The 56,321-nt window shown below is 73.3% G+C and carries 47 protein-coding genes (2 of these 47 running past the window's edge); 19 read left to right on the top strand and 28 right to left on the bottom strand.

The features are described from left to right. The 5 genes from ACZ3UD_RS25445 to ACZ3UD_RS25425 all read left to right on the top strand — a co-directional run. On the top strand, positions 1 to 1,539 hold the 3' portion of the coding sequence (locus tag ACZ3UD_RS25445; RefSeq protein ID WP_465592005.1) for an ATP-binding protein. Its footprint begins 45 nt before the window's first position; 1,539 of the gene's 1,584 nt are visible here — the last part of the coding sequence; the start codon falls outside the window, past its left edge; the stop codon is at positions 1,537 to 1,539. Positions 1,540 to 1,556: 17 nt separating this feature from the next. After that, positions 1,557 to 1,943, top strand: coding sequence for a roadblock/LC7 domain-containing protein (locus ACZ3UD_RS25440; RefSeq protein ID WP_380616702.1), 387 nt, complete (start codon positions 1,557 to 1,559; stop codon positions 1,941 to 1,943). Between the two features lie 63 nt (positions 1,944 to 2,006). Next, positions 2,007 to 2,366 (top strand): DUF742 domain-containing protein, encoded by a 360-nt coding sequence (locus tag ACZ3UD_RS25435; RefSeq protein WP_465592001.1) that lies wholly within the window; start codon positions 2,007 to 2,009, stop codon positions 2,364 to 2,366. Next, positions 2,347 to 2,964 carry a GTP-binding protein gene (locus tag ACZ3UD_RS25430; protein WP_465591998.1) on the top strand — a complete coding sequence of 206 codons (618 nt, stop codon included), beginning with the start codon at positions 2,347 to 2,349 and terminating at the stop codon, positions 2,962 to 2,964. The genes ACZ3UD_RS25435 and ACZ3UD_RS25430 overlap by 20 nt, the downstream gene beginning before the upstream one ends. 39 nt (positions 2,965 to 3,003) lie before the next feature. Next, positions 3,004 to 4,458, top strand: coding sequence for a cytochrome P450 (locus tag ACZ3UD_RS25425; protein WP_465591995.1), 1,455 nt, complete (start codon positions 3,004 to 3,006; stop codon positions 4,456 to 4,458). 48 nt (positions 4,459 to 4,506) lie between these two features. Here the strand turns inward: ACZ3UD_RS25425 and ACZ3UD_RS25420 are convergent, their stop codons facing one another. Both ACZ3UD_RS25420 and ACZ3UD_RS25415 read right to left on the bottom strand, forming a co-directional pair. After that, positions 4,507 to 6,138, bottom strand: coding sequence for a purple acid phosphatase family protein (locus tag ACZ3UD_RS25420; RefSeq protein ID WP_465591992.1), 1,632 nt, complete (start codon positions 6,136 to 6,138; stop codon positions 4,507 to 4,509). Between the two features lie 213 nt (positions 6,139 to 6,351). Next, positions 6,352 to 6,993 carry a DUF4360 domain-containing protein gene (locus ACZ3UD_RS25415; RefSeq protein WP_465591989.1) on the bottom strand — a complete coding sequence of 214 codons (642 nt, stop codon included), beginning with the start codon at positions 6,991 to 6,993 and terminating at the stop codon, positions 6,352 to 6,354. Between the two features lie 274 nt (positions 6,994 to 7,267). Here ACZ3UD_RS25415 and ACZ3UD_RS25410 point away from each other — a divergent pair, with 274 nt between their 5' ends. Together ACZ3UD_RS25410 and ACZ3UD_RS25405 are read left to right on the top strand one after the other, a co-directional pair. Beyond that, positions 7,268 to 8,641, top strand: coding sequence for an NAD(P)/FAD-dependent oxidoreductase (locus tag ACZ3UD_RS25410; protein ID WP_465591986.1), 1,374 nt, complete (start codon positions 7,268 to 7,270; stop codon positions 8,639 to 8,641). 207 nt (positions 8,642 to 8,848) lie between these two features. Next, positions 8,849 to 10,042 carry a CapA family protein gene (locus tag ACZ3UD_RS25405; protein ID WP_465591983.1) on the top strand — a complete coding sequence of 398 codons (1,194 nt, stop codon included), beginning with the start codon at positions 8,849 to 8,851 and terminating at the stop codon, positions 10,040 to 10,042. Positions 10,043 to 10,065: 23 nt separating this feature from the next. Here ACZ3UD_RS25405 and ACZ3UD_RS25400 read toward each other — a convergent pair whose 3' ends face one another. After that, a complete protein-coding gene (locus tag ACZ3UD_RS25400) occupies positions 10,066 to 10,914 on the bottom strand; it encodes an SAM-dependent methyltransferase (protein WP_465591980.1) in 849 nt (282 codons plus the stop codon). A 56-nt stretch (positions 10,915 to 10,970) separates the two neighbouring features. After that, positions 10,971 to 12,323 (bottom strand): MFS transporter, encoded by a 1,353-nt coding sequence (locus ACZ3UD_RS25395; protein WP_465591977.1) that lies wholly within the window; start codon positions 12,321 to 12,323, stop codon positions 10,971 to 10,973. Positions 12,324 to 12,503: 180 nt separating this feature from the next. Between ACZ3UD_RS25395 and ACZ3UD_RS25390 the strand changes: the two genes are divergently transcribed. After that, complete coding sequence (locus ACZ3UD_RS25390) at positions 12,504 to 14,123, top strand: alpha/beta hydrolase (RefSeq protein ID WP_465591974.1); 1,620 nt, start codon at positions 12,504 to 12,506, stop codon at positions 14,121 to 14,123. Between the two features lie 354 nt (positions 14,124 to 14,477). On the opposite strand, the gene ACZ3UD_RS25385 is transcribed toward ACZ3UD_RS25390, so the two are convergent. The 3 genes from ACZ3UD_RS25385 to ACZ3UD_RS25375 all read right to left on the bottom strand — a co-directional run bounded on the left by ACZ3UD_RS25385 (position 14,478) and on the right by ACZ3UD_RS25375 (position 16,582). Then, entirely contained in the window at positions 14,478 to 14,867 is a 390-nt protein-coding gene (locus ACZ3UD_RS25385) for a ribonuclease domain-containing protein (protein WP_465591971.1), read from the bottom strand. A gap of 62 nt (positions 14,868 to 14,929) precedes the next feature. Further along, complete coding sequence (locus tag ACZ3UD_RS25380; protein WP_465591968.1) at positions 14,930 to 15,490, bottom strand: DUF6183 family protein; 561 nt, start codon at positions 15,488 to 15,490, stop codon at positions 14,930 to 14,932. Between the two features lie 21 nt (positions 15,491 to 15,511). Further along, positions 15,512 to 16,582 carry a phosphatidylinositol-specific phospholipase C domain-containing protein gene (locus ACZ3UD_RS25375; protein ID WP_465591965.1) on the bottom strand — a complete coding sequence of 357 codons (1,071 nt, stop codon included), beginning with the start codon at positions 16,580 to 16,582 and terminating at the stop codon, positions 15,512 to 15,514. Between the two features lie 292 nt (positions 16,583 to 16,874). On the opposite strand from ACZ3UD_RS25375, the gene ACZ3UD_RS25370 reads away from it, so the two are divergent. Further along, on the top strand, positions 16,875 to 17,525 hold the full coding sequence (locus ACZ3UD_RS25370) for a dihydrofolate reductase family protein (protein ID WP_465592064.1): 651 nt from the start codon (positions 16,875 to 16,877) through the stop codon (positions 17,523 to 17,525). Between the two features lie 95 nt (positions 17,526 to 17,620). Here the strand turns inward: ACZ3UD_RS25370 and ACZ3UD_RS25365 are convergent, their stop codons facing one another. Both ACZ3UD_RS25365 and ACZ3UD_RS25360 read right to left on the bottom strand, forming a co-directional pair. Next, entirely contained in the window at positions 17,621 to 18,499 is an 879-nt protein-coding gene (locus ACZ3UD_RS25365; protein ID WP_465591962.1) for a geranyl diphosphate 2-C-methyltransferase, read from the bottom strand. A gap of 78 nt (positions 18,500 to 18,577) precedes the next feature. After that, positions 18,578 to 19,834 carry a family 2 encapsulin nanocompartment cargo protein terpene cyclase gene (locus tag ACZ3UD_RS25360; protein ID WP_465591959.1) on the bottom strand — a complete coding sequence of 419 codons (1,257 nt, stop codon included), beginning with the start codon at positions 19,832 to 19,834 and terminating at the stop codon, positions 18,578 to 18,580. Positions 19,835 to 20,453: 619 nt separating this feature from the next. Between ACZ3UD_RS25360 and ACZ3UD_RS25355 the strand changes: the two genes are divergently transcribed. Further along, positions 20,454 to 21,779 carry a radical SAM protein gene (locus ACZ3UD_RS25355; RefSeq protein WP_465591956.1) on the top strand — a complete coding sequence of 442 codons (1,326 nt, stop codon included), beginning with the start codon at positions 20,454 to 20,456 and terminating at the stop codon, positions 21,777 to 21,779. Positions 21,780 to 21,873: 94 nt separating this feature from the next. Here the strand turns inward: ACZ3UD_RS25355 and ACZ3UD_RS25350 are convergent, their stop codons facing one another. Next, positions 21,874 to 22,677, bottom strand: coding sequence for a thioesterase family protein (locus ACZ3UD_RS25350; protein ID WP_465591953.1), 804 nt, complete (start codon positions 22,675 to 22,677; stop codon positions 21,874 to 21,876). Between the two features lie 451 nt (positions 22,678 to 23,128). On the opposite strand from ACZ3UD_RS25350, the gene ACZ3UD_RS25345 reads away from it, so the two are divergent. Next, a complete protein-coding gene (locus ACZ3UD_RS25345) occupies positions 23,129 to 24,676 on the top strand; it encodes a Na+/H+ antiporter (protein ID WP_465591950.1) in 1,548 nt (515 codons plus the stop codon). A 24-nt stretch (positions 24,677 to 24,700) separates the two neighbouring features. Here ACZ3UD_RS25345 and ACZ3UD_RS25340 read toward each other — a convergent pair whose 3' ends face one another. Beyond that, the gene (locus ACZ3UD_RS25340; protein ID WP_465591947.1) at positions 24,701 to 25,126 is read right to left on the bottom strand and encodes a DUF3592 domain-containing protein; all 426 of its coding nucleotides are present in this window, start codon (positions 25,124 to 25,126) and stop codon (positions 24,701 to 24,703) included. A gap of 144 nt (positions 25,127 to 25,270) precedes the next feature. On the opposite strand from ACZ3UD_RS25340, the gene ACZ3UD_RS25335 reads away from it, so the two are divergent. Then, positions 25,271 to 25,990: a hypothetical protein gene (locus tag ACZ3UD_RS25335; RefSeq protein ID WP_465591944.1), complete on the top strand. Its 720-nt coding sequence runs from the start codon at positions 25,271 to 25,273 to the stop codon at positions 25,988 to 25,990. Positions 25,991 to 26,288: 298 nt separating this feature from the next. Here ACZ3UD_RS25335 and ACZ3UD_RS25330 read toward each other — a convergent pair whose 3' ends face one another. Beyond that, on the bottom strand, positions 26,289 to 27,173 hold the full coding sequence (locus ACZ3UD_RS25330; RefSeq protein WP_465591941.1) for a winged helix-turn-helix transcriptional regulator: 885 nt from the start codon (positions 27,171 to 27,173) through the stop codon (positions 26,289 to 26,291). A 71-nt stretch (positions 27,174 to 27,244) separates the two neighbouring features. Between ACZ3UD_RS25330 and ACZ3UD_RS25325 the strand changes: the two genes are divergently transcribed. After that, a complete protein-coding gene (locus tag ACZ3UD_RS25325) occupies positions 27,245 to 28,522 on the top strand; it encodes an MFS transporter (protein ID WP_465591938.1) in 1,278 nt (425 codons plus the stop codon). A gap of 15 nt (positions 28,523 to 28,537) precedes the next feature. Here the strand turns inward: ACZ3UD_RS25325 and ACZ3UD_RS25320 are convergent, their stop codons facing one another. Further along, the gene (locus ACZ3UD_RS25320) at positions 28,538 to 29,251 is read right to left on the bottom strand and encodes an ArsR/SmtB family transcription factor (RefSeq protein WP_465591935.1); all 714 of its coding nucleotides are present in this window, start codon (positions 29,249 to 29,251) and stop codon (positions 28,538 to 28,540) included. Between the two features lie 102 nt (positions 29,252 to 29,353). On the opposite strand from ACZ3UD_RS25320, the gene ACZ3UD_RS25315 reads away from it, so the two are divergent. After that, positions 29,354 to 29,860, top strand: coding sequence for a GNAT family N-acetyltransferase (locus ACZ3UD_RS25315; RefSeq protein ID WP_465591932.1), 507 nt, complete (start codon positions 29,354 to 29,356; stop codon positions 29,858 to 29,860). On the opposite strand, the gene ACZ3UD_RS25310 is transcribed toward ACZ3UD_RS25315, so the two are convergent. The 5 genes from ACZ3UD_RS25310 to ACZ3UD_RS25290 all read right to left on the bottom strand — a co-directional run bounded on the left by ACZ3UD_RS25310 (position 29,836) and on the right by ACZ3UD_RS25290 (position 33,465). After that, positions 29,836 to 30,546 (bottom strand): hypothetical protein, encoded by a 711-nt coding sequence (locus ACZ3UD_RS25310; protein ID WP_465591929.1) that lies wholly within the window; start codon positions 30,544 to 30,546, stop codon positions 29,836 to 29,838. The two genes, ACZ3UD_RS25315 and ACZ3UD_RS25310, sit on opposite strands and share 25 nt — an antisense overlap. 153 nt (positions 30,547 to 30,699) lie before the next feature. After that, complete coding sequence (locus tag ACZ3UD_RS25305) at positions 30,700 to 31,506, bottom strand: hypothetical protein (protein WP_465591926.1); 807 nt, start codon at positions 31,504 to 31,506, stop codon at positions 30,700 to 30,702. A 188-nt stretch (positions 31,507 to 31,694) separates the two neighbouring features. Continuing rightward, positions 31,695 to 31,910, bottom strand: coding sequence for a hypothetical protein (locus ACZ3UD_RS25300; RefSeq protein ID WP_465591923.1), 216 nt, complete (start codon positions 31,908 to 31,910; stop codon positions 31,695 to 31,697). Positions 31,911 to 31,994: 84 nt separating this feature from the next. Continuing rightward, positions 31,995 to 32,681 (bottom strand): hypothetical protein, encoded by a 687-nt coding sequence (locus ACZ3UD_RS25295; RefSeq protein ID WP_465591920.1) that lies wholly within the window; start codon positions 32,679 to 32,681, stop codon positions 31,995 to 31,997. A gap of 76 nt (positions 32,682 to 32,757) precedes the next feature. After that, positions 32,758 to 33,465, bottom strand: a complete 708-nt coding sequence (locus tag ACZ3UD_RS25290; protein WP_387627223.1) for a ribonuclease H family protein — start codon at positions 33,463 to 33,465, stop codon at positions 32,758 to 32,760. 320 nt (positions 33,466 to 33,785) lie between these two features. Between ACZ3UD_RS25290 and ACZ3UD_RS25285 the strand changes: the two genes are divergently transcribed. The 4 genes from ACZ3UD_RS25285 (at position 33,786) to ACZ3UD_RS25270 (ending at position 36,966) form a co-directional block, all read left to right on the top strand. Next, entirely contained in the window at positions 33,786 to 34,337 is a 552-nt protein-coding gene (locus tag ACZ3UD_RS25285) for a YceI family protein (protein ID WP_465591916.1), read from the top strand. Positions 34,338 to 34,520: 183 nt separating this feature from the next. Continuing rightward, a complete protein-coding gene (locus ACZ3UD_RS25280; RefSeq protein ID WP_465592061.1) occupies positions 34,521 to 35,036 on the top strand; it encodes a DUF4937 domain-containing protein in 516 nt (171 codons plus the stop codon). A 16-nt stretch (positions 35,037 to 35,052) separates the two neighbouring features. Further along, the gene (locus ACZ3UD_RS25275) at positions 35,053 to 35,595 is read left to right on the top strand and encodes a GNAT family N-acetyltransferase (RefSeq protein WP_465591913.1); all 543 of its coding nucleotides are present in this window, start codon (positions 35,053 to 35,055) and stop codon (positions 35,593 to 35,595) included. Between the two features lie 486 nt (positions 35,596 to 36,081). After that, on the top strand, positions 36,082 to 36,966 hold the full coding sequence (locus ACZ3UD_RS25270) for a S1 family peptidase (protein ID WP_465591910.1): 885 nt from the start codon (positions 36,082 to 36,084) through the stop codon (positions 36,964 to 36,966). Between the two features lie 73 nt (positions 36,967 to 37,039). Here ACZ3UD_RS25270 and ACZ3UD_RS25265 read toward each other — a convergent pair whose 3' ends face one another. After that, positions 37,040 to 40,204: a bifunctional cytochrome P450/NADPH--P450 reductase gene (locus ACZ3UD_RS25265; RefSeq protein WP_465591907.1), complete on the bottom strand. Its 3,165-nt coding sequence runs from the start codon at positions 40,202 to 40,204 to the stop codon at positions 37,040 to 37,042. A 166-nt stretch (positions 40,205 to 40,370) separates the two neighbouring features. Here ACZ3UD_RS25265 and ACZ3UD_RS25260 point away from each other — a divergent pair, with 166 nt between their 5' ends. Beyond that, on the top strand, positions 40,371 to 41,051 hold the full coding sequence (locus tag ACZ3UD_RS25260) for a LuxR C-terminal-related transcriptional regulator (RefSeq protein ID WP_465591904.1): 681 nt from the start codon (positions 40,371 to 40,373) through the stop codon (positions 41,049 to 41,051). Between the two features lie 12 nt (positions 41,052 to 41,063). Here ACZ3UD_RS25260 and ACZ3UD_RS25255 read toward each other — a convergent pair whose 3' ends face one another. The 9 genes from ACZ3UD_RS25255 to ACZ3UD_RS25215 form a co-directional block, all read right to left on the bottom strand. After that, complete coding sequence (locus ACZ3UD_RS25255; RefSeq protein ID WP_465591901.1) at positions 41,064 to 42,854, bottom strand: beta-propeller fold lactonase family protein; 1,791 nt, start codon at positions 42,852 to 42,854, stop codon at positions 41,064 to 41,066. A gap of 211 nt (positions 42,855 to 43,065) precedes the next feature. After that, the gene (locus ACZ3UD_RS25250) at positions 43,066 to 46,491 is read right to left on the bottom strand and encodes a hypothetical protein (protein ID WP_465591898.1); all 3,426 of its coding nucleotides are present in this window, start codon (positions 46,489 to 46,491) and stop codon (positions 43,066 to 43,068) included. After that, positions 46,488 to 50,471: a hypothetical protein gene (locus ACZ3UD_RS25245; RefSeq protein ID WP_465591895.1), complete on the bottom strand. Its 3,984-nt coding sequence runs from the start codon at positions 50,469 to 50,471 to the stop codon at positions 46,488 to 46,490. The genes ACZ3UD_RS25250 and ACZ3UD_RS25245 overlap by 4 nt, the downstream gene beginning before the upstream one ends. A 6-nt stretch (positions 50,472 to 50,477) precedes the next feature. After that, positions 50,478 to 51,110, bottom strand: a complete 633-nt coding sequence (locus tag ACZ3UD_RS25240; protein WP_465591893.1) for a hypothetical protein — start codon at positions 51,108 to 51,110, stop codon at positions 50,478 to 50,480. Further along, complete coding sequence (locus ACZ3UD_RS25235; protein WP_465591891.1) at positions 51,107 to 54,178, bottom strand: LamG-like jellyroll fold domain-containing protein; 3,072 nt, start codon at positions 54,176 to 54,178, stop codon at positions 51,107 to 51,109. Before ACZ3UD_RS25235 ends, ACZ3UD_RS25240 begins: the two co-directional genes overlap by 4 nt. Next, positions 54,175 to 55,530, bottom strand: coding sequence for a baseplate J/gp47 family protein (locus tag ACZ3UD_RS25230; RefSeq protein ID WP_465591889.1), 1,356 nt, complete (start codon positions 55,528 to 55,530; stop codon positions 54,175 to 54,177). Before ACZ3UD_RS25230 ends, ACZ3UD_RS25235 begins: the two co-directional genes overlap by 4 nt. 7 nt (positions 55,531 to 55,537) lie before the next feature. After that, positions 55,538 to 55,933, bottom strand: a complete 396-nt coding sequence (locus tag ACZ3UD_RS25225) for a contractile injection system sheath initiator (protein WP_465591887.1) — start codon at positions 55,931 to 55,933, stop codon at positions 55,538 to 55,540. A 23-nt stretch (positions 55,934 to 55,956) separates the two neighbouring features. Further along, positions 55,957 to 56,301: a hypothetical protein gene (locus tag ACZ3UD_RS25220; protein WP_465591885.1), complete on the bottom strand. Its 345-nt coding sequence runs from the start codon at positions 56,299 to 56,301 to the stop codon at positions 55,957 to 55,959. Further along, a protein-coding gene (locus tag ACZ3UD_RS25215) for a hypothetical protein (RefSeq protein ID WP_465591883.1) crosses the window boundary here: on the bottom strand, positions 56,301 to 56,321 show its final stretch. Its footprint extends 1,707 nt past the window's final position; the window shows 21 of its 1,728 coding nt (coding positions 1,708-1,728); its start codon lies beyond the right edge, outside the window; it ends in the stop codon at positions 56,301 to 56,303. The genes ACZ3UD_RS25220 and ACZ3UD_RS25215 overlap by 1 nt, the downstream gene beginning before the upstream one ends.

The raw sequence follows: 56,321 nt of genomic DNA, 5'->3' as shown, positions 1-56,321 counted from the left end.
GTGGTGGTGTCCGTCGGGGCCCGCGCCGAGGTGCTGTGGTGCGGGGCCACCGCCACCGTACTGGTGGCCGTGGTGACCGCCGAGTCCGCCCGCCGGGGCCGGGCCCTCGTCGAACTGCGCGACGAACACACCCGACGGGTGGACGAGTTGCAGCGCAAGCTGGCCGGCCAGGAGGACGAGATCGAGCGGCTGGCCTCGGCCGAGCTGCGCAAGGTGGTCGGTGGGGCCCGGTACGGCTCCTCCATCGACGTGCTGCTCAAGCCCTTCGAGCGACCGAACCCACTGCTCTCCCGGAGGTTCCGCGGTTCGGTGGAGATGGTGGTGCGCGGCATCGCCCAGGCCGTCGACGACGAGGTCAGTCGGCGCGACTCCGCCGAGCGTGCCTTCGTCAACCTGGCCCGCCGGGTCCAGGCGATCATCCACCGGCAGGCCAAGGACCTGCGGGAGATGGAGGACCGGCACGGCAACGACCCGGCGGTCTTCGACGACCTGCTGCGCCTGGACCACGGCAACGCCCTGGTCGGCCGCCTCGCCGACTCCATCGCCGTCCTCTCCGGCGCCCGGCCCGGCCGCCAGTGGACCCGGCCGATCGCGCTCTACAGCGTGCTGCGCGGCGGCATGTCCCGGATCCTGGAGTACCAGCGGGTCGACCTCCACCCGGTGGCCCAGATCTCCGTCACCGGCCCGGCCGTCGAACCGCTGATCCACGCGGTGGCCGAGCTGCTCGACAACGCCACCCGCTACTCGCCGCCGCACACCCACGTCCACCTGAGCGCCTCCGAGGTGCAGAGCGGGATAGCGATCGAGGTCGAGGACGGCGGCCTCGGACTCACCGACGAGGCCCGGGTCCGCGCCGAGCGCTCGATGCGTGAGGCGATGGTCTCCAAGGACTTCGACGACCTCACCGAGTCCCCCCGGCTGGGCTTCGCCATCCTCGGCCGGCTCTGCCAGGCGTACGGCTTCCAGGTGTCGCTGCGCCGCTCCGCGTACGGCGGCGTGCGCGCGGTGCTGGTCGTGCCGCAGGAACTGCTCACCACCGCTCCCCCGACCGGGCGGGCGCACGGCATCGGCGCCTTCTCCGGCCCGCGCCCGCTCCCGGCGACCCCACCCCGGCACGCGGCTCCCTCCCGGCCCTGGGGCGCGCGGACCGCCGCGCCGTCCTCCGGTGTCGGTCCGTCCTACGGCTTCACCAACCCGTGGGGGACCTCCGGCCCGGGGGCCGGGGACGACGACGTGATCGTCACCGAGCGGACGGCCAACGGCCTGCCGCAGCGTCGGCGCAGCCGACCGACCGGACGGGCCGCCTTCGCCACGCCCCCGCGCACCACCCAGCCCAACGGCCCCACCGCGGGGCCGGCGGCGGGCCCGGCGGCCCAGGCACCACGCCCGGCCAAGAAGAAGCCCGGCCTGTGGCTGGAGGCGTTCATGGACGGCTACAAGGGCACCGGCGCGTCGGCGAGTCCGGCCGGACAGAGCGGTGCCGAGCAGAGCAGTGCCGGACAGACCAGTGAAGAGACGGCAGGGAAAGGCGAGCAGTGATTCCGCACCGCAGCAACATGGACTGGATCCTCAACGACCTCGCACACAGCGTGCCGTACGTGCGCCACGTCATCGTGCTGTCCGCCGACGGCCTGCGGATCGCCCAGTACGGCGCCGACCCGGACACCGCCGACCGCCTCGCCGCGGCCTGCGCCGGGCTGCAGAGCCTGGCCGCCGCGGTCGGGCACGAGTTCCCGCACGGCAACGGCTCGATGCGGCTGGTCGTCATCGAGGTGGACGGCGGCTACTTCTACCTGATGTCGGCCGGCGACCGCGCCTTCCTCGCGGTGCTCGCGGACGAGGGCGTGGACGCCGGGCTGGTGAGCCACCAGATGCGCGACCTGGTGGACCGGATCGGCGAGCACCTGTCCACGCCGCCGCGCAACCCCGAGGCGGTCGCGTGAACCGGCCCCCGGCCCGCTACGGCGGTGGGGCGGACACATGAACGAGCGCAATGAGGCGGTGACATGACGGCCGGCCAGGGCGGCTGGGACGGACCCGAGCCCGATCGCCTGTACGTGATCACCCGGGGTCGCAGCGGCCCCTCCGGGCCGGGCGTCTTCGACCTGGTCACCCTGATCGTCTCCCGCGCGGAGCCGACCCCCGCCGTGCAGCCCGAGCACGCGGCCATCCTGCGGCTGTGCCGCTCCCCGCTCTCGGTGGCGGAGGTCTCCGCCTACCTCGAACTACCCACGAGCGTGGTCATCGTCCTGCTGGCGGACCTGCTCGACGACGGGCTGATCGAGGCCCGCGCCGCCGTCCCGGCGGCGGAACTCCCCGACCGTGCCCTGTTGGAGGCGGTGATCCATGGACTTCAGCGGCTCTGACACGGTCGTCGGCCCGGCGAGCGCGGACCTGCTGCCGGACACCGTCACCACGGCGGTCAAGGTGGTGATCGTCGGCGGCTTCGGCGTCGGCAAGACCACCCTGGTCGGCTCGGTCAGCGAGATCCGCCCGCTGACCACCGAGGAGACCATGACCCAGGCCGGCGTCGGCGTGGACGACCCGACCGGGGTCGAACGCAAGACCTCGACCACGGTGGCCATGGACTTCGGCCGGATCAGCATCAGCGACAAGCTCGTGCTGTACGTCTTCGGCACCCCCGGGCAGGAGCGGTTCTGGTTCCTCTGGAACGGCCTGTTCGAAGGCGCGCTCGGCGCCGTGGTGCTGGTGGACACCCGCCGGCTGGAGGTCAGCTTCGAGGTGATCGGGCGGCTGGAAGACCGCGGCGTGCCCTTCGTGGTGGCCGTCAACGGCTTCCCGGAGGCGCCCAGTTATCCGCTCGACGAGCTGCGCCAGGCGCTCGACCTGCCGGCCGACGTGCCGATCGTCGCCTGCGACGCGCGCAGCCGCCAGTCCAGCCGGGACACCCTGATGACGCTGATGCGCTACCTGTACGAACTCGCCGTCCCGCGCGTCGGCTGACTCCCCCACTCCCTTCCGTACCTCGTGACCGGAGATCCTGTGACCACCCCGTTCCCCGACGACGCCGCCGCCCCCGCCCCGCCGCCCGGCTGCCCGGCCCACGGCCGGGACATCGAGCCGATCGGCCCCGGCGGCCTGCGGCGCCTGTACGGCCCGGACGCCGAGGCCGACCCTGCGGGCCTCTACGAGAAGCTGCGCGCCGAGTACGGCGAGGTCGCCCCGGTACTGCTGCACGGCGACCACCGGGTCTGGCTGATCCTCAGCCACGGCGCCAACATCACCGCGATGCGCACCCCCTCGCTGTTCTCCCGCGACTCCCGGCGCTGGAACGCCTTCCGCAACGGCGAGGTCCCGGCCGACTCCCCGCTGCTGCCGGTGGTCGCCTGGCAGCCGATCTGCGTGTTCGCGGACGGCGAGGAGCACCGCCGACTGCGCGGCGCCGTCCTGGACGGCCTGAACGGCTTCGACCGGCGCGGCGTCCGCCGCCACGTCCGCCGCTTCACCACCGACCTGGTCCAGGTGATCGGCACCACCGGCCGGGCCGAGCTGATCTCCCAGTTCGCCGAGCACCTGCCGATGCTGGTGATGACCAAGCTGATCGGCATGCCGGACGAGTACGGTCCGCAACTGGTGGACGCCGCACGGGACCTGATGAAGGGCACCGAGACGGCGATCGCCAGCAACGAGTACGTGGTGGCGAGCCTGCGCCGGACCATCGCGATCAAGCGCGACCGCCCCGGCGACGACCTGACCAGTCGACTGCTGGCGCACCCGGCCGGGCTGACCGACGACGAGGTGATGGAACACCTGCGGGTGGTGCTGCTGGCGGCCAACGAGACGACCGTCAACCTGATCGCCGACTCGCTGAAGATGGTGCTCACCGACCCGCGCTTCCGCGCCCACCTGTCCGGCGGCCAGATGACCCTGGGCGAGGCACTCGACCAGGTGCTCTGGGACTCCCCGCCGATGTCGCTGGTGGCCGGGCGCTGCGCGACCACCGACACCGAGCTCGGCGGGCAGCAGATCAAGGCCGGGGACTTCCTGCTGCTCGGCCTGGCGGCGGGCAACGTCGACCCGGTGGTCCGGCCCGATCTGAGCACCCCGCTGTACGGCAACCGCTCGCACCTGTCCTTCGGCGCCGGGCCGCACGAGTGCCCCGGGCAGGACATCGGACGGCACGTCGCCGAGGCCGGGATCGACATCCTGCTCACCCTGCTGCCGGACCTCCGACTGGCTGTCCCCGAGGAGGAGTTGACCTGGAGCTCGGCCTGGATCTCCCGCCATCTGACGGCGCTGCCGGTGGAGTTCACCCCGCGTGAGATCGAGCCGGACCCGGAGTCGGTGGCGGAGGCGGAGCTGGCGGCAGAACTGGCGGCGGAGGAGCTCCAGGCCGCCGAGCGGGCGGCGGCCGCCGCTTCGGCTCCGCCGGTGGCCACCGTTCCGGCGCAGCGGCGCAGCTGGTGGGACGCGCTGACCGGCTTCTTCCGACGCTGAGCTCTTCGGGGGCGGGCGATGGTCGCCCTGCCGCCGCCCGCCCCGGGCTCAGTCCTCGTCGCCGCTCTCGCCGTCGGTGCGGCGGCGGTGCAGGGTGAAGGTGTCCACCGGGGTGAGGTCCCCGTGCGGGCCGTCGAAGGTGTAGTAGGTGACCCGCATCGTGGTCGTGCCGCCGCGCCGGTCGCCGGGGTCGACCTCGAAGGCGGCGAAGCCGTGGGTGTGGACGCGGTCCTGGTAGGCGGCCCACGGCGCGTCCTCGGTGAGCCAGATCGACTCCCGGTAGGGGGCGCCCGGGGCGGGCTTGTCCTCCAGGCCGATGACCACCCGGCCCTGGGGCCGGTCGAACAGGTCGTCCTGGGTGGTGGCGGCGTTTCCGCCGGCGCCGATGACCATGTGGACGGTGCCCCGGCCGGTGTCGGCGAGGCGGGGGTCGGTGCCGGTGGGCACCGGGGTGCGGGTGTCGTTGGGCAGGGTGCCGCGGACGGGGTGGGAGCGCTCGTAGTAGTGCTCGTGGCCGCTGACCACGAGGTCGACCCCGTAGGCGTCGAACAGCGGGCCCCAGGCCTCGCGCACGCCGAGGTCGCTGCCGGAGCCGTGCTTGGAGCTGGAGATCATCGGGTGGTGCATGCAGACCACGATCCAGTCGATCGCCCGGTTGCTCCGGGACGTGCGCAACTCCCGTTCCAACCAGCGCTGTTGGGCGCCGCCCGAGTAGCCGCGCAGATAGGTCTCGCCGGAGTTCTGGATGGCCGTGTCGTCGTTGGCGAGGCTGATGAAGCGCACCGAGCCGACGGTGAAGGCGTACCACATGCCCCGGGTCTCCTCGTCGCGGTCGGCGGTGGAGTCGGGCAGGGCGAAGTAGGTCTGGTAGCCGAGGGCGCCGATCGGGCCGTTGCCGCTCTCGTTCTCGTGGTTCCCGGCGCAGGGCATCCACGGGCGCAGCCGGGTCGAGCGGCTGTTGTTGATGAACCAGTCGGCCCAGGTGGCGGTGCGGCTCTGGCCGTGGCGGCCGCTGTAGGAGGCATAGCAGAGGTCCCCGTTGACCAGGTTGAACAGCGGGCCGACGCGTTCGACGGCGGCGACGATGTCGGCGGCGTGCGGGGAGCCGATCTGGCTGCTCATGTACACCGGGTACTTGCCGAGCGGTGAGGGCATGCCGTCGGGGAAGACGAGTCGGCGGCGGAGGTCGGGGGTGGCCTGGTCGCCGAAGCTGGTGAAGGTGAAGGGGGTCCGGCCGCGCGGGGCGGTGGTGAAGCTGCCGCTCTCGGGGCTCGCGCCGTCGTGGCCCGCGGTGTACAGGTAGGTGGTGGCCGGGCGCAGTCCGGTGAGCCGGGCGTGGTGGACGTACACCTCGTCCTTGCCGAGGGCGTCGCGGTAGGTGCGGGTCTCGGCCTCGACGGCCCGGCCGTGGCCGCCGTCCGGCGAGCCGAGCCGGACCAGTGGGCGGCGGACGGACTGCGGGGTGATCCAGGAGACGGTCATCTCGGCGGAGGGGTCGGTGCCGAACTGCAGGTGCACTCCGCTCACGCTGGGCGCCCCGATCCGGTGCGGGGTGGTCTGCAGCAAGGGGCTCGGCGCCGGATCGTCCGCCGCGGCCGGCTGGGCGGCCGCACCGCCCGCGACCAGGGCGGCTCCGGCCGCCGACGTGCCCTTGAGGATGGACCTGCGTGCGATCGTCATGGCGCTCCGTCTGCCGGGTGGGGATTCGGGACCGCAGCACTGTAGCGACATGGGCATGCAAAGGCGATCGATTTCCTGACGGATGCTCATGTCTGGGTACCGGCACTGGCGCGGACACGCCCCGGCCCCGGCGGCCGGGGCTCCGCCGGGGCCGGGGCGGGCCCATTGGGTCGGGCGATCAGGGGTCAGAAATCCGGGATCGGGGATCGGGGATCAGGGGCACTGCTTCCAGGCGAGGTGGTAGACGGTGTTGATGCTGCCGTCCGTCGAGTCCATCGTCATGAAGCTGGTGGTGTGCGCCGGGTCCGAGGTGCCGGCGCCGACGCGCAGTTCGGTGTTGACGTTGAAGTTGCGCTCCTCTCCGCAGGGAGCGAAGACCAGGGCGGCGACGTCGACACTGTCGGTCACCTGCCAGTTGTCGTCCGTCGGGCCGTCGAAGCGGTGGCTCCGGTAGGTGGTCCCGGGATCGCCCTGGAAGTAGTAGCCGACCCGCTGGATGCCGGTCGCCCCCGCCTCCAGGTGGGCGAAGCCGCGGTAGTCGGCGGAGGCGATCGCGTAGGTGAAGCCCTGGGGGACGTGCACGCGCAGGTCGAGCTGACAGTTCTTCCGGAAGTCGGTCGGCTTCGAGCCCACTCCCACCTGGGCGAGGTAGCTGCTGTACGTCACGGTGAAGGCGGTGTTGTCCGGCGACACGGCCACCGCGGCCGTCCCCGCCGGGCAGCCGGAGCCGTTGACCGTCGCGACGTCGATGACGATCCGGTCCGGCGGAGTCGGGAGCGAGTCGCCGCCGAAGGTCGACGTGCCGACCAGTGTGGCGGAGACCGCGGTCGCGACGGCCAGCGTGCGGAGCAGCATGGGCTTCCCCTTCGATCGTCCACGGAGCCGGGGACGGCGTGGCGCCGGTTCGGGCGGCATGCGCGACCCCGCTGGAATTGACGTGGATATGTCAGCACATCGGGCGCACCGTGTACAGGGGGTGACACATGGTCACCGAATCCCCGAGGGTGCGACGACGGCGAACACCCCGACGACCTGCCGGTGTGCCGGACGCTGACGCGACCCCGATTCGCGACCGGAGATCACCGAGCGCTAGGCTCCGTCCGCAACACGACGCGAGGGGGAGCTTCAGTTGGCGCGGGTTGCGGTGGTCGGCGGGGGTATCGGCGGGCTGGGAACGGCGCTCATGCTCGGTCGGCGGGGCCATACGGTCACGGTATTCGAGCAGGAGGAACGGCAGGCCGGAGAGGATCCGGACCAGGACTTTTACCACTGGAACAGGCCCCGGGTCCCGCAGGCCGTCCAGCCCCACTCGTTCCTCGCCCCCGTGCGCACCGTGCTGCGCACCGAGGCCCCGGAGGTCTACGCGGACCTGCTGGCCCGCGGAGCCCGGGAGTACCACGACTTCGACTGGTTCGGTGAACATCCGCCACACCGGGACGGCGACGATGAACTGGTCACCCTGCGCACCCGCCGCATCGTCCTGGAGGCTGCTCTGACCGCGGCCGTACGGCGGGAACCCGCCGTCGAAGTGCGGCGAGGCGTCCGGGTCAGCGGTCTGGTCATCGAGGAGGGCGGCCCCGCCCGGGTCACCGGGGTGCGGGTGGGCGGGGAGACGCACCTCGCGGACCTCGTCGTCGACGCCTGCGGCCGCCGCTCGCAGGTTCCCGGCTGGCTGGTCGCGGCCGGCTGCCGACCGCCCGTGGTCGACAGCCACCGCACCGGGATCGCCTACCTGTGCCGCTGGTACCGGCTGCGGGCCGACGGCCCGCGCGACCCGGGCCGGGTGCAGAACGGCTCGGCCGCGGCCTTCGCACTCGCCGGGGTCTTCCCGTCCGACAACGACACCTTCGCGGTGAACGTGGTGCTCTCCACGGGCGACCCGACCCGCGGCGCGCTCACCGACCCCGACGTGTTCGAGGCCGCCGCCCGCCGCTTCCCCGCCTGCGCCGCCTGGCTCGACCTGGACCCGGAACCGCAGTCCGCCGTCCTGGCGATGGCCGGCCTGGACAACCGCTGGACCTCCCTCGTCGACGAGGACGGACCCGTCGTCACCGGTCTGGTCAACGCCGGGGACAGCCTCATCCACACCAACCCCACCCTGGGCCACGGCGCGGCCCTCGCCCTGCGCACCGCCCAGTACCTCGGCGCCCACGCCGACGAGGTCGCCGCGGACCCGACCGGCTACCACGCCTGGACCACCGAGCACCTCCGCCCGTTGTTCGACGCGCAGGTGACGGCCGACCAGGCCACCGAGCGACGCCTCACCGAGGACGCACCGCCCCCCGACCGACGGGCCGCCGCCGTGGCCGCCTGCGCCTTCGAGGACCCCGTCGTCATGCGGGCCCGGGCCCAGGTCCGCCACCTCCTGCGGTCGGCCGAGGAGGCCTACGGCTCCGAGGAGGTGGACCGGCACGTCACCGCCTGGCTGGACGCCCGCCCGGACTTCTCGCCGCAGCTCGACGGGCCGACCCGGGACCAGTGGGACGCACTCATCCCGGCCTGAGCGCTAGGGCGTGTCCTGCGGATCTTCGCCGGATCCGGCCGGACCCACAGGACACGCCCGAACCCGGCGCCCCACGGTTGTCCCAGTCGGGAGCACGGCGGCGGGGCTCCCCGGGTGACCTGCGGGCGTGGGGGCGGCGGTCCGGACGACGGGGGCCCGCATAGTCGGATGGTTGGTCATACCTTCCGATCTTGAGACGAGCCGACGATGCCCCTGCCCCGCCCGCGGACCGCCGCCACGGCCCTCACCCTGCTGCTCGCCCTCCCGGGCTGCGGCGCCCCGCAGGCACCCGAGCCGCCCGCCCCCACCGCGGACGCCGCCACCCCCACCCCGACCGGGCCGAAGGCGTTCACCCTGGTGGCCACCGGCGACGTGCTGCCGCACACCGAGATCATCCAGCAGGCCAAGGAGGACGCCGGCGGCAACGGCTACGACTTCACCGCCATGCTGGCCGGCGTCAAGCCGCTGATCAGCGGCGCGGACCTGGCGATCTGCCACATGGAGACGGTCTACGGCGCCGACGGCGGCCCGTACACCGGGTACCCGTCGTTCAAGTCCCCGCCGCAGGTGGCCAAGGCGCTCAAGGACGCCGGGTACCGCTCCTGCGACACCGCGTCCAACCACACCCTGGACGACGGCCCGGCCGGCATCCGCCGCACCCTGGACGCCATGGACGCCGCCGGCCTCGCCCACACCGGCTCCGCCCGTACCGCCGAGGAGGCCGGGCGGCCGGCGCTGCTGCGGACGGGCGGCGCGACCGTGGCCCAACTCGCCTACACCTACGGCACCAACGGCATCCCGCTGCCCAAGGACGAGCCCTGGGCCGTCAACCTGATCGACCGGGACCGGATCCTGGCCGACGCCCGCGCCGCCCGGGCGAACGGCGCGGACCTGGTGGTGGTCAGCATCCACTGGGGCACCGAGTGGCAGGACACCCCGAACGAGCAGCAGCTCACCCTGGCCCGCGAGCTGTCCGCCGCGGGGCAGGGCCCGGGCCGGCCCGACATCGACCTGATCCTCGGCACCCACGCCCACATCCCGCAGGCCTACGAGAAGATCAACGACACCTGGACGGTCTACGGCCTCGGCGACCAGCTCGCCGGGCACATGTTCACCTACGACGGCGCCGAGGACCCGCGCGGCAACTGGAGCTCCCTCGCCCGCTTCACCGTCAGCCCGCCGGCCGGGCCCGGGCAGCGCTGGACGGTGAGCCGAGCCGAGTTCGTCCCGCAGATCACCGACCTCGGCCCGCCCTACCGGGTGCTCGACCTGCGCGAGGCCGTCCGCCGCAACCCCGGCCGCACCGACTGGGCCCGTGCGCTGGAGCACATCCGTACGGTGGTGCTCAGCCGCGGCGCCGGGTCGGCCGGGCTCACCATGGCGCCGTCCCCCCAGCCCTAACGGCCGTAGCGGCCAGGACCGGCCTACGGCTTGCGGGCCAGCCCGCCGTACACCGAGACCTCGTCGGCGGCCACGGTCGAGGGCTCGCCCAGCTCCGGGTGCCACTGGTGGATCAGGACCACGCCCGGGTCGTCCAGTTCCAGCCCGGCGAAGAATCGTTCCGCCCTGGCGCGGGAGCGCACATGGACCTCTATCCCGGCCTCCGCGTACCGGCGGGAGCCGACCGCGACCTGGTCCGGCGCGTTGTCGGCGGTGCCGGCGGTCAGCGCGAGGAAGCTGCCGGCGGGCAGGGCGTCCAGCAGCTTGCGGACGGGCGGGTGCGCGGCCTCGTCGGAGAGGAAGTGCACGATGTTGATCAGCGTCAGCGCGACCGGCTCGCCCAGGTCCAGGGTGGCGGCCACCGCCGGGTCGGCCAGGAACTTCTCCGGGTCCCGCAGGTCGCCCTCGACGTAGGCGGTGCGGCCCTCCGGGGTGCTGGTGAGCAGCGCCCGCGAGTGGGCCAGCACGATCGGGTCGTTGTCCACGTAGACCACCCGGCAGGACGGGTCGACCGTCTGGGCGATCTCGTGCAGGTTGGGCGCGGTGGGGATGCCGGTGCCGACGTCCAGGAACTGGCGCACGCCATGCGCACCGGCCAGCCGGCGGACCATCCGGTGCATCACCGCGCGGGCCGCGGCGGCGCCGTCGCGGGCGCCCGGCAGGTCGGCGAGCAGGCGGTCGGCGACCTCGCGGTCCGCCGGGAAGTTGGTCTTGCCGCCGAGCAGGTAGTCGTAGACCCGGGCCGAGTGCGCCCGGTCGGTCCGTAGATCGACCTGCGGCGGATGGTCGAAGTCAGCCTCCGTCAGCCAGCTGGCCGGTTCATGGCTGTCCACTGTGCCCCCCGTTCGGCGTTCGTCCGGACCACTCAACCACACGACGTGATCGTCCGTCATGCGGTTCCCGGTGTGCGCTGAACATCCGCGTCCGCCCCCTTCACGGCGGAGGCGAACGACGGCACCCGCATCGCCGTCAGCAGGGCCAACGCCGGTCCCGCCGTGCAGACCGTGACGTAGCCGGGGATCACGCCGAGCCCGTTGTGGTGGCCCAGCCACTCGGCGAGCAGCGGGAAGGTGCCGCCGAACGCGGCGATGGTGGCCGCGTTGACGACGCCGAGTCCGACCGCCCTGACCGCGGTCGGGAACAGCAGGCCGGTGAAGACGTTGAGCGTGCCGAGCACCGTCGCCACCAGCATCCCCAGCAGCACGGCCACGACCTGGAACGGCAGCCAGCCCGCGCGCAGCCCGGCCAGCAGGATCCCGACCAGCGGGATCGGCAGCCCGAAGCCGAGCCGGGCGACCGGCAGCAGGCCGAAGCGGTCGGCGGCCGCGCCGGTGAGCAGCATGGTGACCAGCACCACGCCCAGCACCACGGTCATGAAGGAGGCCGCCTGCTCCTTGTCGATCACGTGGTAGGCGGCGGCGTACTGCGGCAGGTAGACCAGGGCGAAGTAGTAACCGACCGTGCCGCCGAGGGTGTTGAGGAAGACGGTGAGCACCGCCCAGCGGTGCTCACCGAGCATCCGCAGGAACGGCGGGCGCCCGTCCGCCTCGGCCCGCGCGCGGGCGCGGTGGAACTCGGCGCTCTCCGGCGCCGCCCGCCGCACCCACACCGCGCCCAGGCCGAGAAGTGCTGCGACCACGAAGCCCCAGCGCCAACCGCCGTGCTCCAGACCGGACTTGCCGATGGTGTGGATCAGCAGGGTGAGCACGCCGAAGGAGAGCAGCGAGCCGAGGATGATCCCGCCATAGGACACCGAGCTGAACGCGAAGCGGTGCCGTGGCGGGGCGGTCTCGGTGACGTACGCGGCGACGCTGGGCGCCTCGCCGCCGAACGCGAGCCCCTGCACCACCCGCGCGGCGACCGCCAGCACCGCCGCCCAGGCGCCGATCGTCCGCTGTCCGGGCAGCGCGGCGATGCCCAGGCTGGCGGCGGCGATCACCGCCATGCCGAGGCTGAGCGCGAACCGCCGCCCCCGGGTGTCGCTGAGCCGCCCGATCAGGTAGGAGCCGACCGGCCGGGCCCCGAAGCCCACCGCGAAGGTGGCGTACGCGCCGAGGACCCCGCTGACGCCGCCCTTGCCGTGGCCGAAGAGGTCGGCGGCGAAGTACGGCGCGAGCACGGCGTAGATGTTCCAATCGAAGGACTCGACCACGGACCCCACCGTCGCCGCCGCCAACTCCCGCCGTCGACTCCCGGCTTGTGCCGCGTCACGGGCGGGAGCGGTATCGATGCGATCTGTCATGGCGTCAGCATGGCACCGTTCGACGGGCGGCGGAATCGGGTGCGGCGGGCCCGCTCGGGCAGGTGCCGGGCGGATCCTGGACGGGCGTTCGGGGTAAGGCCCGGACAGGCGTTCGGGCGGGTACGGAATACCCATGTGACTAGTGTGACTGGCTAGTGATATTTGTGTGCGGTGCATTCGATGATCATCCGGACCTCACGGCGCGCCCTGCCCGTCGCCGTCTCCGCCGCCACCGCCGTCGCCCTGCTGACCGGCTGCACCAGCGGCGCGTCCTCCTCCTCGACCTCCGCGTCGGCCACCCCTTCGGCCGCCGCGACCGCGACTGCCACGCCGACCCCGACCCCGACGGTCAAGCCCACCGGCGCCAACGACCCGGCCCTCAAGGCCTTCTACGGCCAGCAGCTGGCCTGGGCACCGTGCCAGGACAAGGGCGACCAGCCCGGCGACGAACAGGCCGACACCTCGGCGCTGCAGTGCGCGACCCTCAAGGTCCCGCTCGACTACACCGCCCCGGGCACCGGCACCCTGGACGTCGCCGTGGTCCGCAACCCGGCGGTCAAGTCGGACCAGCGGATCGGCTCGCTGGTCCTCAACCCGGGCGGCCCGGGCGGCTCCGGCGTCGCGATGGTCAAGGGCGGCCCAAAGCGCTTCGACGGCCCGCTGCACGACCGCTACGACATCGTCGGCTTCGACCCGCGCGGCGTCGCCGGCACCAGCCCGCTCAAGTGCCTCGACGACAAGACCCGGGACGACTGGCTCAACACCGACGAGCCCGGCCCCGACCACGGCAAGCAACTCGCCGACGCCTGCCAGGCCAAGTACGCCCAGGTGCTTCCCTTCGTCAGCACCCGCAACACCGCCCGCGACATGGACGTCCTGCGCGCCGCCCTCGGCGACCAGAAGCTCAGCTACCTCGGTATGTCCTACGGCACCTACCTCGGCTCGCTCTACGCAGAGGAGTTCCCGGACCGGGCCGGCCGGCTCGTCCTGGACGGCGCCACCTCGCCCTCCACTTCCCTGATCCAGCACAACATCGAGCAGCAGGCCGGCTTCGAGCGCTCGCTGAAGGCCTTCGCCGCCGACTGCGCCGCCAAGAACCCGTGCCCGCTCGGCAAGGACCCCGAGCAGGCGGTGGCGAAGCTCGCCGGCTTCCTCGACGGGCTCAAGGACAAGCCGCTCAAGAGCGGCAAGGGCCGCACCCTCACCGCCACCGCCGCCTGGACCGGCGTGATCAGCCGCCTCTACGGCGGCGAGCAGGCCTGGAGCGGCCTGCGCAACGCCCTCGGTTGGGCCATGGTCCGCGGCCAGGCCGACGACCTGCTCGCCCTCGCGGACGGCTACAACGGCCGCGACAAGGACGGCCGTTACGAGTCCTCGGCGGACGCCTACACTGCCATCCACTGCGCCGACGGCGGCACCGACGTCCCGTCCGGCGACCAGCTGCAGACCGCCCTCAGCGACCTCGCCGCCAAGGCCCCGCTGGTCAGCAAGCACGACCCGATGGCCGCCCTGTTCGACCCGGACTGCCGTGTCTGGCCCTTCCGCTCCACCGAGAAGCCGCACGCCATCAAGTCCACCGCCACCACCCCGATCGTGGTCGTCGGCTCCACCGGCGACCCGGCCACCCCGTACGCCTGGTCCGAGAAGCTCACCGGCGAACTCGGCAACGCCGTCCTGCTCACCCGCGAGGGCGAGGGGCACGTCGCGTACGACCGCAGCGCCTGCATCCGCGAGGCGGTCAGCGCCTACCTGGTCGACGGCACGGTGCCCGCGGCGGGGACGCGCTGCAAGACGGACTGACCTCCGGGAGGAGTCGGCGGCGCCCCTGCCCGTGGTCGCCGCCGCAGCGCCGGTGCGGTGGTCGCGATCCCGGCCGCCGAGCCCGGCGCCCGATCCCGGCCGCTGATCGCGAGGGGCCGGGAGTCCGGGGCGGTCAGCGGCCGGGGTGGTGGACGAAGCGGCAGGTGTCGCGGTCGAGTTCGGTGACCTGCACACCCGGGTTCGGCCGAGTGGTCGACCAGGATCTGCGGCACGGGGTTCCTCCCGGGGAGCGCGGACGGGCCTCGCCGACCCTGCCCTGCCCGGCCGCCGGGCCTGGGAACGGCATCGGGCCCCGGCCGAGGAGGCCGGGACCCGGGTGACGTAACAGCCCCGTCAGCAGCCGAAGTCGATCTGGCGGAAGGTCGCGTAGTGGTCGCTGGTGTAGTAGTCCTCGTGGTAGCGCTGGCCGGTGACGATCCGGCGGGCGCCACGGGTGGGCGCACCGGGGGTCACGACGGTGTACTCGTGGTAGTAGCCGGAGCGCTGGGACGGCAGCACGTGCTCCTTGTTCGTGAACACCACGCCGTCCTGGCGGTATGGGAACGGCCCGCCCTTGGCGATCAGGTTGAGCGTGGTCCGGGCCTGGGAGGGCAGGGCGGACAGGCACACCTTGCCGCTCACCGCGGCGTGCGCCTCGGTGGCGACGGCGACGGGCGCGAGGGTGACCAGGGCGACGGTGGCAGTGGCGGCAGCACGCTTCCACACGCGTAGAGTTCGGGTCATGCCACCCAGGATGGCGAGCCCCGGGGCCGGCCGGAAGCCCCCTGCGGAGTCTTCATCTCCAGTCAACTCGCCGTATCTGTTGCGGACTTGAGCAGGTCAGCGGACCGCTCAGCCGCCGTCGTAGTCGGTGGCGGCCAGCACCGCCAGCCGGCGGCGCCCGGCATCGAGTACGGCGAAGCCTCCGCCCAGGCCCGCACCTCGGGCAGCTTCGCGACCGGCGCGCCGCGCAGCACCAGCTCGTGCAGCAGGCAGGCCCGCAGCTCCTCCGGGGCGGCCGCGAACACCCCGGCCAGCGCGGACGACGGCTGATGCTCGGCCAGCACGGCGGCGGCCCGGTGCACCGGGCCGCCGCCGTGCGAGCGGGTGGCCAGCCCCAGCCCGAGCGCGCGCTCGACGTGCACGCGCCCGGGCCGGGTGACCACGTTCCAGAGGATCCGGTCGAAGAGGTACTGGTGCTCGGCGCCGGCCCGGCCGGAGCCGAAGCGGGCGTTCAGCGCGGCGGCGAACTCCGCGAGGTACGCCGTGTCACCGCCCGCCAGGTGCGCGTCGAGGAGCCGGCACACCTCACCCACCTCGTGCGACCCGGCCAGGCCGGCCACCAGTTGCTTGATCGTCTTCGCCACGGGGGCGAAGCCTACGGCGTGTCAGCCCCGCGGCAGTACCAGGGACTGCACCGCCGGGAGCTTGCGCCAGTCGCTCGACACGATGCTGGCGTGCGCCCGGGCCAGCTGCCCGGTGCGGGCGCGCGCCTGGTCGACGCTCGGGTCGGTGGCGCTGATCTGCGGGGCGACGTTCTGGGCGTCCGTCATCACGAGCAGGTAGTGCGAGCGGTCGTACCACGCGGTGTCGACGCCGTTGAGGTAGGCGGCGGCGTCGCCGTCGAAGACCACGAACCACGGGCGGATCCCGTCGTCCGCGCCCGTGTACTTGCCGCGCGGGTCTCCGGCCGCCGCGCCGTGCACGGCCGGGAAGAGCTGGGCCTGACCGATCCGGCCGGCAGCCGCCAGGTCGCGCAGGTGCCGCCCGTACTCGACGTCGGTGTGCAGGGTGTCGAACGGGTTCTGCTCCTCTACCGTCCCGGGGATCGCGTAGAGCAGCACCCGCCCGGCGAGCGCCGAGCGGGTCGGCCAGTTGCCGGCCCGCACCGCCTCGTCGACGCTGGCGTACGAGCCGCCACCGGGCTTGGCCAGCACGTCGGCCGGGCGCAGCACCCGGTCGCCGAGGTGCGCGGCGATCAGCGCGTCCAGCTGGTCCGGGCCCATACCCAGATTGGCGGCGAAGCCGCTCTTCAGCTCCAGCTTGACCACCAGCGGTCCGGCCCCCGGGTGGGCGCCGAGCCAGACCCGGATGTCGTCGAGGCAGTGCTCCAGGTTCTTGTTGGTGCCGCCGGTGTAGAGCTGGGCGGAGGTGTCGGCGGCGGTGCAGTTGTTGGAGTTGCCGAGCGGGTTGGAGTGGCTGACCTTCCACTCCTGGGTGATGACGTCGGTCCAGAGGTCCAGCTCGATCATCCCGGTGCCGGTGTCCAGCCCCTGGGCGAGGTACGGGTAGGCGGCCGGGTCGTAGGTGTTGTGCAGGCCGACGGTGGTCGCCGAGCCGAACGGCAGGTCGCCCGTGCCGGACTCGGTGGCGCCCGCCGCGTCGGTCGGGACGACGGCCGCCGCGGCGGCAAGCAGGCCTGCCGTCAGGAGGCCGGCCAGGGTACGGCGTACGGTCATCGGAATCGTTCCCCCCGGGGTCGGTCGTGCCGGCCGCCCGTGCGGGCCGCCGGAGGAAGCATCGCCCTGCGGGGCGTGCACCTCGTGAAGAAGACACGACAATAGCGTGACGGCTTCACCACCTCCGCCCCGACCTCGAACCCGCCGCACCCACCACGCCGCGCCGGTCGATGACTGAGCGTCAGGATGTCGTACCCGCACGCTAGCGTGGCTCGCGAGCGGCGCGACGAAGAACCGGATGAAGTGCCGTGTGAAGAGCCGTCCGAAGAACACCGAGCAGCGGAGGTACCGCATGTCCCTGGTCCGGGCCCACAACTTCTCGATCTCCCTCGACGGCTACGGCACCGGTGAGGGCCAGAGCATCGACCAACCCTTCGGCCACGCCACGGACCGGCTGCACAGGTGGTTCTTCCGCACCCGGACCTTCCGGCGGATGCACGGCCAGGAGGGCGGCGACACCGGTGTGGACGACGCGATGGCCCGCACCTGGGGCGACGGCATCGGCGCGGAGATCATGGGCCGCAACAAGTTCGGCCCGCAGCGCGGGCCCTGGCAGGACGAGGACTGGCAGGGCTGGTGGGGCGCGAACCCGCCGTTCCACACCCCCGTGTTCGTTCTCACCCACCATCCGCGCCCCAGCCTGGAGATGGCGGGCGGCACGACCTTCCATTTCATCGACGCCACCCCCGAGGAGGCGCTGCGGCAGGCCCGGGAGGCGGCCGGCGGCCTGGACGTGCGGATCGGCGGCGGCCCGCGCACCGTCCGGGCGTTCCTGGAGGCGGATCTGATCGACCACCTGCACGTGGTCGTGGTGCCGGTCGTACTCGGCCGGGGCGAGTCGCTGTGGGCCGGGCTCGAAGGGCTGGAGCAGCGCTTCGACATCGAGGCGGTGAGCAGCCCGAGCGGTGTCACCCACCTCACCTTCACCCGCCGGAAGGCCTGATCGGACGGCTTGAGCGGAAAGCGGGCGGCCTCCCCGCACCCGCGGGGAGGCCGCCCGTCGCCTCAAGGCCCGATCAGAGAGTGATCAGAGAGTGATCAGACCCGATCGGCCGCGATCAGCACGTACTGGAAGGAGCCGTCCTTGTAGGACTCGATGAACGCCTCCTCGATGCCGGTGACCAGCGAGGTGGTGTTCCGCAGCTCCCAGTAGGGCAGGGTGTCCGGGGTCAGGTCGATGACGGCCTGCGGCACCAGGCGGTTGTCGGCCATCGCCCGCAGGTACTCCCGGCGCGAGTGGATGTTGCACTCGAAGTGCGCGTTGATCTGCGAGACCCACTTCGACGGCTGGCCGTACTTCGGGTTCCAGCAACCGGTGATGGTCACGTACCGGCCGCCGACCGACAGCACCCGGGAGTGCTCGGCGAACAGGTCATGCAGGTCGACGTACATGCTGGACTCGTTGTTCCAGGAGCCGGCGACCGAGCCGTTCTCGAAGGGCATGTCGAGCATGTTGGCGACCCGGGAGCGGACGAACTCGCCGATGCCCAGCTCACTCGCGCGCTTGTTGCCGAAGTCGGCCTGCTGGGTGGAGAGGGTCATGCCCTCGACCCGGCAGCCGAAGCGCTGGTGGGCCATCACCATCGAGCCGCCGCGGCCGCAACCTGCGTCGACCAGGGTCGAGTCGGCCCGGATGTCGCCGAGGTGGTCGAGCAGCACGTCGGCCTGGGCGGACTCCAGGCGGTGCAGCTCCGCGATGACCTTCTTCTCGCGCTCGCTGTCGGCCGCGTCGCCGATCGCCGCCCAGTCGATCTCGCCGATGCCGTAGTGGTGGTGGTACAGGCCGTCGACGTCGCCCAGGCGCAGGTTGACCGGGCGGGCCTCGTGGTCCCAGTAGCGTGCGATGTCGCCCTGGTAGGGAGTCGCCGGGCCGGGGATGGCACTGCCGGGGGTGATGATGTCGTCGGTCAGAGACATGGGTCAACTCCAGTGTTATTACGGGTGATTACCGGAAACGGGTGGTTTCCGAAAAATGGGGGCGCCGGAGAACGGTGGTTACCAGAAATCGGGCAGCGTGTAGCGGTGGGTGTTGGTCTGGTGCCAGTAGTGGTTGCCGTCGAGCCACGCGGCCACACCGCGCAGGAACCGTACGAGAGTTGGCACCGGACAGGCGACGGCCAGCGCGGCCGACTCGGCCTCGAAGGCGTGCATCAGCTCGTTGTGGACCTCGATCGCCTTCAGGTATCCCTCCTTGCGGGAGACGCCCTCCCGCTCGGAGATCACCACCGGCAGGTTCAGGTGCAGTCCGGGGCTGGACAACTCCTTGGTGTACGAGTACAGGTCGTTGACGATGGTGGTGGCGTTGCCGGCCAGCGCGATCACCCGCTGCATGGCGGGCAGCGCGTGCAGCTCGGCGGGCAGCTCGTAGCCGCCGACGGTGTCGGTGATGGTCGGGCAGGGACGGAAGTTGTTGAACTGGCGCATGGCCAGGTACTCCCACACCTGCGGCACGTGGTCGGTCTCGGCCCAGGCGGCCTCGGCCAGGTACCCCATGTGCAGCCGCGCCATGTCGTGCCGGAAGCGGTCCGACTGGGAGGGCGTGGAGGCGCGGACGAAGTAGTCCATCGCCGAGCGGTACGAGCGCCGGGGCGCGTCCTCGGAGAGCGAGGCCTCCCAGGCCGGGTGGTACTCCGGCGTGGTGTGCAGCGGGTCCAGCGCGGTGTGCGCGAGCAGCAGACGGCTGCCCAGACCGATCGGAGAGCCGCCGAGGTCCTCGCAGTAGCAGTCGTCCACCGCGTTCTCGGCGACCATCAGGCGGGCCGCGAGCATCAGGTGGTCGATGCTGGGCGCGTCGGGGTGGCAGGCCACCATGTAGCGCCCGGTGGAGAACCCGTCGAAGTCCTTTTCCCACTCCGGCGGGTAGAGCTCGATCTCGTCCATCGCCCAGGCCTTGATCTTCAGGCTGAGCGCCTCCACCCGGGCCGGGTCGGGCTCGGCGATCGGGTGGTGGTAGAGGCCGGGGATGGGGTCGCCGCTCCTGGGCTTGCCCCCGCTCGGTGCCTCGGCGGCCGGCGCCAGGTTCGCCGGCCCGGGCAGGGACGGCGCCTGGATCTCGGGGGTTGCCGGGACGGACGGCGCCCGGACGTCGGGGATCACGGCCTCGGACAGGGTCGTCCCGGGGACGGCGGCCGCCGCAGCCGGGGCCTCGGGCGCCGGGACCTCCACGGCCGGGGCCTGCGGCCTCAACTGCAGCCCGGAGGTGCCCAGTCCACTGGGCCCGCGCAGGATCCGCTCGATGGCGGCGGTGTTCATGCGCCCACCACCGGAACGAGGGCGTCCACGGGTGGTGAGTCCGGTTTGGTACGCAGGGGCATGGAGCCTCCTCCAAGAAGGGTCGCGCGATATGACGGGTCGTCATCTCGCCCGCCGCGAATGGGGGGAACTCCACGCCGCGGGCCCCGTCTCGCTCGCTTCCCAACCGTAGGCGCGGAGGCGTGTTCCGAAACGCAACGGACGATCTTCTACACCCGAAAAGGTGAACGTTCCTGCGTACGACGTTTGAAACCCGCCGTCGTCATGCATTGGTCCGCCCCACACTCCGGTGTGGCACCGTCAACCGACGCACCGCCGCCGCCCGGCTCGGCGCGAGTCGGGCTTCCTCGCCGAGTGGACCAGGCTCGGCCCCACCGGCTGACCAGGGCCCGCCACCTCCGACCCGCCCGCCCGGCGTCCGACCCCGGCCGCCGGGCGGGCGTCCTACGTCCCGCGGCCGGTACCCGATGGGACCGCAGGCCGAGGCGGAGCGTCGGCCTAGCCCGCAGCATGGACGAGTCGATCTTCCTCGGCCCGGCCGGTCACGACCACTCGCATAAGAGGGAGAAGAATGGGCGGGGCGCCGTGGAGGAACGGGGCCAGGAAGGAAGACCAGCGCATGGAGAGCCAGGCCCGCAGCCGCACCGAACTCGTCGAGGACCTCATGGAGCGCTTCCCCGACGTGCCCCGGGAGGCGGTGATCAAGGAGGATCTGCTGCGCGGCGGCATGGCCTTCGACGAGTCGGCCCTGAGCGGCAGCTCCGGCGCCGACGGGGGCGGCGAGGTCAAGCCGAAGTCGTACTTCATCTTCTCCTTCGACCACCGCACCCTGCCCGAGCTCGGCGCGGCCGCGCTGAACCGGCCGCCGGAGGAGGTCGTGCTGACCGGCGGGCCGTACGGGCTGCGCCGCACGGTGGTGTCGGTGCGGGTCAACCCGGACTCGCCGTACCGGGTCGGCGCGGGCGAGGACGGCACGCTCGGCCTCTACCTGGACGGCGCGCGGATCGCCGACGTCGGCCTGCCGCCCATGCCCGACTACTACCGGCACACCCTGGCCAACGGGAAGTCCGTGATGGAGGTCGCCCCGACCATCCAGTGGGGTTACCTGATCTACCTCACGGTGTTCCGGGTCTGCCAGTACTTCGGCGCCAAGGAGGAGTGCCAGTACTGCGACATCAACCACAACTGGCGCCAGCACAAGGCCGCCGGCCGCCCGTACACCGGGGTCAAGCCGGTCGAGGAGGTGCTGGAGGCGCTGGAGCTGATCGACAGGTACGACACCGCCCGCGCCTCCCGGGCCTACACCCTCACCGGCGGCGCGATCACCTCACAGGTCGGCGGCCGGGACGAGGCCGACTTCTACGGGCAGTACGCCAAAGCCATCGAGGAGCGCTTCCCCGGCCGCTGGATCGGCAAGGTGGTCGCCCAGGCGCTACCGCGCGACGACGTCCAGCGCTTCCACGACTACGGCGTGCGGATCTACCACCCCAACTTCGAGGTGTGGGACAAGCGGCTGTTCGAGCTCTACTGCCCCGGCAAGGAGCGCTACGTCGGCCGGGACGAGTGGCACCGCCGGATCCTCGACTCCACCGAGGTGTTCGGCGCGGAGAACGTGATCCCCAACTTCGTGGCGGGCGTGGAGATGGCCGAGCCCTTCGGCTTCACCACGGTCGACGAGGCGATCGCCTCCACCCGGGAGGGCCTGCGCTTCTTCATGTCGCACGGCGTCGTCCCGCGCTTCACCACCTGGTGCCCCGAGCCCACCACCCCGCTCGGCAAGGCCAACCCGCAGGGCGCGCCGCTGGAGTACCACATCCGGCTGCTGCAGACCTACCGGGCCACCCTGGAGGAGTTCGGCCTCTCCTCCCCGCCCGGCTACGGTCCGGCCGGTCCCGGCAAGGCGGTCTTCTCGGTCAGCTCCTTCATGGACTCGCTGCCGAGCTGAGCCCACCCCGCTGAGTCCACGCCGCTGAGCGCACGCCTCGGCGGCACCGCCCCTCGGTCGGGGGTGGCGCCGCCGAGGGGCGCAGACTCTCAGGTCAACTGCCGTTCAGCGGCCGCACGGTGAGGATCTGCTCGGCGCGGCCGACCGGGCCGTGGACGTCGTGCAGCACGGTGCTGGTGACGCCGTGGCCGGCCGGGCCGAAGGTGACGCTGGTGTCCAGCCCGGTCCAGCGGCCCTCGGGGCGGCGGTGGAAGTGGATCGTCAGATCGGTGTTGGGGAACATCCACTCGGTGGGCTCCTGGCGCACGGCGATGCCGTTGGCGGTGTCCACCAGGGCGATGAAGGAGGCGTGCGGGCTGCTCGGCTCCCCCGCGACCAGTTCCAGCGGGGTGGAGATCCAGGCGGCGGCGCAGCCTGGGGCGGTGGAGCGGCGTCGGACGTCGATCGAGGCGATGTAGCCGCCGCCCCACCGCCCGCTCATCGCCCAGGGCTCGAACTCCTCCGGCGCGGGCAGCGGTTCGTCGTGGGTCCCGGCGACGGCGGTGGTGTCCAGCTCGGCCAGGAACCAGGCCCGGGCCCGGACCACCGCGCGGCCGCCGACGCTGGCCACCGCCTCCACCAGCTCGATGGTGCGGCCCGGCCGGACGGTCTCCACCGTGATCTCGAACTCGTCCAGGGCGATCAGGCCGAGTATGTCGTAGCTGATCCGGGCCAGCGCCAGGCCGTCGGCGGGGCGGTCGGCCCGGTAGCGGTCGATGGCGTGGGCGATCAGACCACCCACCGGGCTGAAGTGCTGCTCGTCGGGGTGCCAGGCCCCCTGCGCGTGGGCGGTCGGCTTGTAGCTGCGCTCGCCGGTGCGCTGGTAGTAGCTGTCGGGCGCGGCGGTGGGGGCGGTCAAGGTGCGCTTCTCCTCGGGCGGATCGCGGGGTGCCGGGCGGGCGCCGCAGGACTCCGGCGTCCGCGATCACGATCGTATGAGGCCGAACGTCCCCCGAGGCTGTGATGCGCCCCACACCGCCGCGTCCTCGGGCGTGCGAAGGCTCAGTGCGCGGCGAGCGGGTAGTGGTCGGAGAGGTCGGTGCAGGTGTAGCTCCTGCCCCAGTTGCTCACCGTCCAGGGCGCGCTGTGCACCGGCAGGACCTCGCCGGCAGGTACGGCTTGGGGCGGCTCGTGACGACCGGTCCGCGGGCCTTCGCCACCGTACGCCCTCCCGAACCGCGCGAAGAGTCCGATGAGCAAAGAAGCCGATAAGATGGCCTCCGGTGTGCCGGGAAGTCTGGTCGGCTCGGGGGATGACCGCTGCGATCGGGCTTCGGCGACCCCGGTGTTGCGATGGGTCGTTTCTGCAGATGCACGCCGTGGGGATCGTTCTCGTCCTGGTCGTCCTGGCCACCAGCGTGGCCACCTTCGCCCGACGATGGCGGGTGCCCGCGCCCTCGCTGCTGGTGCTGGCCGGGCTCGGCGTCGCGCTGATCCCCGGGGTGCCCGCGCTGCACGTACCGCCGCAGATCATCGGCATGGTGGTGCTGCCGCCGCTGCTCTACTCCTCCGCCGAAGAACTGTCGCTGCGCGACCTGCGCACGGTGTGGCGACCGGTCACCATCCTCTCCTTCGGCCTGGTCTTCGCCTCCGCCGCCGCCGTCGGCTTCGCCGCGGTCGCCGTCGCCGGGCTGCCGCCCGCGATGGCCTTCGTGCTCGGCGCCGTGCTCTCCAGCACCGACCCGGTGGCGGTCACCGCACTCGGCCGCCGACTCGCCCTGCCCGGGCGGGTCCAGGTGCTGGTGCAGGCGGAGAGCCTGTTCAACGACGCCACCTCGCTGGTGCTGTTCAAGGTCGCCGTCGGCGTCGCGGTGGCGGTCGGCGGGACGGTCGACCTGCCCGCCGCGGGCGGCGAGCTGCTGCTGCTCGGCGGGGGCGGCAGCCTGCTCGGCGCGGCCGTCGCCGGACTGGTCTGGCTGCTGCGCCGCCGCACCACCGACCCGGTGCTGGAGACGGTGATAGCGCTGGTCACCCCGTACGCGGCGTACGTGCTCGCGGAGTCCGCGCACACCTCTGGCGTCACCTCGGTGGTGGTCGCCGGGGTGCTGCTCGGCCGCTCCGGCCACCGGCTGACCGACGCGAACATCCGACTCCAACTGCACGCCGTGTACGCGGTGGTGGTGTTCCTGCTGGAGAGCGTCGTCTTCTCGATCGTCGGCCTGGAACTGCCCGCCCTGGTCCGGGAGCTGCCGGCCGGCACCGGCTGGTGGCCACTGCAGTCGACAGCGATCGCGGCGGTGCTGATCGCCGTGCGGGTGCTGTGGACCCTGCCGCTCACCCGCGCCGTCAAACCCAGCCGGGGGCGGCTGTCCTGGCGCGTCGCCGGGGTGGTCACCTGGGCGGGCACCCGGGGCGTCATGCCGCTGGCCGCCGCGCTGTCCATCCCGCTGCTCACCGAGGGCGGCGACCGACTCGCCGGACGGCCGCTGGTCCTGGTGCTCACCGTCTCCAACGTCGTGCTCACCCTGGTCGTCCAGGGCCTGACCCTCGCCGCCGTGGTCAACCGCTCCGGACTCGCCCTCGAACCCGAGCACACCACGCGCGAGGAGGAGGACGCCCGCGACGAGCTCAACCGCGCCGCCCTCGACCACGTCGACGGCCTCGCCGAGCTGGAGGCCGTCCCGCAGACCGCCGTCGACCGGGTGCGCCGCGCCCTGACCGCCCGGCTCGACCGCACCCCCGAGGCGCCCGACGGCACCACCGCCGACGACGCCTACCGCCAGCTGCGGCACCAGGTCATCGCGGTGCAGAACACCCGGCTGCACCACCTCTACGAGGAGCACCGGATCAGCGACACCACACTGCGGGTGCTCCAGCGCGACCTCGACCTGGAGCAGGCGGCGCTGAGGCGGAACTGATCAGGCGTGCGGTCGGCCGAGGTGTCAGAACATCAGCACGACCAGGCCCGCCGCCCCCGCCGCGCAGACCACCGCGAGCAGCGCCAGCACCGGCGGCCCCGGGGGCGGCGGGAGGCGGTGCTCCGGGTGGACGGCCGTACCGCGCCCCGGCCGGGCGGGGTGGTACCGGACGGTCACCTCGTCCCCCTCCCGGTAGCGGCCGCCCTCGGGGCGTTCGTCGGAGCGCACCAGCTCGGCGGTCCGCCCGTCCGGCAGACCGTACTCGATCGTCGCCCGCCAGCGGTCGTAGCCCTCGGAGGTGGTGCACATCCGCACCTTCCGCACCCGGCCGACCGCGCACACACCCTCCCGCCGCAGCGCCAGGTCGGTCCGGGCCGCCGAGGCGAACAGCGCGCAGAGGCAGGCCAGGATCACCGCCCCGGCCAGGAGGAACAGGTCCACCACCCACACACGAATCAATGTACCGAGCACGCAAGGGAGTTGAACAGGCGGCGTCAGGTCGTCGCGGGCCCGGCCGCACCCCGGCCTTCCGGCTGTCCGGGGCTGCCGTCACACTGTCGCGGGCACGAACACGCACCACCGATCGGGGGCACCATGGCCAAGAGCCGGAACAAGAAGCAGAAGAGGCCGCTCGCCGCGGGTGTCTCCCGGCCGGCGAAGCCGGTCCGCAAGCGCCCGGGCAAGGACGCTCCGCTCGCGCCGCGCACGGTGCGCCGGACGGCGGTCCTGGTCGGGGTGCTCGCGCCGCTGCTGATCATCGGGCTGCTCGCGCTCGCCACCAACCCGGACTACCAGGTCGCCTGCACCGTCCTCGCGGTCCTGGTCCTGATGGCCTCCGTGGTGGGGCTGATGCTGATCCGGAGCACCGGATGGGTGGTCTGGCCTGCCGTTCTGCTGGGTGTGCTGCTGCTGGTGATCCCCACCTCCGCCATCCGCGCGCAGCTGATCGCCCAGCGCGGGGTGGAGACCAGGGTGGTCGTCACCTCGGCCCACAGCGGCAAGGACAAGATGGGCAAGGTGAGCTGGACCTGCGGCATCCGGCGCGAGGACCACCAGCCCCTGCCGCACGGCACGATCGGCGGCACCGGCTGCTCGGGCGGCTCCGTCGGCACCACCGCGACCGTCCTGGTCGACCCGGCCGGCTGGGCCCCGCCGGTCACCCGGGACGAGGACCTCTCCTTCCACCGCAGCGGTGTCTACGTCACGGGCGTCGTCGCCGTCCTCTGGGCCGCGCTCACCTTCGGCGCCGCGCACCGCGCCCTGCGGGGCAAGGGCACCCGGGGCGGTCGGAGCGGACGCAAGGGCGGCAAGTAGCGGGACCGGAGGCCGGGCTTTCGGCGGTCCGGGGCTGTCTTCCCGCAGCTGACGGCCGATCTGCCGACGCACCGCCTGCCGTGAAGAATCCGTGGAACCACCTGTTCAGGCCGGGCGCACGGGGCTGGTGTGCAACGCCGGTGAACGAACCGGTGCTCCAGGGGAAGGACCTGTTCCGGCCCCCCTGGTCGCATTTCTCGGTGCTGCTCCTCGTGTTCCGGTGGATCGACGTCCGGGAGACCAAGGGCAACGGCACCCGCTCCTACGCGGCCCGGACCTTCCTGGTGAACGGGCGCCGTCATTCGGCGGCCAGGCCGTCGAGCAGGGTGAGGGCGTCCTCGACCGAGCCGGCCGGGTCGGTGACGGGGTAGAGCACGGCCCGCACGGTGCGGGTGGCGTCCAGGACCAGGGTGAGCCGCTTGAGCCGGTCGACGCCCGAGGCCCGGAAGGTGGGCAGCCGGAGGGAGCCGGCCAGCTCCAGCCCGGCGTCCGACAGCAGGGGGAACGGGATCCGCGCGTGCTCGGCGAACGCCGCCAGCTGGTCCGGGCGCTGGGTGCTGACGCCGTAGACGGCGGCGTCGCGGGCGGCGAACTCGCCCAGCCGGTCCCGGTAGGTGCAGGACTCCAGGGTGCAGCCGGCCGCGCCCGGGATCTCGCCCCAGCCGGGAGGGTGGCCCATGACGCCCGGCGCGAAGGCGCCCGGGAAGCAGTACAGCACCGTCCAGGTACGGTCCGCGTCGACCGGGTCGACCCACCCGCCGCAGGCAGCGGCGAGCTCCAGGGCGGGCAGTCGGCGGCCGGTGAGCGCCATGACCCGGCGGGTCTCGGCGGAGTCGGCGGTGCTGGTGCCGGAGAGCGAGCCGTCGCCCAGGACGTACCGCCCACCCCAGTCCTGCAGGGCGACCAGCACCGGCAGCAGGCCGCGCCCGGTGTCCGTCAGGTGGTACTCGTAGCGCGGCGGGTGCGGGTGGTAGAGCCGCTTCTCCAGCACGCCGTCGGCGACCAGCGCCTTCAGCCGCTCGGTGAGCACCTTCCGGCTGATGCCGAGCGCGCTCTGCAGTGCGTCGAAGTGGTGGGTACCGCCGGCGACGTCCCTGATCAGGAGCAGGGTCCAGGTGTCCCCCACCACGCTCAGGGCCTGGGAGATCGCGCAGTCGGGGTCAGCCGCTTCCGTGTGCCGCATGATCACCCATTATAGTGAGTTCCTAAAAGGAACTCACTCGGTCGCGGACCGGTGGCAGCGAAGGGGCGGACGTGGCAACGGAGACGGCGAACGCGACGAGAACAGCGGACTCGGCACGGCCCGGCGGGCGGCGCCCCGGCGGCGGGGCGGGGGCGTTCTGGCGCTACTGGACCGCCTCGACGGTCAGCCGGCTCGGGGACCAGGTGACGACGGTGGCCCTGCCGCTGATCGCCGTGGTCACCCTGCACGCCTCGGCGTTCGAGGTCGGCCTGATCACGGGCGCCGCCTACCTCGCCTGGCTGCTGATCGGACTGCCGGCCGGCGTGCTGGTCCGGCGGCTGCCGCTGCGCGGCACCCAGGTCGCGATGGACCTGATCCGCGGCGTCGCCGTGGCCTCGGTGCCGGTGGCGGCGGCGTTCGGGGTGCTGGGGCTGCCGCAGCTCGTGGTGGTGGCACTGCTGATCGGCTTCGCGAGCGTGGTCTTCGACGTGGGCAACTCCACCTTCCTGCCCACCGTCGTCCCGAAGGAGCAGCTGACCTCCCGCAACAGCCTGGTCTCCGGCAGCATCGCGGCCACCGACCTGGCCGGGCCCTCGCTGGGCGGCGTACTGGTGCAGCTGCTCGGCGGCGCGGCGTCGATGCTGCTGGACTCGGTCAGCTACCTGGCCTCGGCGGCGCTGCTGGGCAGCCTGCCGCGGGCCGAACAGCCGGCCGCCGGACCGTCGGGCGGTGCCGGCATGCGGGAACAGATCCGCGAGGGCTGGCGGTTCGTCACCCGGCACCCGGTGATCAGGCCCTGTGTCGCCGACGCCACCGCGGTGAACTTCGTCTGCGGCGGCCTGATGACGCTCACCCCGGTGTTCCTGGTCCGCACCCTTGACGCACCGGCCGCGGCCGTCGGCGCCCTGATGGCCACCGGCGGCCTCGGCAGCCTGCTCGGCGCCGCCGTCACGCCCCGCCTGGTCGCCCGGATCGGCACCGGCCGCGCGCTGTGCTGGGCGGCGGTGGTCGCCGCGGCCTTCGCCCTGCTGCTCCCGGCGGCCGGATCCGGCTGGGGCGCGCTGGTCTTCGCCGTCGGCAACGCCGGGTTCTCGGCGGGAATCGTGGTCACCAGCATCGTCACCCGCACCCACCGCCAGACCCGGACCCCGGCGGAGCTGCTGTCCCGGGTGATGGCCACGGTCCGCTTCGTCTCCTGGGGCGCGATCCCGGTCGGCGCCCTCGCCGCCGGCGCCGCGGCCGCGGCCTGGGGGCCGCGTACGGCGCTGCTGCTGTTCGCGCTGAGCAGCGTGCTCAGCCCCGCCGTCCTGCTGGCCAGTCCGGTCCGCCGGATGCGCGAGCTGGCCTGAGTCCCGGAGGGCTTTTCACAGGCCGGCGGACGGCAGGCCGAGGAAGTCCTGCCAGGCCCGCCGGCCGGCCGGGGTCACGGCGAGGGCGCGGGTGGTGCCGATCCGGGTGAGCCAACCTGCGGTCAGCGCATGGTCGCAGAGCGCCGCGCCCACCGCGCCGCCGAGGTGCGGGCGACGCTCGGTCCAGTCCAGGCAGGCGCGCACCGGCGGGCGGCGCGAGCCGCTCGGCAGCGTGATGCCGAGCCCGGTCAGCCAGGCCCGGCCGGCGGCGGTCAGGCCCGGCTCCGGGCCCCAGTCCAGCAGGCCGCGCCCGACCATCGCGTCGGTGACCGCCAGCCCGAGGGTGCCCGCCAGGTGGTCGTAGCAGAGGCGTGCCCGGGCCAGCGCCTGCTGCCGACCGGAGGCGGCGAGTGTGCGCGGTCGGACGGCCTGCCGCGGGGCGAGTTCGGCGAGGCTCTCGACCAGCGCGACCACCCGGCGGTCGGCCAGCCGGAGGTAGCGGTGGCGGCCGTGCCGCTCCTCGGCCAGGAGCCCGCCGCCGACCAGCAGGTTCAGGTGCGAGGTCGCGGTCGAGGGCGCGACCCCGGCGTAGCAGGCGAGTTCGTTGGCCGTCCAGGCCCGGCCGTCGAGCAGCGCCAGGCAGAAGGCCGCCCGGGTGCCGTCGGCGAGCAGCCGGGCCACGGCGGGCAGGTCCACGCCCACGTCCTGGTCGGCGGATCGGTCGTCCATGTCCTCGATTGTCGCCGGGAACGCTTCGACGGGCGTCGAAGCGGCCCCGCCGTAGCGTTCCCGGGCGCACCGGGCCGCCCGTGCCCGCCCACCGGAGGAGCCATGACCACAGCCCACCCGACCACCGCTCGATCGCCGCGACCCGACCTGGTCGTCACCGACGCCCCCGCGGCCGCAGACCTCGCACTGGTCTCCGACACGCTGGACCGCTTCAACGTCGAACGCAGCGGAATCGACGACCGCCGGCCGCTCGCCGTCCTGGTCCGCGAGCCCGGGACGCACCGGGCGCTCGGCGGACTGACCGGGCGCACCTCGCTCGGGCTGTTCTTCGTCGACCTGTTCTTCCTGCCGCCCGAGCTGCGGGGGAACGGGCTGGGCGGCGAGATCCTGCGACGGGCCGAGGAGGAGGCCCGGGCGCGCGGCTGCCGCTCGGCCGTGCTCTACACGATCAGCTTCCAGGCGCCCGGCTTCTACCGGAAGCACGGGTGGAACCCGCTCGGCGAGGTCCCGTGCGGTCCGCCGGGCACCAGTCGGGTCTTCCTGACCAAGGACCTCACCGCACTCACGGGCCGCGAAACCGTGGTTCAGAGACCAGCCGGCCAGTTGTAGCTTCCCGGCACGGTGACGGAGGCGTTCTCGGCAGCCGTGCCGTACACCAGGGCGATCTCGTCGTGGGCGTGCAGCTGGATCGCCGCCGGGTCACCGCTCACCGCCTTGCCGTCGACGTACGCGGTCAGCGTGTGGGTGGCGTCGGTGCGCAGCCCGCCGAGGTGGTCGGCGGAGGCGGAGACCTGCCACTCGGTCAGGAACTGGCCCAGGGTGAAGTCGGCGTTCACCGGCGACTCGACGTGGATGACGCCGGTGGTGTCGTGGGTGTGCAGCGGGCTGATCCGCTGCGCGCTCTCGTCGATGCCGACCAGCGCGGGCACCGTCACGGGCTGGCCGTCGGCGTACACGTCGAGGTGCGCGTGGATGTGCAGGGCCGTGCCCTCGGCGCCGAGCATCGGCAGGCCGGCCGCCTTCACGGCTGCCGCGACGTCCGCGGGGGCGTCCCAGGGCGGCGGGGTGGTCCGGCCCTCGGCGGTGGTCCGCGGGTGCGCCGGGACTCCGGAGGGCGGTGACGAGCCCTGGTTCGTCGCGATCACGACAGCGATCCCGCCCACCACGACGGCCAGCACCAGGACGATCACTCCGGCCACCAGCCATCGCCCGCGCCGCTCGCGACGGACCTCCGCGGCCCGGAGCGCCGCGGCGCGGGCCCGTCGTCCGGACGGCCCCGGGTTCTGCGCTGACATCGGTGCGCGCCTCCTCGATCGAGGTAGCTGCCCTTTCAGCCTGGCAGAGTCCGCCCCTCCCGGCGCGTCGAGCCCGGTGGCGGCCGCACAGCGCCGCGGCCCCGGCCCCCGGGGAGGGGATCGGGGCCGCGACGTGTTCGGCTCAGGCCCGGGTCAGCGCTGGCCCGGGTAGCCCTGCTGGCCCGGCTGGCCCGGCTGGCCCGGCTGGCCGGGGTAGGGCACGTTCGGGACCTGCGGCGGGTAGGGCTGGCCCTGCGGCGGCACCTGGCCGCCCGGCTGCGGTGGGTACGGCTGCGCCTGCGGGGCCGGGTAGCCCTGCGGGGCCGGGTACGGGTTGGCCGGCGGCTGCGGGTACGGCTGCTGCTGCGGCGGGTAGGGCTGGCCCTGCGGCGGATACGGCTGCTGCGGCGCCGCGTAGCCCTGCTGCTGCGGGATCACCGGCTGGCCCGGCATGGGCTGACCGGCCATCGGCCGACCCGGCATCGGGTACGGCTGGCCCTGCGGCGTGTCGAACGGCTGCGAGGACGGGTCGATCGACCCGGGCGGGAAGGCCGCGCTCAGCTGGTCCATCTCGGCGCGCCAGATGCGGTGGATGTTCAGGCGCATCGGCTTGGCGCCGCCCGGCATCTGGAGGTACATCGAGCTCCAGATGCTGGCCCGCTTGACCCGGCTGACCGGGAAGGCGTTGCGCGGGAAGGCCGCGACGACGTCGCCGGGGCGATTGGTCCAGCGGCTGGCCGCGTTGACCACCACGTGGGTGTTGGTGAGCGTCAGGAAGTAGTACCGGCGGGTCAGAACGATGATCAGGCCGAGCAGCGGGATCTCACCGAAGATACCGTTGAGCCACGGGCTCGGGCCGCTCTCCGCGTGCACGCAGGCAATGAAGGTCTCCCCAGGAGGCGCCACCTGCGAGAGCTTCTCGATGACCTGGGCTTTCTGCTTCGCCCGGAGAATTGCCATGTTGTCTGTTCCTCTTACCCCGTCGTGTCCGCCGCCTCTGCGCGGCGGGAAATCGGCTGAGGTTAGCAGGTGGTGATGACACTTCGAACACCACCGTGCGCGGGAACGACGACGCCCCGCCGGGCCGGAGCCCGACGGGGTTGAGTCGGCAGCGGTCCCGTCGGTCGGCGGGCTACTGAACTCTGTTCTTAACGGTCTGTCAACGCGGTTTCCCTGCCCGGCGCGTGTAGCTCCACCCGGCCGCGCCGGAGGTGGTTGCGGTGGCCGTCGGCGAACTTCAGGCGGAGGCTGCGGTCGGCCGGGGTGTCCACGACCACGGCGCTCTCAACCGTGCCGTAGGAGGAGTCGCGGTAGACCCACACCCGGTCGCCGACGTGGAACTCCGGTGTCTCGGAGACGATCATCACACTCACCTTCCTTCCGGCCTGCTCACTGACCTATACGGTGCGCAGCGGGCCGGGACTCAAAGGTTCACACGCCGGTCACGGTCAGTGACCGCGCAGCTGTGCCGGGGCACTGGGGCTCGGCAGGTCGGCCGGCTTCCCTTCCCAGTCCACCGGGGTGCCGTCGGGGTAGCGGGCGCACTCGGCGCCCGCCGCGACGGCGAGGGTGCCGCGCTCGGGGTCGAAGTAGACAGAGGCGGTCTCGGCCAGGGACCCGGGGCCCGTCCTCGGGGGCTTCAGGGTCACCCTGGTGTCGTCCGCGGCGGTCTCCGTCCAGCCCTGGCCGGTCAGGGTCTGCCGGGCCCGGCGCAGGGCCTCCTCCGCCTGCGGGGGCGTGATCCCGGTGAGGGTGAAGCCGGCGTCGATGGTGGCGGTGCGGGGCTCGTCGGCTCCGCTGTCGCTCATGTTCTCCAGGAGGTGGGAGATGCCCCGGGGACGGCAGACGTCGTAGATCCGGGCCGTGATCCCGTCCCCGGCCCAGGGCTCGCGGTCCAGCGCCGCGCCCGACGGCAGGGCGAGGGCGTCGTAGACGGTCTGGGTCCTGGCGTCCAGGTGCTTGGCGACGGCGGCCGGATCGGCCACGGGGTACGGCCGCCCCGCCCAGGCGTCCTGCAGCACCGCCACCGCGTCGTACCCGACCGCAGCGAGGGCCGACACCCCTGCGGCCGCGACCACCGCAACCGCCACGGCTTTGCGGCGGTCTCGCCCGTCCTTCGTCCCACGCTTCGTCATGGCCGATATCGTCCACCGCCCGGCCGGGCCGTCGCCTGAGTACCCGTACTCAGGCGACGGCGTGAAAAGACCCAGGTCAGGCGTGGGCGGCGGCGCACTCCGGGTGGCCCCAGCTGCTGCCCACCTTGGTGATCTTGTCGCCCTTGGCGTACGGGCGGCTGCACGGGCAGGTGCCGGGGAAGCGGGCGTTCAGGGTGCGCGAGCCCGTCCGCTTGGTGGTGCTGCCGGTCCCGCCGGTTCCGCTCGCGGCGGCGGGGCGGGTGCTGCGGGCCTTGGGGGCCTTGGCGGCCGAGGCCGGGTCGGGCACCGGGAGGTCGGCGGCGGTCCCGGCGGCGGCCTGCTGGGTGCGGGCGGCGTCGCTGGCGGCCTTGTCGGCGATGGCGTTCAGCGGGTCGCCGTCCACCTGGTGGGCAGGGACGTACACGAAAGTGACGTCCCTGCCCTCAAGGAGCTCGTCGATCCGCTGGATCAGCTCACGGTTGGCCACCGGCTTGCCCGCGGCCGTCTTCCAGCCGTTGCGCTTCCAGCCCTTGAGCCACTTGGTCACCGAGTCACGGGTGTAGGTGCTGTCGAGCCGGACCTCCAGCGGGACGGCCGGGTCCGTGGCGGACAGCAGCTGCTGAAGCGCCGTCAGCTCGCCGATGTTGTTGGTGCTGTGCCCCAGCGGTCCGGCCTCCCAGCGCTGGGGTGCCCCGGCGCTGTCCGCGACCACATAGGCCCAGGCCGCCGGGCCCGGGTTGCCCTTGGCTGCTCCGTCACACGCTGCAATGACTCGTTCGACCATGCCCTCGATCATGCCTGGTCAGGCGGCCGGGAACCAAAGTCGCCCGGAACCGGGCAGGGCGACCGTGACAGGACTCCGCAGGATCCCGCCATCGGCCCTCCCCCGACCGGCCCTTCTTCACCCATTGGCGCTAACTTGCCGCGGGGGTGCCGCGCGGCGGACGAGGTGGTGGCGCGACGGGCTGGCAGTTTGCACCCTGACGCTCCGCAGCGCGCCTCGGCCAGGCGGAGGAGCAGGCGGAGGAGGCGGAAGCCCCGGCGTGGTCGGGGAACGCTCCGGGCACACCACCGCCAGGACCCGGACCACCTTGGAGGCACACCATGCCCGTTTCGCTCCCCGAGCTCACCGGGGACTACGTCCTCGACCCCGCCCACACCCGGATCGGCTTCGTCGCACGCCACGCCATGGTGACCAAGGTCCGCGGCGCGTTCCACCAGTTCGAGGGCACCGCCCACCTGGACGGCGGCGACCCGTCCCGTTCGACCGCCCAGCTGGCGATCAAGTCCGAGAGCATCGACACCGGAGTCGAACAACGCGACCAGCACCTGCGCACCAACGACTTCCTCGACGCCCCCAACTACCCCGACATCACCTTCCGCACCACCTCCGTCGAGCCGCGCTCCGAGACCGAGTACCGGGTGACCGGCGACCTCACCATCAAGGACACCACCCGCCCGATCGCCATCGACTTCGAGTACACGGGCAACGCCGTCGACCCGTACGGCAACCTGCGGGTGGGCCTGGAAGGCTCGGTGACCATCAGCCGCAAGGACTTCGGCGTGACCTGGAACGCGGCGCTGGAGGGCGGAGGCGTCCTGGTCGGTGACAAGGTCATCCTGGAGTTCGACATCTCCGCCATCAAGCAGAACTAGAAGCACCCGCCGACAGTCCGACCGACAGCCCCGCCGGCGCACGTCGGCGGGGCTTCACCGGTTCATCCGACCTCCCTGCGGCCCGGCGACACCTCGGTCCCCGGTCGGAGCGCGCCCGCGACCTCCGCCCGATTGATCACCGTCCCCGGACGCAGCATGATGGCCCGCATGTGGGGCAAGTGAATCGACTGCCGGGTACGGCCCGGCGCACACGGGACGTTCGACGTCGGCCAGCGCCGCTGGGCCACCCTCGCGGGCGAGCCGGGGTTGGCCGGACAGGTGGGCGGCTGGTCCCGTACGGGCGGCCAGGCACTGGTGCTCGGCCTGTGGGCGGACGAGGAGGCGTACGGCCGCCTCATGCGCGAACGCCACGACACGATCGCCACCGAGGCCCCTCAGCAGGGCAGTTGGACGGCGGTCCGGGTCTCCGCGGGGCCGGTGGCGCAGGCCGTCCCCGGCGCGGCCGCATCCCTTGCGGACGCGCTGAAGGACGCCACGCTGCTGCGGACCACCGACTGCCTGCTCCGCCCCGGCCGAAGGCACCCAAGGGACCAGGCCGCCGGCTCCCGGGCCGACCTCGCCATGGCGGGCCTGTCCGACGTGACACTGCTGGTCATCGCCACCGTCGTGGCCGCGGTCGGCGCCCTGCTGCACCGGCTGAAGGTCCGCCGTAATCCTGTTGCCGGGGCGACGGGGTAACGGGGATCCTCCACAGATGGAGCTAGCAGAGCAGGAAATCCCGCTGGGTGAGGTGACGCTGCGCCGTTTCCGCGGCGAGGCGGACCTCCCCGAGTTCTTCCGGGTCATCGAGGAGTCGCTGGAGCACTTGCGGCCGTTCATGCCGTGGGTCGCCGAGCACAGCCTCGCCAAGACCACCGAGTTCCTGACCGAGCGGTCGGGGCTGTGGGAGAGCGGCAAGGACTTCACCTACGCGATCCTGCTGAACGGCGCGATCGTCGGCGCCTGCGGGCTGTTCCGGCGCGAGGACGCCCCGGAGAACGGCCGGGAGATCGGCTACTGGCTGCACCCCGCCGCGACCGGCCGCGGGATCGCCACTCGGACCGCCGGGGCGCTGACCGAGCAGGCCTTCCGGCTGCCCGGCGTGGACTTCGTCGAGATCGTGCACGACCCGGCCAACCACGCGAGTGCCGCCGTCCCGGCCCGCCTCGGCTTCACCGAGTACCTGCGTCGCCCCGCCGAGGTCCTCGCCCCGGCCGAGACCGGCGAGGAACTGGTCTGGCGGCTGGACCGCGGCTGACGGACAGGAACGGACAGGAACGGACAGGACCCGACGGTCCGCCGCCGTGGGGGAATGCGCGCGGACCGCCGGGCGGCGCCGGCCGGACGGGACGATCCGGCCGGGCGCCGTGGGAACCAACGCGGCCGGAGACCCTCGTCTCGGCGCGGAGCGCCCCATCTCGAACCCCGCGTTCCGGCCGCGTACCCTCTGCCGCGGCGTTGCGCGTTCGTTCCCACGCCCAGGAGACCGTCCACCGCCCAGGGTGATAACGATTTCTTCGGATGCTTCCGGGGTTCCCAGCCACCCGGTGACGCGCGGGTCCGCCGACACCTGGTCAGGAAGCTTGTACCGAACGGTCCGTTTCCTCATACTTCCGGACAGCGCCTGTCAGGGGCAGATCATCCTCCGTGCTTCCGGACAGCACCGGCAGGTGTCCGCCCATCGCCTGACCGCGCCTCACGGCCCCCGACCCCTCAGGGGCCTCTCACTCCCAGGAGGAGATCGGTGAGGACCATGCGCAGGACCCCCCGCACCGGCACCAAGCGCCGCAGCCGGCCGCTCGCCGTGGCCCTCGGCCTGCTGACCGCCACCGCGGTCGCCGCGCCGGGCGCCGCGGCCGCCCCCGCCCACACCGCCGGAGCCGAACAGCTCGCGGCCGTCAGCGACGCCGTCCTCAACGCCGAGGTCGACGGGACGGCCTGGTACGTCGACCAGGACGCCGGCCGCGTCGTGGTGACCGCCGACAGCACCGTGTCCCCTGCCGGGCTCGCCAAGATCATGCGCGCCGCCGGCCCCGCCGCCAACACCCTGACCATCCACCGCGTCGCCGGGTCGTTCACCCCGCTGCTCGCCGCGGGCGACGCCATCTACGGCGGCAAGTACCGCTGCTCGCTCGGTTTCAACGTGTTGAGCGGGAGCACCCACTACTTCCTCACCGCCGGCCACTGCGGGAACGTCGCCGGCACGTGGTACACCGACAAGGACCACACCACGCTGATCGGGCCGACCGTCAGCTCCGCCTTCCCGGGCCACGACCACGCGCTGGTCCGGTACGACACCAACGCGCTGGAGCACCCCGGCGGCTTCACCTCCGCCCCGGACGCCTACATCGGCGAGCAGGTCACCCGCACCGGCTCGACCAGCGGCACCCACACCGGCACGGTCACCGGGCTCAACGCCACCGTGCGCTACAGCGGCGGCGGCACCGTCCTCGGCCTGATCCAGACCGACGTCTGCGCCGAGCCCGGCGACTCGGGCGGCCCGCTGTACGAGGGCAGCAAGGCGCTCGGCCTCACCTCCGGCGGCAGCGGCGACTGCACCGTGGGCGGGACGACCTTCTACCAGCCGGTCAACGCGGCGCTCGCCACGTACAAGGTGAACCTGTACTGACCCCAGGGCCCGAGCCGGACCAGGCCCCGGAGCCGTCCGCCCGCCGCACCACGCGGCGGGCGGACGGCCCGTTTCAGCCCGCGTACACGTCCTCGACGTAGCGGCCGCCCTCGACCAGCCCCTGCAGCCAGTCCCGCGCCTGCTGCTCGTCCGCCCCGGGCGTGCGCTGCCGGTAGAGCGCCCGGAACGCGCCCCGCACGCCCGGTGCCATCCGGGCGCCGTCGCCGCACACGTACACCTTGGCGCCGGCCGCGAGCAGCTCCCAGACCTCCGCCGCCTCGACGGCGATGCGGTCCTGGACGAAGCGCTGCCCGTCCACCGGCCGCTCGCTGAACGCGGGCCGCATCGAGACCGCGCCGGTCCGCTGGGCGGCCTCCAGTTCGGCCCGGTGCAGGTAGTCCGCCTCCGGGTCGTCGCAGCCGAAGTACAGCAGCGCCGGGGCGAGTTCCGCCCCGCCGTCGAGGAGCGCGCACCGGTCGGCGACGGCCCCGCGGAAGGGCGCCAGGCCGGTACCGGCCGCGATCATGATCACCGGGGTGTCGTGGCCGATCCGGAACACCTCCCGGCACGGCTGCACCCGGGCCCGCACGGTGTCCCCGACGGCCACCCGGTCGAGGTAGCCGGAGCCGGTGCCCCGGAAGGTCCCCCGGCCCGAACGGGCCGGCGCGCTCAGCACCGAGACCATCAGGTCGACCCGGCCCGCGTCGCCGGCGGGCGAGGAGGAGATCGAGTAGTGCCGGGGCCGGATCGGCGGCAGCAGCTCCAGCAGCACCGGCCAGGTCAGCCGCTCCCGCAGCGCCGGGTGGTCCTCGATCAGGTCCAGCAGGGTGCGCGGGTCGTCCGCGGGCAGCGCCCGCAAGGCGGCCTGCTCAGGCGGGCAGGGGTTGAGCCCGGCCAGTACGGCGCGCTGCCCGGCGGTCGGGCGGTCCTGCAACTCGACGTGGTGGGTGAGCAGTTCGCGCACCGTCAGCGGGCGGTCCACGGCCAGGCCGGTACGCCGGTGCGCCACGACGGAGAGCACCGTGTCGAGCTCGGCGCCGAACAGCTTGGCGGCGCGCTCGACCAGCTCCGGGGCGTTGGCCGGGAGCACGGTGAGGTGGTCGGCGGTCCGGTACTCCACCCCCTCCGGCAGGGTGAGCCGGACCAGCCGCTTGACCCGGTGGTAGTCGGGGTCGGTCAGGCTGTCGACGGCGGTGACGGTCAGCTCGCCCATACCGTGCCGGGCGGCCAGCGCGTCCAGCGGGCCGCCGACCAGCTCGGTCACCGTGTACGCGGCCTCCTCCTGCCGCGCCGCCGGGGCGTCCGCGTCCCCGTGGCGCTCCAGCAGGGCGACGCCCAGCGCCTCGGTGAACGCCCGGACGGTGCCGGCCAGGTCGCCGGAGGCGTCGGCCTCGGCGCGGGCGAGCAGCCGGGTGCCGCCGAGGGCCGCGAGCCGGTCGTCGATCAGGGCGGGGACGCGCTGGTAGGTGGCGGCGTAGGTGCGGTCGCCGATGCCGAGCACCGCGTACTCGACCCCGTCCGCGCTCCCCTCCTCCTGGAGGCGGCGGACGAACACGGCCGCGTCGTCGGTCGGCTGCCCGTTGTAGGAGGCGGCGGTGATCACCACCGGCCGGTCGGTGGGCAGCCCGTCCGCGTAGGCGTCCAGCGGGGCGACCTCGGTGACGCAGCCGAGTTCGTCGGCGACGTCCGCGAGTTGGCGCGAGAACTCGCGGCAGGCTCCGTAGTTGGAGCCGTGCAGGAGCAGCAGGCCGGTGCCCTGGCGGACCTGGCCGGGCAGCTCGGAGCGCTCGGCCGGGCCCGCACTCCGGACCGGCTGCGCCACCGGCGCGGGGGTGCGCGGGGCGAGGGCGAGGGTGAACCCGTCGGGCTTGATGGTGAGGGTCTGCTTGAGGGTCAGCCGGTAGTCGGCGTGGTCGATCAGCCGGTAGCGGTGAACCAGCATGGCCAGCAGCATGGTGGCCTCGTGCAGCGCGAACTGCCGCCCGATGCAGGCGCGTTCGCCGGTACCGAAGGGCTTGAAGGCGTGCGGTGAGCGCGCCTCCTCCCGCTCGGGGTCGAACCGGGACGGGTCGAACAGTTCCGGGTTGTCGCCCCAGGCCGGGTCGCGGTGCAGCATCGGGGTCACCACGAAGATCGGCTGCCCGGGGCGGACCGGGATCCGCCCGCCGAGCAGGGTCTCCTCGCGCGCCTCCCGGCTGAACTGGGGCGCCGTCGGCCACAGCCGCAGCGCCTCGTTGAGCACCTGGCGGGTGCGGCGCAGGCGTCCGACGTCCTCGTACGAGGGCTCCGGGTCGGCCTGGTCGCCCCAGAGCGCGTCCACCTCCTGCTGGAGGCGCCGGAGTTCGGCGGGGTGCTTGGACAGGTAGTACAGCGCGAAGGAGAGCGCGCCCGAGGTGGTCTCGTGACCGGCGATCAGGAAGGTGATCACCTGGTTGCGGATGTTCTCGATGTCCAGCCGGGTGCCGTCGACGGGGTGCACCGCGCCCAGCATCAGCCCGAGCAGGTCCTCGGCCGGGCCCTGCTCGCCGCTTTCGGCGCGAGCGGTGATCACCTCGTCCACCACCCCGGCCAGGTAGTCGGCGTCGGAGCGGAACGCGGCGTCGCGCTCGCTGTGGTCGAGTTCCGGGTCGCGGGTGAGCTTGATCATCGCCCACTCCAGACAGCGCACCATCGCCTCGACGAACGGGTGCAGGTCGTCCCGTTCGAAAGAGCCGAAGTCGAAGCCGAACCCGGCCAGCCCGATGGTGTCCAGGGTCATCCTGGTCATGGCGTCGGGCACGTCCACCGTCAGCCCGGCGGCCGCGCGGCGGTCCCAGGAGCCGATCAGCCGGCGGGCCACCCGCAGCATCACCGGGTGGTAGGTTCGCATCGAGCCGAGCGCGAAGGCGGGCATCAGGATGTCGTGCGCCCGGGCCCAGTTGGGCTCCTCGTTGTAGGCGGTGAACAGGCCGTCGCCGGTGAACTCGCGGACGTTCTCCAGCGCCGGGCCGACGGCCTTGCGGAACCGCTCCTCGTCCGCCAGCTCCTCGACCAGCTCCAGGCTGCTGACCAGCACGGTGTCCCGTCCGTGCAGCCGCTGGACGAAGGCCGGGCCGTGCTCTCTGACCAGCTCGATGGTCCGCAGCACGGGGGTGGAGACCGGCGGCAGCGCGGAGATGTCCACCAGGGGGACGTTCTGGGCCTGCGTCGGCGCCGCGGTCGGTGGAGTCGGCACGGCATCGGTCGTGGTCTCGGTCATCGCTTGGTCCCTCCCAAGGAAAGTTCTCGACTCCTCCACTCTGCGCCCCCGGGACATGCGCACGGCAACGATCACTACATGATTGTGTAGTGGCAGCGGCATCCGGAGACTTGCCCACAACGCGTCAGATCTGATGCGGGCGGCTGCCGCGGGAGGAGAGCGAAGCATGCGACCGACCAACGGCTGCGGTCCGGCGCCGGGCACCCGGCTGGACGCCGCGGTGATCTGGCGCAACCGGGCGCTGCGTCTGCTGGACCATGTGGCGCTGCCCATCGCCGTGGTGGCGTGGGACGGTGGGATCCTGATCGTCAACCGCGCGATGGCGGCCGAATTCGGCATGCTACCGGGGCAGTTGCGCAACCGCCGGATCCTGGAGTTGTTCACCCTGCGGGACAGCGCCACCCTGCAGGCGCTCGCCGAGGCCGTCCGGCTGCACCGCCGCTCGCAGTACCCGGCCCGGGTGTCCTGGAGGCCTTCCGGCGGCGGCGAGCGCCACGGGGAGATGACCGTCGACCTGGTCAGCGACACCCCGGAGCAGACCCCGAACCTGCTGCTCTCCCTGCACGCCCTGGACGAACCCGCCGCCCGGCCCGCTCCGCCCGCGCCCGACCCGAGCGCCGCGGTCAGTCCGATCGAGGCCCGCATCCTCGCCGCGGCCGCCCGGGGCGCCACCACCGCCCGGATCGCCAAGGAGATCGGGCTCACCGCGGACGGCGTCAACTACCACCTCGCCCGGCTCACCCGCCGCTGGCAACTGCCCAACCGCACCGCCCTGGTGGCCCGCGCCTACGCCCTCGGCGTCCTCACCCCCGGCGCCTGGCCCCCGGAGGTGGCCCGGCCGCGGTGACGCGCGGGGCGGTCAGAGCAGCTCGGTGTCGATCACCGACACGGCGTTCGCGTGGGTGTCGGTGACGTAGACGCGACGGCTGTCCGGGGACACCCCCACCGCCCAGGGACCACCGCCGACGGTGACGGTCCTCGTCACCTGGCCGGTCGCGGTGTCGATCACCGACACCGTTCCGTCGAGGAAGTTGGAGACGTAGGCGTGTCGGCCGTCCGGGGCCACCGCCACTCCGAGGGGGTTGGTGCCCACGGGGATCGGAGCGCCGGTGACCTGTCTCAGCGCGGTGTCGATCACCGACACGTTGTTCGACCCGGCATTGGTGACGTAGGCGCGGCCGTTCGCGGCGATGGAGACGGCCGAGGGCCTTCTCCCGACGGTGATCTCGCTGACCTGTTTGGTCGCGGTGTCGACCACCAGCACGACCGGTGCGCTGTTGGGGGAGTTCACGTCGGGGACGTAGACGCTGCGGCCGTCCGGGGTCACCGCCACCCCGCTCGTGGCCCGGTGTCCTCCGAGGGCGACGGTGTCGGTCACCTGAGCCGTGCCGGTGTCGATGACCACCACCGAACTCGAACCGGCGGCGTAGAGGTGCCGGCCGTCCGGGGCGAGTGCCACCGCGAGGGGGGTGATGGCGACGGGAATGGTGGCGACCTGGCTGGTGGCGGTGTCGATCACCGACACCGTGGCCGAACCGGGATTCTCGATCCGGCCGGCATTGGCGACATAGACATGGCGACCGTCCGGCGTCGCTGCCAGCCCGAGACAGTTGGAGCCGGCCGGGATCGCGCCGCCCACCTGGTAGCTGGCGGTGTCCCGGATCACCGACACCGAGTCCGCGCCGCTGTTGGTGACGTACACCGTGCGGCCGTCGGAGGCCACCGCCACCCCGATGGGACTGCTCCCGACGGTGACGGGAGTGACCTGGTTCGTGGCGGTGTCGACCACGGACACGGTGTTCGCTCCGGCGTCGGCGACGTACAGATGGCGGCCGTCCGGGGTCACCGCCACGCCGACGGGAGTGGCGCCGACGATGATGGTGCCGGTGACCTGGTTGGTGGCGGTGTCGATCACCTTGACGGCGTTCTCGCCGACCACGGTGACGTAGGCGTGCAGGCCGTCGGCGGCGACGGTCACCACGGCGGGGTTGGTGCCGACGCCGATGGTGGTGGTCACCTTGCCGCTGCTCGTGTCGATCACCGACACGGTGCCCTGGTCCGGCTTGGTGACGTAGAGTCGGCGGCCGTCCGGGGTCAGGGCGAGGCCGCGCGGGCTGCTGTCGAGGGTGAGGGCGGCGGACACCTGACCGCTGCCGGTGTCGATCACCGACACCGTGCTCCCACCGGGGTGGGTGACATAGACGTGACCGCCGTCCGGAGTCACCGCCACCTCACGCGGCCCAGGACCGACCGTGACCGTACCCGACACCTGACCACTGCCCGTATCGACCACCGACACCGTGCTCCCACCGAAGTCGGCGACGTAGACGTGACCGCCGTCCGGAGTCACCGCCACCCCACGCGGCCCGGCACCGACCGTGATCGTCCCCGACACCTGACCGCTGCCGGTGTCGATCACCGACACCGTGCTCCCACCGGGGTGGGTGACATAGGCCCGCCGGCCGTCCGGACTCACAGCCACCCCTTCGGGGTTCACGCCGACGGTGATCGGGCTGCCCGTCCCCAGGCCGCCGGTGCTGACGATCACGGTGACCTTGTCCGCGACGCCGCACGCCACGTACGCGTTCCCGTTCGGGAGCACCACCAGCCCGTTGGGCTGGCCACCTACAGGGATGGAGATCGTCGTCACCGCCGAAGCGGTCGGATCCGCCGACGCGCTGTCCACTGCTGGGCCGCCCACGGGGCTGCTCAAGGCGCGCTGGCGGCGGTGAAAGAGAACGCCCACAGCTGTCTCCTGATCCATCGATCTGTCGTGTGCTGTCCGGCGGCGCCCGCTCCTTCAGCATGGGCGCCGCCGACCACGCCCGCAATCCGCGCCGGACACCCCAGGCGGGTACCGCTCACGGAACCCCGCGGAACAGCAGTACCACCGACCGGCCCTCGGCCAGCGACGACTCCAACTTGCCCTGCAGCGCGCTCACCGGCAACGGCCACTGCGCGGGGTTGTCCGGGAAGTACCCGGTGGAGATCAGCCCGCTCGGCTCGGCCGCCCAGAGCAGTTCCCCGTCCGAGCCCAGGAGTTCGGCCCCCTTGCCGGACTGGCCGTACACCGCGGACCGGACCAGGACGGCACGCACGTAGTCGCCGTAGGCGGGGCGGAACCGCGTGGTAATCTCGGCCCGCAGCGCCGCGTCGGCCGGTGCGGTCGAACGGAGCATCGCCTCGTACCGCGCCCGGTCGAGCTCGTACGCCTCGGCGATCCCCAGCCGCTGCGCCCACTTCCAGGCCTCGTCCGGGTGGCCCGCCCGCCCCATGACGTGGCGGTAGAAGTGCCCGTGCAGGTTCTGCGGATCCCACCGGAACGTCGAGAGGTCCGGCACGGTGCTGCTGAGGCGTTGGAAGGTCGCGGCCCGCGTCTGCAGGGTGGCGAAGGAGGTGATCCGGCTGCGCAGCCGGACGGGCTGGGTCTCCAGGAAGGCGGCCAGTTCGGTCAGGCTGCCGCCGTCGGCGAGGAAGGTTCGCAGCGGTCGCAGGTCGGCGCCGCCGGGGCGCAGGGCGGTGAGCAGCAGGGCCCGCCGGTCCTCGCTGAGGGCCTCGAAGGCCTGGTTGATCCGCCACGCCGCCTGCGGGGACAGTGCCTCCGTCAGCGCGACGCCGGCAGGATCGGCGCTCAGCCCGAGCCGGGCGGCCACCTGGCCGCTCTGCCGCCTCCGGAAGCCGACCCGGTCCTTCGCGAACTCGACCTCGGGGAACTCCGGCAGCACCACCGCTCCCGGCGCGACGGTCAGCCGCACCGAGGGCTTCCGGTCCAGGCCGGGGATCCGCCCGGCGGCCGCCCTCGCCGCGCCCGCCGCGACGGCCTTGGCTGTGCTGCGGACCGACACGACGGTCAGCAGGCCGTTGACGGCGGCGCGCGCCAGCACCCCGAGGATCCGGGTGAAGCGCTCGGCCTCGAACCGGTGGCGGCCCTCCTCGGTGCCGTACTCCCGCTGCAACCGCGCGAGTGCCGCGTCGGACATCGCGGCGTCGACGTCCCGCAGCTGCTCGTAGGTGTCGTGGGACAGCAGGACGGCGTCGGAGAGGTGGGTGCCCAGGTCGACGTAGAGCATCGCGCGCTGGAAGCGGATGATCCGGGAGAGCCGGGCCGTGGTCTCGATGGTCAGCGGCGCCCCGGCGGCGATCGTCCGGGCGGTGCCGGCCGAGGCCCCGCGGACGACCGCCCCGCCGGCCGAGGCGAACGCGGTGGCCAGGGCGACCAGGTCGAGGGCGGTCTCCCGGTCCCACTCGAAGGCGTCGTGGTGCAGTCGCTCGGCCAGGTTGACGGCGCTGAGCACACCACCGGTCAGCGCTCCGGCCAGCACGATCGCGCCGACCACCGGCGAGGTCAGCGGGAAGGCCAGCGCGAGGGCGGTGCCCCCGACGGCCAGCCCGGTCGCGGCCACGGACAGCCACTCCCAGGCCGTGCGCTGCCAGCTCTCGGTGTCCGTGGCGAAGTCGAAGGGCTTCAGCTGTTGCCGCTCCATCCCGGGCCACTCGATCCGGGCCAGGATCCGGCCGGGCGGGTAGCTGCCGCGGAAGGAGGTCCGGGCGTCCTCGAAGGCGGCCCGCAGCGCCGCCTCGGGGGTGGGCCCGGTGCCCCGGTAGGTCCGGTGGAACGCGGGGTACGTCACGTCGATCAGCAGCCAGGTGTGGCCCGGGCCGCCCGCGTCCGGCGCCGGGCCGACGAACAGTGAGATCGGCCGGGACCGGACGGTGCGCCGGTCGGTGAACAGCGCCCGCAGCGGGAACGGCCCGGCGGCCGTGGTTCCGACCAGCTTCCTCTCCAACCCGCTGGCGGTTTCGCGCAGTTCGCGGATCAGTGCCTCGTCGCGGGCGGGGGCCCGTTCGGCCTGGCGCAGCCGCTCCCGGGCCGTTGCCAGGAGCGCGTCGGCGCTCGGGGACCAGAGCGGCTCGGCGCCCGGCGCGCGGGTCGCCTTCTCCAGCCCGGACAGCTCCAGCGCCATCCGTTCCTCAAGCCGCTGGACGGTGTCGGTGCGGCGTTCGGTCACCGGCTCCGGGGAGGCGTCCTCGTAGGAGAGGCGGACCTCGCATTCCACCTCGTACTCACCGGCCCGCTCGAAGCGGTGGGTGAAGGAGGCCCGGGTCGACTGCGGGTTGTCGACGGGCACCCGGCGCCGCTCGCCGTGCCGGTCGCGCTCGATCCGGTACACCCGCCAGCGGTAGCTGATGAAGGCGTACACCAGCGCCAGTTGGAACACCGGCGCCCAGCGGCCGGACTCGTCCAGGCGCCAGATCTCCACCTCGGCGAGGTAGGTGGTGTCCGCGCCGACGACGGCGGGGCCGTCCTGCTGGTCCGTGCGCAGGATCCGCGGCCGCGGCCAGAGGTGGTACCGGGAGGCCGCGTGCACCGTCACCTCTGGCACGTCCGTGGCCGGGACGGTGAAGCTCACGGTGAGGTCCAGGTCCTGCGGGTTCCCGAGGTCGGGCAGTCGGCGCGGTCCGCGGTACAGCTGGGCCGGGCTGTGCGGGCGGGCGACGACGGTGTACTCGCCGCTCGGCAGGTCCACGACGCGCGGCGCGCCCGGCGCCCGGGCGGTGAGCCGCAGGGCGTGCAGCACCGGGCCTTCGCTGTCGGGGGCCAGGTAGTACAGCCGCGGCGCGGCCTCGCCGGGGCCGGTGGCGTACACGCCGTAGCGGACCCCGGCCGGGTCCGCCCAGCCGGCGGCGGGCCAGCGGTCCCGGATCAGACGGGTGATCGCGGCCGGGCCGGGCCCCGCCGTGACGGCGGAGCGGTCGGCGCCGAGGCGGGCGCCCTCCTCGGGCTGCGCGGCCGGCCACGGCCGGGGCGCGGCGGGACCGGTGTCCGGAGCAGGCCACGGCAGGGGCACGGCGGGACCCGGCAGGGGCGCGGCGGGGCCGGTGTCCGGAGCAGGCCACGGCAGGGGCACGGCGGGACCCGGCAGGGGCACGGTGGGGCCGGTGTCCGGAGCAGGCCACGGTACGGGCACGGCAAGGCCGGTCCCCGTACGCTCCGGCGGCGCCCCGAGCCGGTCGGTCGCCTCCCCGGGGGCCGGGGCCAGCGGGATCGCCACCGGTCTACCGTGCTCGTCGTAGCCGGGCACGGCGTACGTGCCCTCGGCGGTCCGCTGTTCCGGGGCGAACCGTTCCCGGGGCGGCTCCCCGGGCCGTGGCGCTGCCACCTCACCCGGCCCGGCGTCGGCCACCGCGCGCCGCACCGCCGCGCGCACCACGGCGAGCAGCCGCTCCCGGTCGCCCGATGGCCCGTCCCCGGCCACCGTGTCCGGCAGGTGGTAGCGGCGCCTCACGGTTTGAACTCCACGACCCGGCCGCTGCCCGGGACGATGAACTCGTTCAGCTCGGGGATGAGGTTCTCGGGGACCTGGAGCTGGTCCTGCCCGTACCGGGTGTCCACCACCCGCGGCCGACCGGTGACCTCCTTCAGCTTGGGCGGCGGGGGCAGCGGGACCGCCTGCTCCGGCGGCGCGCCGGGCGGGCGCCCCAGCAGCGACGCCGGCTCGCCCTGCTCCGGTACGGCGTGGCTGCGGAAGGCGCGGAACCAGCCCTCCTCCACCTCGAACACCTTCAGCCGTGCGCCCGGCCGCGCCCCGATCAGGAACTCGACGGCCCGCTCGAACACCCCGAAGTTCAGGTTGATCGGGTCGGTGTCGGCCTTGAGCACCCGGGCGTTCCCGTTGGCGTCGATCGGAACGCGCTCCCGGCTCGCCGCCGGCGGGGTGCCGCCCTCGATCCGGAACACCACCCGGTTCCCGGTCCGGCTGCGGAAGACCGGCCGCACCACCCGCTCCAGCAACTCGGGGTGGTCCCGGAACCGCAGGCCGGCCGGCAGCCGGATCCAGGTCTGCGCGCTGCCGCCGCTCTCCAACTGCTCCAACGCCCGCTCGATGTCCGCCGGGGCCGGCAGCTCCGGCAGCGCGGTCGCCCCCCGGGCGGCCTCGGCGCGCGCCTCGGCGGCGCGCGCCCGCTGGGCCTCGATCCGGGTCCGCAACTCCTCGGCCTGGCTCCGGAACACGCCCGCCCGCCGGGTGTTGCCGCGTGCCTCGGCCGCGCGGGCCTTGTCGAGGATCCCGGCGAGTTCCTCCTCCAGCCTGCGGACCTCCGTCTCCGCCCCGGCCGCCTGGATCCGCAGCGAGGCGGCGAACTGGCGGCGCGCCAGCTCGGTGGGCATCCCGGCCGGGACGGGTTCGGCGGCCACGACGTCCAGTTCGGCGAGCAGCCGCAGGGCCGCCCGCTGCTCGGCGGGGGTGTACTCGGAGATCCGCCCCAGGAACGCGGCGAGGTCCTCGGTGGAGGTGAAGGTCCCGGCGACGAGGCGGCGGGTCGCGGCCCGGTCGAGGGTGGTCAGCACCTCCAGCAGGTGGACGGTCTCCGCCGGGTGCCTGGCGAGAGTCCGGGCGACGGCGTGTGCCCGGGCCGGGGCGACCGCCTCCAGGGCCGGGAGCAGGCGCTCCAGCCCGGCGCTCGCCGCGAGGGTCAACCGCGCCCCGGCGAGTTCGAGAACGTACCGGGCCAGTTCGCGGCCGCCGAGTTCGGTGGCGACCTCGGCCAGCCGGGAGGCCATCGCGGTGGCGAAGCCCCGGGCCGCCACCTCCCCCAGGAAGGTGGCGAGGGTGGCTCGCAGGTTGGCGATCGCCTCGGTCGAGACCTGGACCCACTCCCGGGCTCCCCAGCCGGCCGCGCGCAGTCGCGCGGCGGTCCCGGCAGCCGTGGTGAGCGCGCCGCGCGCCCCCACCAGGACCTCGCGCAGGGCCGGGGCCAGCACGAACTCCGCGACGATCCCGATCACCGCGCCCAGCGCCATGTTCGCCACATAGGTGCCGATTCCGGACCAGGACCCCTCGCCGGTCGCCACGTTGACCACGTCGTGGGCGAAGGTGGTCAGCCCCGCGGAGGTCGCCCCGCCCACGCTGCCCCGGATCAGCGCCTGGGCGGCCCAGCCGGCCACGGTCTCCCGCAGCGTCGCCGTGCCCAGCGCCTCGGCGGCCCATCGCCCGGGCACGCCACCGAAGCGGAACCCGACCGAGAGCAGGTAGCCGTCGAGGGCGGCCATCAGGATGCCGCCGAGCGTCAACTTGGTGTCGCCGAAAATCACCCTGAACAGGTAGACGACCTCCGAGATGGCGATCCCGGTCACCACCGCGCCCGTTCCGCCGCCGAGGCTGACCAGCGCGGCGACCGCCCCGGCCTCCACGGCCAGAACGGCCGCGCCGATCGCGGCGACGACCAGGCCGGCCACCTGGTACACCTCCCCGGCCCGGCCGAGCCGCCACCAGGTCAGCCGCTCCTCGAAGCTTCCGGCGGGCTCCCAGAGCGGATCGCCGACCCGGGACCAGCCCTTCTCACCGACCACCCGCTCGACGAACTCGAACTGCACCTGGAAGACGGGCAGTCCGCCCTCCTCCGGCCGTCGTACGTCCAGCAGCCGGATACTGCGTTCGACGGTGACGTTCACGAAGTCGGTCTTGGCCAGCCCCACCCGTCGGACCGCGCCGGCCAGCACCGCGGTGGCGAACCGCTCCTGGTCGTAGCCGGTGCGGTCCTCACCGCGGGCGACCCGGCCCACCAGCTCGACCCGCTCGGCCTCCAGCGCCTTGCGCAGCGCGTCGGCCCGGGCGGGCCGCAGCCGTTTGAGCTCGCGGCGGGTGGTGTAGATCGAGTCGACCTCGCCGAGCACGCCCTTCTCGGCGACCGCCCGGCCGCGCTCGCGGTCGAGCAGGATCCGTACGGGGTCGGTCCGGTACTCGTTGCGGGTCCCGGCGAGCCGCTGGGTGACCAGCGACTCGCGGAGCTTCACCACCCTGGGGTCGTCCGCCCGGGAGGTGGCGAGGCTGAGCCGCAGCAGGCGGTGCCGCAGGCCGAAGTGGCGGCTCGCCTCGACGGCCTCGTAGAGCCGGGCGAAGTCCCCGGCCAGTTCGGCGAGCACGTACTCGAAGAGCGTCCCGCCCGGTGGCCGTTCGGCCGGCGGGTCCTCCTCGAACTCGCGCTCCAGGAAGGCGGACATCGCCCGCTGCCAGGGCCGCTCGGTCGGGGCGCCGCCCAGCAGGCGGCGCAGCCGGGCCGCCAGGTGACGGGCGCGCGGCCGGTACCGGGCGGCGCCGAGCCGTTCGGCGTCGACGGGCAGGGCGGCCCTGGCGAAGAGGCACCGCCAGCCCGGTTCCAGGTGGTAGGTCCCGGCCCGGTCGTCCAGCCGCCGGGTGGCCAGGTCGGTCCAGGCGCCGGCCCGGTCCCTCACCGCTGCGGGCAGCCGGCTCAGCGCCGGGTCGGTCAGCACCAGCAGCCGGTCGCCCGTCACCCGGTCATCGGCGGAGGCCGTCCGCTCCTCGGCCCGGCGGGCCAGCAGCAGGGCGAGTGCGGCCGGGCGGGCGCGGCGGCGAACCGTCAGCGGCTGGAGCCAGACCGGTACGGGGTCGGCGCCGAACTCGGCCAGGTACTGAGTGGTGGTCAGGCCGTACCGGGACTCGAAGTCCTGCCCGTCGAGACAGAAGGCCGCGTCCACGGCCGGGAGCCGCAGCACCGTGTCCAGGCCGAGGACGGCCAGGTCGGTCAGCTCGACCTTGGGCAGGACCATGGCCGCGAACATCGCCCAGCCGCCGTGCCGCAGGGTGGCGGTGGCTCCGCTGCCCTCGATCCGGCGGGCGTTGTGCGGGCCGATCCGCCCGATCCGGTTGCTCAGCACCCCGTCCTCGTCCAGGGCGAGCAGCGGGGCACGGCTCTCGTCGGTCGCCCAGATCGCGGTCGCGAGGACCTGGCCGGGGCCGATCCGGACCAACTGGGCGGCCCGCTCGTACAGTTGATCGGACAGCTCGGCCAGGGTGTGGTCCCGGCCGGTTTGCACCCACCAGAGCGCCACCCAGCGGCGCTCCTCGCGCAGGTCGCCGTAGAGGACCTGTTCGGGCAGCTGCCCGCCCTCGTGCAGGCGCGCGACGAAGTCGAGGAACCGGCCGACCCGGGCGCGGAAGTTCACCGTGCGGAGCACCGTCCACGGCGCGCCCGCCCCGCGCACCGGCACGCCCTGGGGGCGGCCGCCGTCCTGGTAGGAGGCCACGACGTAGCCGCGGTCGCGGTCGCGCGCCGGGTCGTAGCGCTCGCGGACCTCGGCCGGACCGGTCAGCGCGCGGCGGCCGAGGCGGGCGGCGATCGTCCGCTCGGCCTCGGCTGTGCGGGCGCGCACTGCCTCGGTCAAGGCCCGGGCCAGCTCCTCCAGTTGGGCGTCGCCGAGGGTGCCGGTGATCCGCAGCGTGATCGGGACGTGGCAGTCGACGCGCATGCCGGTTCAGCTGGTGTACTTGATCTGGAAGCCACCGATGTTGATCACGTCGGCGGCGATGGGGCTCTTCACGGTGGCCACCAGGTAGTAGCGGAACTGGTTCAGGTCAACCTGCGAGAGAGCGGCGACCGCGGCGACGGAGGAGTCGAACGTAGGACCGGTGATGGTGGCATTGACCACCAGGTCCGGCACGGTGGAAGAGGTGATGACGAGCGGGATCCGGTTGAGAGTGACCGAGAACCGCGCGACCGCCGAGCTGTTGGTGGCGGTGATCCGCAGCGATTGCAGCACCGCTCCGTCCGGGACGGCGATGTTCATCAGTCCCGTGTAGGTGTCCACGCCCTGCACCGCTTTGATCGACGCGGCCCCGGTGCTCGGGTCGATGCTCCAACCGGGGCCGGACGACGCCGACGTCAGCAGCGGGCTCAGACTGACCGTCTTCGGGGCGGTCGGCGGGTGAGTGCTGAGCTGGGTGATGGCCTGGTCGATCGCGGCGACGACGGTGGACATGCTCTTCAGGTCGGACAACAGAGCCTGGAACCGGATGTTGAAGCCGTTGGAACCGGCGGCCTGAACCCGGTCGACTTTGTCCACCCAGTCCGTGTGGCGGAAGGTCGGGTTGAAGCTGATCCCGGTCATGGGCTGGACTCCTTGGTGCGGCGCGGCGGCGCGGCGCGGACTCGGAACTTCGGATACGTGTAGTCGGGGTTGGCCGTCGCGGCGTCCTGGGCCTCGACCACGTGCGCGCGGAGAGCCCTGGTGAGGACCTCGACACCGATCGGGTGCAGGGTGTTGAGGATGTTCATGATCAAGTCGTACTTGTCCTTGGGGACGATCTCCCCGGAGGCCACCAGGTCCGGCCGCAGCCGGACCTCGAAGGTGTACGGCGGGTTCCCCCCGCCCGTCAGGTAGGCGGCCTGGATCCAGACCCTCCCCGCTGCCTCTCCGAGCAGGCTCAGCGTCGACTGGCCGCTCGTGCCCCTGAGGGCCGCCCGGCCGTCGGCGAACGCCCCCGTGGCCAGGCTCAGTTGCCCGGCGGAGCCGACCACGACGGGGTCCGGCGCGATCCTGAAGTCGACGGCGTCGCCCTCGGTCACGGTGTCCGGGCCGATGAGGGCCACCAGCGGCTGCGCCGGATGGTGCAGGAGTACGTCCGTCCCCGACCGCTGCACGTGGCCGAACCCCACCAGGTGGGCGGCGACGGCGAGTTGACCGGCGTCGAGACCGGTGCTCCGGACGGTGAGCGCCCGGCCCTGCCGGGCCAGTGGGTCGGTGCCGGTTGGGTCGTAGGCGGTGGCCACCATCAGCGGGCCGGCGGTGTGGCGCCGCTCCAGCTCGTCCAGGAGGGCGTTGAGCCGGTCGGCCACGGCGTACTGCATCAGTTGGTGGTTGGGGTCGGTGCCGTACGTCGCACGACCCCGGGGGTCGTCGTGCCGGTACAGGAACACCGGGTCGAAGTCCGGGTCCGGGCCCCCCACCACCGTGACGGGCGCGTCGAGGGTGCCATCGGCGGCGATCGCCGCGCCGTCGGCGAGGTCGGCCGGCGCGGCCCGGAGGGTGCGGGTGGCGCTGACGGTGTGACTGCCCCGGGTGACCTCGACCTTCACCGTGATGTCCCCCGGGGATCCGGCGCTGAGGGTCGCGGCGGTGGCCGAGGTGTTGGTCAGAGCGGCCTGGCCCGGGCCGCTCGGGACGATCAGCCAGTCGGCGAAGGCATCCGCGGGCGGCGCGGGACGGATGGTCAGGCTCACGTTCCCGCTCGCTCCGACCACCAGGTCGCTCGGCCCCGAACTCGGCGGGGTGAGGTCGAGGGCGAGGTAGTCGCCGATCGCGCAGGCGGCGTACACCTGGTCGGGATCGGCGCGGTGCTCGACGTAGTCGAAGCCGGCCAGGTGGGCGAGGGCCGCCAGCCGGTCCGTCGCCACCGTGCCGTGGGTGAGCAGCACGGCGCGGCCGGTTGCCCGGAGGTCGTCGGCGCGCGGATCGAAGGCCGACTCCACCCGCAGCCGGCCGCCGGCGCCCTCCGCGGCCGCCAGCGCGACGAGTCGGTCGAGCGGCCCGGTGAGCACCAGCTGGACCAGATGCGGGTCCGGCGGTGGTTCACCGGGTTCGAGGATCCGTGGCACCGGTGCCCGGTAGTCGACGTCGGGGCTGGTGTGCGGCAGCAGATAGGCCGGGTCGAACCGCGGCTCGTCCGCGGCGGTGCCCACGGTGTCGGCCTCGGACACCCGGCGGCGGCCGTCCCGGTCCATGCGCTCGCCGGGCGTCAGCAGCGCCGGGAGGACGGTGACCGCACGGACGCCGCGGACCACCCGGCCGTTGCTGTCGTCGACCACCAGCGGGTCGTCAGAGCCTCCGATGGGGCGCACGGTGGCGTTGAGGATCTCGGCCAGGTTGCCAGGGGTCGGAAGCGTCCAGCGGCGGAAGATCCGCAGCCGGTTCCGGTAGTGCTCGGTGCCCTCACCGAGGACGGGGAAGAAATCGGTGCGGGCCACCGCGGACAGCCGCACCTCGTCGATCGTGCCGCGGAACCCGGTGTTCCCGGGGCCGATCCGCAGGTCCGCGGTGTTCCGGACGGCGCCGAGCGTGCCGGCCGGCTTGCGGTCACGAAGCGCCCCGTCGACAAACAGGGTGACCTGGCCGCCGGCCCGGTCGAGCACCGCCGCGAGGTGGCTGAACCGGTCGGTGGGCAGCGACAGGTCGGCGAACAGCTCGACCCGGGTGGTGCCGTCACCGATCGCGAACCGCACGTTGCCCGGCAGCCCGCGCCCGAAGTCGCCGATCTCCAGCACCCAGCCCGGCTGGACGGTCGTCGGGTCGGGGTGCCTGGTCAGCACGCGCCCCGCCGCCAGGCCCGGGTCGGGGCGGACGAAGCACTCGACGGTCGCCCCGCCGCCCGCCGCGATGTCGAAGTCCTGGCTCGACGCGACGCTGACCAGCGCGCCGTCCCCGGTGAAGCCGAACGCCCGCCCGAACCGGCCGACGGCGCCCGGCTGGACCGGCCCGGCGATCGTGCCGTGGTGGTCGTTCCGGCCCGGGTAGCGCGCGGTCAGGTCCTCCACCTGCGGCGTCGCACCCGCTGCGTCGTCCAGGTGGTACAGCGCCACGGTGGCCGGGTCGAAGCCGTACGGCAGCGGGGGGAAGCGCGGCACGCCGAGGTCGCTGCCGATCAGGTCCAGGCTCGCGCCGGTCGCGGTCTCCAGGTGGCGCTGCGCCACGGTTCGTTCGAGGTGGCGGCGCAGTTGGTCGCGTTCGGCGCCGATCGCCCACAGCAGCTTCGCGGTGGTGCCCAGCAGGGCGGTGAGCGCCCAGTGGTCGGCGGCCGTGCCGGCGGGCGGCGGGGGGGCCGTCGTCAGCGCGGTCACGCGGGTGTCCACGGTGGCACCCGCCGGCAGCCGGACCGGGTAGGACGTCCCGGCCCTGGTTCCGGCCGGCACGACGACGGTCGCCGAGCCTGTGCCGCTGCCGGGCCCGGTGAGAGACAGGCTGACGGTGGTGTCCTGGGCGCAGTCCGCCAGCACGGCCAGCACGTACGTCGGGTCGGCCGGCTGCCCGTAGGTCGCCCGGTGGTCCGTGAAGTCGTACGGGGCGATCCGGGCGGAGCCGGGGTCCGCCCCCGGAAGGAGCGTCAGGGTGAGCGAGTCCGCGCCCCGCCCGAAGGGGGTCGTGAGGTGGCGGGCCATCCGCACGGCCGACAGGGTGCTCATCGGACCACCACCGCGACGTCGACCAGCAGGCTGTCCGGCCGGAACACCGCCACCTCCGTCGGCCCCAGCACCAGGTTCTCCCCGACGGCGGCCTCGACCACCCCGCTCTGCTGCGGCACCGCGCCGAAGGTGATCCGGCCGAACGCGGGCGGCAGCCGCCGCAGGTGCAGCTGCTGCACGTCCACCACGCCGGACTGTTCGGCGAAGGCGCACATGACCTGGGAGTAGCGGATCACTCCGCCGAGCTGCGGCCCTCCGACCTCGGCGGCCAGCCGTTGCAGGATCGCGGCGAGCAGCGCGGCGGTGTCATAGCCGGTCTCGACGGTCACCTTCGCGCGGACCCCGACGTCGATGTGGTCGGCCTCGACGATGTTGGCGTGCACTCCGACCGGCCGGACCCGGTCGACCGCCGCCGAGACCCGCTCGTACACCCCGGTCACGGTCGGCGTGGTCTGCCCTGGCACCGGCGCTGGGGTCCGCCAGGGCCGGCGGAAGTCGTGCGCGACCAGCACGTCGAAGAAGTACGGCTCGCCGATGTGCCGCTCGGAGTCGAAAAGCCGCTGGTCGAAGTCGAACTGGCCGAAGTAGCTCTGCGAGACGTCCACCCCGCCGAGCGGGTCGGAGGTCGCGACGTCGACGACCCCGTCCACGTCCAGGACGGCCTGGCGGACGCTGTCCAGGGTCCAGATGCTGCGAGCGAGTCCGCTGAGCCGGCCGCGGTAGACCGGGTCGGACTCGGTGTCCCCGCCGCCGCCGGTCGGCTCCGGGTTGGTCACCTTCAGGGTCGCCGGCGCGAAGTCGCCCAGGTAGACGGTCTGCCAGACCGGGTCGATCACGGTGATCATGTCGGTGGCGAGGTCGTGGTCGCGCCCCCGCTCGACGGCGGCGATGCCGACGTCGGCGGTGGTGACGGTGGCGCTCAGCCGGGCGGCGGCGGTGGTGGCGAAGGCCAGCGGCGGCGTGGTCGCCGTCGTCACGATCGTCCCCTCGGGCACGATGTAGCCTCGCCCGGGGGCCGCTCCGGACAGGGTGAAACGGACGGTGCCCGTGCTGAACAGGTTGCGCCGGCCGAGGCCGACGTCCTCGCCGAGCAGGTCCAGGGCGTCGCCGAGCGCTGTGGAGACGAAGTTGGCGTAGTAGAGGTCCTCCATCCGCTTCCACAGCTCGGCGTCCTCGAACGCCGCCACCTCCAGCAGCTTGCGGACCGGGCTGGTGCTGGTCAGGTCGATCGGGCCGTCCGGGCCGGACAGGTCGACGCCGAGGACGGCCTTGACCCGGTCGACGGCCTCCTGCAGCAGGACGTCGAAGGGCTTGAGGACGAACCCCTCTTCAGTGACTCCGAAATCGGTCATCGCGCGCTCAGACCCCCACGTTGACGACGAGGGTGGCGGGCCCCGCGGCCGCGGTGTCCAGCTCGACCTGGACCGACCAGGACCGGGCGTGCCGCGCCTCGTCCGACTCGTCGAAAGTGATCTGCCGGATGTCCAGCACCCGAGGATCCGTCACCAGGGTGCGGACCAGGCTCAGCTTCAGCACCTCCCGGACCGACCGGGCCGAGTGCGCCTGGGTGAAGGCCTGGGCGACGTCCAGCCCGTAGCTGACGTTGAACTCGTCCGAGCCGTACGGCGTGAGCACCCGCAGCTCCAGGGCCTGGAGCAGGTTGTCCACGCCGGCCACCTCGGCCAGTCGCCCGTCCCGCACCACGAGGTCGCCGTCCCGCAGCAGCAGGCTGCGGCCGAACGGTCCGTCGTCCATGTCGATCCTCCTGGGTCCGGCGGCTACTGGGCCGTCAGCTTGGTCTGGCCGGCCGAGGCGACCTGCCACATGACGGGGGCGGGCGGGGTCCCGTTGGTCAGGCCCTGCGCGGTCTCCAGCAGCACCGGCTGGCCGCGGACGGTGAGCTTGGTGCTGAGCCCGGCCAGGACGGAGGTGACCATGAGGCAGGGGGTCTGTCCCGCGGCCGCGTTGGTGTTGGCGCAGCCGACCACGGTGGCGGTGGCGAGGTCGCTCTGGAGCAGCACCGGCTGGCCGTCGACGGTGAGCGCGGTGTCGTTGGAGGGCACGGTCAGCTGCCCCCCGTGGATGCACTGGAGGACGGACGCGGTGGTGAGCACGCTGGGCATCAGCTCACCTGCACCGAAGG

Source organism: Kitasatospora sp. NPDC023118, from assembly GCF_055560875.1.
This window is presented reverse-complemented; position numbering and strand designations above follow the sequence as displayed.

Bases quoted from the DNA above. Each gene is read 5' to 3' on its own strand.
- ACZ3UD_RS25440 (WP_380616702.1), top strand. From the start codon at position 1,557: ATGGACTGGATCCTCAACGACCTCGCACACAGCGTGCCGTACGTGCGC.
- ACZ3UD_RS25435 (WP_465592001.1), top strand. From the start codon at position 2,007: ATGACGGCCGGCCAGGGCGGCTGGGACGGACCCGAGCCCGATCGCCTG.
- ACZ3UD_RS25430 (WP_465591998.1), top strand. From the start codon at position 2,347: ATGGACTTCAGCGGCTCTGACACGGTCGTCGGCCCGGCGAGCGCGGAC.
- ACZ3UD_RS25420 (WP_465591992.1), bottom strand. From the start codon at position 6,138: ATGACGATCGCACGCAGGTCCATCCTCAAGGGCACGTCGGCGGCCGGA.
- ACZ3UD_RS25415 (WP_465591989.1), bottom strand. From the start codon at position 6,993: ATGCTGCTCCGCACGCTGGCCGTCGCGACCGCGGTCTCCGCCACACTG.
- ACZ3UD_RS25405 (WP_465591983.1), top strand. From the start codon at position 8,849: ATGCCCCTGCCCCGCCCGCGGACCGCCGCCACGGCCCTCACCCTGCTG.
- ACZ3UD_RS25395 (WP_465591977.1), bottom strand. From the start codon at position 12,323: ATGACAGATCGCATCGATACCGCTCCCGCCCGTGACGCGGCACAAGCC.
- ACZ3UD_RS25390 (WP_465591974.1), top strand. From the start codon at position 12,504: ATGATCATCCGGACCTCACGGCGCGCCCTGCCCGTCGCCGTCTCCGCC.
- ACZ3UD_RS25385 (WP_465591971.1), bottom strand. From the start codon at position 14,867: ATGACCCGAACTCTACGCGTGTGGAAGCGTGCTGCCGCCACTGCCACC.
- ACZ3UD_RS25375 (WP_465591965.1), bottom strand. From the start codon at position 16,582: ATGACCGTACGCCGTACCCTGGCCGGCCTCCTGACGGCAGGCCTGCTT.
- ACZ3UD_RS25370 (WP_465592064.1), top strand. From the start codon at position 16,875: ATGTCCCTGGTCCGGGCCCACAACTTCTCGATCTCCCTCGACGGCTAC.
- ACZ3UD_RS25365 (WP_465591962.1), bottom strand. From the start codon at position 18,499: ATGTCTCTGACCGACGACATCATCACCCCCGGCAGTGCCATCCCCGGC.
- ACZ3UD_RS25360 (WP_465591959.1), bottom strand. From the start codon at position 19,834: ATGAACACCGCCGCCATCGAGCGGATCCTGCGCGGGCCCAGTGGACTG.
- ACZ3UD_RS25355 (WP_465591956.1), top strand. From the start codon at position 20,454: ATGGAGAGCCAGGCCCGCAGCCGCACCGAACTCGTCGAGGACCTCATG.
- ACZ3UD_RS25345 (WP_465591950.1), top strand. From the start codon at position 23,129: ATGCACGCCGTGGGGATCGTTCTCGTCCTGGTCGTCCTGGCCACCAGC.
- ACZ3UD_RS25335 (WP_465591944.1), top strand. From the start codon at position 25,271: ATGGCCAAGAGCCGGAACAAGAAGCAGAAGAGGCCGCTCGCCGCGGGT.
- ACZ3UD_RS25330 (WP_465591941.1), bottom strand. From the start codon at position 27,173: ATGCGGCACACGGAAGCGGCTGACCCCGACTGCGCGATCTCCCAGGCC.
- ACZ3UD_RS25320 (WP_465591935.1), bottom strand. From the start codon at position 29,251: ATGGACGACCGATCCGCCGACCAGGACGTGGGCGTGGACCTGCCCGCC.
- ACZ3UD_RS25315 (WP_465591932.1), top strand. From the start codon at position 29,354: ATGACCACAGCCCACCCGACCACCGCTCGATCGCCGCGACCCGACCTG.
- ACZ3UD_RS25310 (WP_465591929.1), bottom strand. From the start codon at position 30,546: ATGTCAGCGCAGAACCCGGGGCCGTCCGGACGACGGGCCCGCGCCGCG.
- ACZ3UD_RS25305 (WP_465591926.1), bottom strand. From the start codon at position 31,506: ATGGCAATTCTCCGGGCGAAGCAGAAAGCCCAGGTCATCGAGAAGCTC.
- ACZ3UD_RS25300 (WP_465591923.1), bottom strand. From the start codon at position 31,910: ATGATCGTCTCCGAGACACCGGAGTTCCACGTCGGCGACCGGGTGTGG.
- ACZ3UD_RS25295 (WP_465591920.1), bottom strand. From the start codon at position 32,681: ATGACGAAGCGTGGGACGAAGGACGGGCGAGACCGCCGCAAAGCCGTG.
- ACZ3UD_RS25290 (WP_387627223.1), bottom strand. From the start codon at position 33,465: ATGGTCGAACGAGTCATTGCAGCGTGTGACGGAGCAGCCAAGGGCAAC.
- ACZ3UD_RS25285 (WP_465591916.1), top strand. From the start codon at position 33,786: ATGCCCGTTTCGCTCCCCGAGCTCACCGGGGACTACGTCCTCGACCCC.
- ACZ3UD_RS25275 (WP_465591913.1), top strand. From the start codon at position 35,053: ATGGAGCTAGCAGAGCAGGAAATCCCGCTGGGTGAGGTGACGCTGCGC.
- ACZ3UD_RS25265 (WP_465591907.1), bottom strand. From the start codon at position 40,204: ATGACCGAGACCACGACCGATGCCGTGCCGACTCCACCGACCGCGGCG.
- ACZ3UD_RS25260 (WP_465591904.1), top strand. From the start codon at position 40,371: ATGCGACCGACCAACGGCTGCGGTCCGGCGCCGGGCACCCGGCTGGAC.
- ACZ3UD_RS25245 (WP_465591895.1), bottom strand. From the start codon at position 50,471: ATGCGCGTCGACTGCCACGTCCCGATCACGCTGCGGATCACCGGCACC.
- ACZ3UD_RS25240 (WP_465591893.1), bottom strand. From the start codon at position 51,110: ATGACCGGGATCAGCTTCAACCCGACCTTCCGCCACACGGACTGGGTG.
- ACZ3UD_RS25235 (WP_465591891.1), bottom strand. From the start codon at position 54,178: ATGAGCACCCTGTCGGCCGTGCGGATGGCCCGCCACCTCACGACCCCC.
- ACZ3UD_RS25230 (WP_465591889.1), bottom strand. From the start codon at position 55,530: ATGACCGATTTCGGAGTCACTGAAGAGGGGTTCGTCCTCAAGCCCTTC.
- ACZ3UD_RS25225 (WP_465591887.1), bottom strand. From the start codon at position 55,933: ATGGACGACGGACCGTTCGGCCGCAGCCTGCTGCTGCGGGACGGCGAC.
- ACZ3UD_RS25220 (WP_465591885.1), bottom strand. From the start codon at position 56,301: ATGCCCAGCGTGCTCACCACCGCGTCCGTCCTCCAGTGCATCCACGGG.